A 57,671-nucleotide genomic window follows, 5' to 3' on the forward strand; every position below is an offset into this window, starting at 1 on the left:
TCCGGCGTGCTCAAGCGGATCGCGGTCAAGCTCTCCAAGAGCTGCAACGACCTGCGCCTGCTCTCCTCCGGTCCGCGCGCAGGACTCGGCGAGATCAACCTGCCGCCCGTACAGGCCGGTTCGTCGATCATGCCGGGCAAGGTCAACCCGGTCATCCCCGAAGTCGTCAACCAGGTCGCCTTCGAGGTGATCGGCAACGACGTCACCATCACCATGGCCGCCGAGGCCGGGCAGCTTCAGCTCAACGCCTTCGAACCGATCATTCTGCACTCCCTGTCGGAGAGCATCACCCACCTGCGCAACGCATGCGTGACGCTGGCCGAGCGCTGTGTGTCCGGCATCACCGCCAACACCGAGACGTTGCGCGCGACCGTCGAGAACTCCATCGGCCTGGTCACCGCCCTCAACCCGCACATCGGCTACACGGCGGCCACGGACATCGCCAAGGAAGCCCTCGCCACCGGCCGGGGCGTCGCCGAACTCGTCCTTGAGAGAGGCCTGTTGCCCGCCGAGACGCTCGCCGGCCTGCTGCGGCCCGAGGTAGTGGCCGGCAGTGGACAGGTACTGGCCTGACGGGCCGACGGCACCGGGACCGGCCGGGACTCAGGCCCGCCCTCCGGCATCGCCGTGCTCGCGCAACGATACGAACGGGTGCCGCCTGTCGCCGGGGGAGGTCCGCCCGACGACTGACGAGGAACGCATATGAGACTGCAGGACGTCAACGCCGTGATCACCGGAGCATCGAGCGGGATCGGTCAGGCGGTCGCCTCCCACTTCCGCCGCGAGGGCGCCAACCTCCTGCTCACCGGACGGCGACCTGAGCTGCCCGAGGGCCATCCGGACGATCTCTACCTCGCGGGGGACCTCAACGACGAGACCTTCGTCTCCGAGCTCGCCGCTCGAGCGGCGGATCACCTGGGGGAAGTGGGAGTGGTCGTCCTCTGCCACGGACTCCAGAAGTCCGGCCCGCTGGCGGAGACCACTGCCGACGACGCACGCGACGTGCTCCACAGCAACCTCCTGAGCGCGTTCCTGGTCATGAAGCACCTGATGCCGCTGGCGCCCGAGCCGGGCGCGTCGATGGTGTGCGTCAGCTCGCGCCTCGGCATGGTCGGCATGCCCGACCAGACCCTGTACTCCGCCGCGAAGGGCGGCCTCATCGCCCTCGCGCGCGGCGCTGCCGTCGAGTGGGCGTCCCGCAACATCCGCGTCAACGTGGTCGCGCCCGGTCTGACCGTGACTCCGGTCATCGAGGCCTCGTTCCAGCGGCGTCCCGATCCCGCCGCCTACCGGCGCGTGCGAGAGGACTCCATCCCGCTCCGCCGGCTCGCCACGCCCGAGGAGGTCGCCGACGCGGTCCTCTTCCTCGCCTGCCCCGAGTCGTCGTACATCACGGGTGCCGTCCTTCCCGTCGACGGCGGCTACACGGCGTTCTGAAGGACAACGGTCTCATTGATCGAGATTTCGCGCCGTCCGGGTGAAGTTAAGTAAGCCTTACCTTATATGCTGTCATGGCTCGTTCTTCTCCCGCACGACAGGACTCCCATGCGTACGACCTCCCGTGGCCTCTTCGCGGCGCTCGCTCTCACCCCGCTGCTGGCAGGCTGTTTCGTGCCCGGCGAGGGCGGTCAGCGGATCATGTGGGCCGAGGCGGAGATCCTGCGCACCGACGCCGTCGTACCCCTGGTCCACGAGAAGGTCGTCCAGGGCATCGGCACGAAGGTCGAGGACGTGCTCCTCGACCCGCGCGAACGCTCGCTGATCGACGTCGACACCCACCTGAAGTAGCAGCCGATGAGCGTCACATCGGCCGGTGCCGGTGCCGGTGCCGCTGCTGGTGTCCGCCCGATCCGGTGGCGCACGGGCCTCGGCCGGCTCGCCGCCGGCGCGGCGCTGCTGACGGCCGTGGCCCTGCTGCCCTGGCTGTCCGGGACCGACCCCGCGCTTACGGTGCTGCGGGCCCGCTCCGCCGACCAGGATCCGACCCCCGCGCAACTGGCCGCCGTCCGTGAACAACTGGGCCTCGACGAGGGGCCGTTCACCCACCTCGCGCACTGGCTGGGCGGGCTGCCGCGCGGCGAGGCGGGCACCTCCTGGGTATCGGGCGAAGAGGTCCTGCCCCAGGTGACGGCCGCCTTCGCCGTCTCCTTCACGCTGATGCTCGGCGCGCTCGTGGTCACCATCGCGGTCGCCGCGCTGGTCAGCGCCCGCACCCTGTATCGCGGATCCCGGCGACGGCTGCACCGGGGGAGAGGAACCACCGGGGCCGCGGTCCTCGCCGCGCTGCCCAAGTTCCTGCTCGCCTCACTGCTCGCCACCGTGTGCGGGGTGTGGCTGGGCTGGTTCCCGTCCAGCGGGTGGGAGGGACCGCCGTCGATGGTGCTGCCCGCGCTCGCCCTCGGTGTACCGTCCGGGGCGATGATCGGCGGTCTGCTCGACCAGTCACTGCCCGCCGCCTTCAACGAGCCGTGGGCCCGGACCTGGCAGGCCTACGGGTTCGCGCCCGGCCACATCGCCCGGCACGCGCTGCGCCGTACGCTGGCCGGCGTCCTGCCGCAACTGCTGCCGACCGTCGTGGCCTTGGTCGGCGGTGCCGTCGCAGTGGAGAAGATCTTCAACATTCCAGGGCTCGGCCGCCTCGCCCTGGACGCCGCCATCGCCCAGGACCTCCCGCCCCTGCAGACCACGACACTCGCCCTCATCCTGCTCGGCATCACCGCCGGCCTCTTCATCCAAGCCCTGCGCCGCGCCCTGCTCGGCCCGGCCCTACGGGACGGGGCCCTGCCCGCCCTGCACGCGCCCGCACTCCCGCGAGGGCGCTCCGCCCGCTGGGTCGCCGGAGCCTGCGCCGTGTCCCTGCTCACCCTGGTCATCGCCGGCCTGCTGCGCGATCCCCTGCACGTCGACACTGCGGCCCGGCTGCTCCCGCCCTCCGCCGCCCACCCGTTGGGCACGGATTCGCTCGGCCGTGATCTGCTGGCCCGGTTGGGCCACGGGGCACTGCGCACGGTGGGCGTGGCCCTCGCGGTAACGGCGGTCAGCGTCGTCACCGGGCTGTTGCTCGCCATGGCGGCACAGGTGGGCGCGGGCCTGACGGAAGTGGTGTCCACGCTGCCCGCGGTCCTCGCCGGACTGCTGACGACCGCGGTGACCGGCCCGTCGGCCTGGGGTGCCGCCTGCGCGGTCTGCCTGGTCGGCTGGACCCCCTACGCGGCCCAGGCCGCGGCCCTGCTCGAACAGGAACGGGCCAGCGGCCACATGCTCGCGTCCATCTCCCTCGGCGCCGGCCCGGGGTATCTGTTCCGTCATCATCTGCTGCCCGCAGTACTGCCCGCCGTACTGCGCAACGCCCTCCTGCGCCTGCCCACCGCGGTCCTCGTGCTGGCCTCCCTCGGCTTCCTCGGACTGGGCGAGCAGCCGCCCACCGCGGAGTGGGGCCGCCTGCTGTCGGAGAACCAGCCGTACGTGGAACTGGCGCCCTGGACCGTACTCGGCCCGGCATGCGCACTCGTCCTGCTCTCCGTCCTCGCCGTCTCCGGCACGGCCACGGTGACCACCGCGACGGGGCAGAGGCTGCGCCGACGCTGACCGGCACGTCTGCGCACGCTCGGAGTCCACCCTGTCGGCGGGGGTGGTCCCGCTGGTCGGGGGATTGAATGCCCGAGGGACTGGCGATGGGATGGCGGCGCAGGTCAAGAGGACGGGCAGTGACCGCCGACGCGGTGACCGACAGACCGTAGGAGACTCTCGTGAACACCGCCTCCAACCCGGCGACGACGTCTGATGCGCCCCTGGCCGCGCGGCAGACGTTCAATGCGCTGTACGCGCAGGTCCGGCCGCACCGCTGCACAGTCGCCCTCGGCCCGAACGCGCAGCTGGCTGCCCCACAACTCCTGGCCGGTGCGCGATGATCCACCTGTCGTGCTCCGTCGGTTGCGGATGCCACTTCGCGCTGTTGGTGTGCTGGGGCCTGCTCGCGGGCATCGCCTTGACCGGCACGCTGTGGAAGTAGCACGCCGATGCTCACAGGGCGACGGTCGTGCCGCTCAATCCGGCGTGCCGGAACCGCCTTCCTGGGCGGTGGTCCTCGGCTCGATTCCGGTGGCACCGACGGTTTCCCGCCAGGCCTCGAGGCCTGCCTGGAACGCGACGATGCCCGCCTCCGGGAGGGCGATCTCGATGGCCTCCAGGATCTCCTGCGGAGTGACACCGAGGCCGAGGGCCACCCGGATATGGCTCTGGATGTGTTCCCTGGCGGCCCTCATCACCGTGAGGCTGAGGATGAACAACAGTTCCTTGGTACGGCGGTCCAGCGTGCGGGGTCTCAGATAGGCGGCCTTGACCAGGCCGTTCGTCGCCTGCAGGACATCGAAGTCGTGCTGCGCCATGACCTTGTGATAGTCGAGGACGTACCCGCGGTCGCGGGCCATGGCGTCGATGTACTCCTGTGCGGCCTTCGAGGGGACCGTGTCCGTGGTCATCCTCGGCCTCCTTCCTACGGGGCGGTGCGGACATGGGGTGTGGCGGGGACGAGGAGTCGGTCGGTCCGGCGCACCGGCAGCTCACGCACGCGGCCCCCGAAAGCCGCGACGTCGCTCGATGATCACGACGCCTCCCCCTCCGTGACGGGAAGCGAGTGCCAGGCATCCTTGAACTCCGCCGACCACGACGGCGCGACCAGCCGTTCGAAGGCGTCGCTCACCGAAGCCAGGTCGCGCGGATCGGTCAGGGCCGCGACATACCGATCGGGGCGGATCACGGCGACGGTGCCCTCGTGCTGGGCGAACCAGTCCCGCAGCGTGCCGTCGATGTCCTCCACCGTCACCGAGTCGGTCGTCGACGTGCGCCGCTCGGTACGGGACCGGCCGGAGCGGGATTCGACGACGGTGAGGTAGCGCGTGCCGATGCGGTCCCAGAAGGCACGGGTGCCGGGATCCAGATGCACGAGCGGATCAGTGCCGTAGCCGATGAGGGCGAACCACTCGCCGAGTGTCTCGTCGAGCGGCAGCACCCGCCCGTCGGCGGTCTCGACCCTCGGCTGGATGAACATCCGGCCCACCGGTGAATCCTTCCGCACCGGCCCGCGCCGGTGCAGCATGACGCCCTCCGCGTACCGGGGCACGGGCTTGAACCTCATCTGCACCACCCAGTCGCGCACCGACGGTGCCACCGTGAGCCCGCGCAACAGGACGTCGCGGACGCGGGCCACCGCCGGGCTCGTCGGTGACAGAAACCGGCCGAAGGTGTCCGACAGGTCCACCATGGCCTGGGCGTGTTCGCGCCGCTCGGTGTCGTAGCTGGCAAGGATCCTCGGATGGGCGCGCCCGGTGACGATCGCCGCGAGCTTCCAGGCGACATTGGTCGCGTCCCGTACACCGGTGTTCAGGCCCTGCCCGACCCATGGGGGCATGAGGTGGGCGGCGTCCCCCGCGAGGCAGACCCGGCCGTCCACGAAACGGTCGGCGACCCGCGAGTGGTGCGTGTAGACGCGGGCTCGGATGATGTTGAGCGCCGCCGGATCAGGAACGTGCCCGGTGAGGAGTTCGCGTACCTTCTCCGGCCGGAGCATGACCTCGGCGTCCTCGCCGGGGAACAGCATGAACTCCCAACGGCGGTAGTTGTAGGGCAGGTCGAGGCAGACGTAAGGGCGCTTCCGGTCGCCGTGCAGCCCTGTGTACGGGGCGTCGAGCGGATCGTTGTCGCACTCGATGACCACCCACTTGCGCGGATGGGTGTCGCCGCTGAGTGGGATGCCGAGTTGCTCGCGCACGGTGCTGCGGCCGCCGTCGGCGGCGACCACGTACTCGGTGTGGACGAGTACGCGCTCGCCCCCGGGGCCCTTGACGTGGAGCCGGGCCTCGGTGCCGTCCTGCTCCACGCGGACGAGTTCGTGCCCCAGCAGAGGGCGCACATGGGGATGGCGTCGCAGGCCGGCGCGCAGCGTGCGCTCGGCGAGCTGCTGCATGAAGATGTTGCGCCGGGGCCAGCCGAACTCCCTGGTGTCCGGCCTGATGTCGGCGAGACAGCGGCCGTTCGCGGCGAACATCTTCAGCGGCACGTTCTGGATCATGTCGGCCAGCATCTCGTCGGCGAGCCCGATGCCCTGGAAGCTGCGCAGGCACTCGTCGTCCATGCCGACGGCACGCGGGTAGTCGACGATCTCCTCACTGCGGTCGATCAGCAGCGTGCGCACTCCGTAGAGGCCGAGGTAGTTCGCGACCGTCGCTCCGACGGGTCCGGCACCGACGACGACCACCTGGGTGCGGTGTGCGACCGGTTCGGTCATCGGACAACCTCCGAACTCCTGAGGAATCTTGTGAGGTGGTGACGGAACAGATCCGGGGCGTCGTCGTGCACGTAGTGGCCCGCACCGGGAATCTCCACCGTGCGGACGCGCGGGTTGCGTTGCGCCATCGCGGCCAAGGTGGCGGCGGGGAGGAAGTCCGACTCCCCGCCCCGGACGACCAGGGTCGGGCACCTGAGGGCCTCGACGTACGGCCACAGGTCCACCTGGCGGGCCGGATCCGGGTCGAGGCGGGCCGCCGAGATACCCGCCAGGTCGAACTTCCAATGCCACCGTCCCTCTCCGTCGGGAGCGAGCGTGTGCCGCAGCCTGGATTCGAGGGCCTCTTCGGAGATGTTCGGACGGATGCCGCGCCAGTACGCGCGGGCCGCCTCCCGGTTGGGGAAGTCGCAGGGAGTGTTCGCCACTTCGCGTTTGATGCGCTCGGCTCCCTCGCCGGACAGCGACGAGCCGGGCCCGATGTCCTCGACGACCGCCGCGCCGACCCGCTCGGGGTGACGCGCGGCGTAGACGTACGTGGTGGTGCCGCCCATGGAATGGCCCAGCAGCAGAAACCGGTCAAGCCCGAGGCGGTCGGTGAACTCCTCCAGATCGGCGACATAGGAGTCCGTGTAGTACTCGCCTCGCGGGTCCCAGTCGCTGTCACCCCGCCCACGGGCGTCCGGGGCCAGTACGCGGTAGCGGTGGCCGAGCCGCTCCGCCAGCGGCTCGAACGTCCGGGCGTAGCTGCGCAGGCCGTGCAGCATGACGATGGCGGGCCGGTCCGCCTCGCCCCATTCGACATAGTGCGTGCGCAGGCCGTTGATGGTGAGGAATCGGTCCTGCCCGACAGAGGTGGTGTCGGCGGCCATCTCAGTGCAGCCCGTCCTGGCCGTGGACCTCGTCGGCACTGATGCCGCCCAGCCGGGCGTGCAGCCGGCCGCGTGTGGCGAACGCGAAGACGACCACCACCTCGTCCGCGTTCGGGGTGTCGGAGAAGCTCACCGTGACGGTGTCGTAGTGCGAACGGACGTAGAGGGCGTCCTTGTGCGCCAGCGGAACGTCGAGGACGGTGCCGGGCCCGCCGCGCTTTCCGGTCGAGGGCACCCACGCCTTCCCGCCGCCGACCGCCTCGCGCACCGGGTCCGCGAAGACCGCTGTGAGGAAGGCGTTGCCGTGTTCGTACTCGCCGGCCGTGCCGACCAGACACGCCTTCCCGTAACTCTGGATGGCACGGCCGCCGGCCGCCTCCTTGATCCGTCGGCCGAACTCCTCACCGAGCTGGGGCGAGTCGGCGACGATGTCGCCGAGGTCCTGGCTGAACCGGCCGGCGTAGGGATTGTGGATGGCCGCCGCGATGACGATCTTGCGTACGGGCTCGCCGTCCGCGAGGACGCCCGTCTCGTTGGCGAGGGTGTCCTCGGTCTGGGTGAACCACTTGCGGATGTGGTAGCCGGCGAAGTTGGGCTGGGGCACGGGTGTTTCCTCGGGGTGCGCAGGGCGGTGCGATGCGGGCATGACTGGCTCCGTGAAGAGGCAGGACGGGACAGCGGGCGGGACGCCAACGACGGCGGGACGCGGCACAGGTGGCGGCAGCACTAACCGCGGAGCGGTTCGATCTCCACCGGGTCGCTGGGGGCGCCGTGGAGACCGAGGATGCGCTTGCCCTCCTCGTCGTCGGTGACCGTCTCGTGGAAGAACTCGAAGCGGTTGCCGTCCGGGTCCGTGAAGTAGAGGCCGAAGCCGATCTTGTGGTCCGTCGTCTTGACCACCGGTACGCCCTTGGCCAGCAGCATCCCGTACAGCCGCCGCCACTCGTCGAGGTCGCCCTCCACCTCCAGCCCGTAGTGCTGAAGGCCGACTCCGCCGGTGACGGCTCCGTCCTCGGCGCGGATGAGGGCGATGTCATGGTGCTTCTTCCCGAAGGACAGGAACACCCACTGCGGGCCGCGTGCGGTGACCTCCATGCCGAGGACGTCCTCGTACCACGGGGCCGACGCCTCCGGGTCGCGGACGAACAGCGACAGATGGGTGCGGCGTACCCGCGGCTTCGGAGCGTCCCGCGGGTCGGCGGGGATCGGCGTGGGCTCCTCGTGCGGGTCGAGTATGCGCTCGTCGGGATCCAATGTCAGTGTCCTTCCGTGGCGGGTGCTACTGCCGGAGTCCAGGTCACGTCGGTGATCTCGCTGAACTCACGCCACTCCTTGCGCCAGGTGCGACCGGCGTCGGTGGAGCGGAGGAGATGGCCGTACTTCGTTCCCGCGAAGACCAGTTCCGGGTCGGCGGCGTGCGTTCCGAAGGCCCACACGGTCGAGTTGGCCGGTGTGTCCAGGGCGGTGTCCTGCCAGGTGCGCCCCAGGTCCTCGGAGCGCAGGATCCTGGTGGTGGTACCGGGGGTGCCGTCGCCGATGCCGAGCAGCAGGTCGTTGGTGCCGGGGAGCTGCTTGACCAGCCGGGTGTAGTAGATGCCGAACGTCTTGCGGGAGTCGGTACGGGTCCAGGTCGCACCGTCGTCCTGGCTGACGAAGAGCGCGTTGACGACGGCGACGACGATCGTCTTGGGAGGACCCTCGAGGACGAGCACGCAGTGGATGTCGGAGTTGGTGACGCCCTGCGGCAGGGTGGCGGGTGTGCCGTCGATCCGGTCCCAGGTGTCACCCCGGTCGCCGCTGCGCCACAGACCGCCCTCCTCGATGCCGAACCACATGTTCTTGGGCTCGTAGCGGTCGACGACGCAGGTCAGGATCCTTGGACGGTTGACGCCCGCACAGAACTCGGGGATCTCGGGCGGCAGTTGCTCCCAGGTCGCCCCGCCGTCGGTGGTGCGGAAGACGGCTGCCCGGGAGGGAGCGCCGGTTCCGGCGAGCATCGTGTCCGGATGGGTGGGGTCGATCGCCAGCGACCAGATGGTCCGGCCGTTCATGGGCGAGTCGACGCGGTGCCAGGTGACGCCGGCGTCGCCGCTGCGGACGAGACCCGCGTCGGCGCCGGCCCAGACGACGTCGGGCTGTTCGGGGTGTACGGCCAGGCAGCGTACGACGGCGTCGAATTCCAGGTCCTGCCCGAGTCCGAGACGGGACCAGGTGGCCCCGTCGTCGGAGGAGCGCAGGACGCCCTGGCCTGCGGTGGCGACCAGGATGGTGCCTTCCATGTCGTGGGCTTCCTTTCGGAACTGCGGAACAAGGGGAGTGGGGTGATTGGTTGGCCCGGACTGTCGCACCAGGCCCTAGAGGAAGACGCCGCGCGTGAGACCGCCGTCGACGCCCAGCGACTCTCCCGTGATCGCGGCGGCCCGCGGCGAGGCCAGGAAGCACACGGCCTGGGCGATCTCGACCGCCTCCAGAACCCGGCGGATCGGGGTACGGGCGACGAAGTCCGCCTCGACCTCGGCCGCGGTGATGCCGCGCTTGACGGCCTCCTTCTCGTACAGCTCGTGGATGTGCTCGGTCTCCACCACGCCGGGGTGCAGGGTGTTGACGGTGATGCCGGACGGTCCGAGCTGGTCGGAGAGCGCCTTCGTCAGGTGGACGATCGCGAGGTTTCGCATGCCGGAGAGCGCGTGGCTGGAACGGCCGGTCAGTCCACCGATGTTGACGATCCGGCCGTAGCCACCCGCCTTCATGTGCGGGGTGACGGCCTGCGCGCACCGGAAGTAGCCGACGACCTTGGTGTTGATGTCGGCCAGCAGCAGCTCGGGGTCGGCTTCCTCGACCGAGTTGCGTACCAGCCCGGAAGGGGCGGCCGCGCCGTTGACGAGGACGTCGATCCGCCCCAGTTCGTCGCCCACGCGCCGTACCATCGCGCGTACGGACTCGGTGTCGTTGGTGTCCGAGACCAGAGGGATGACCCGGCCGCCTGTCTCGGCCTCGAGTTCCTTCGCGGTGGCTTCCAGCAGGGGCAGCCGACGTGCGGTGATGACGACGGTCGCGCCTTCGGCCGCGAGTTCGCGGGCAGTGGCTCGGCCGATGCCCAGGCTGCCGCCGGTGACGATGGCGGTCCTGCCGCCCAGTTCCAGGTCCATGCGTGACTCCCACAGGGGTGATCGGCAACAAGGGGCTTCGCCAACACGGGCTTCGCCCACACGGGACTTCGCCAACAACGGGCTTCGCCCACATGGGCTTCGGATGTCAGCCGAGGTTGACCCAGACGCTCTTGACCTCGGTGTAGAGGTCGAGCACGGCCCGGCCCATCTCCCGGCCCCAGCCGGACTGCTTGAACCCGCCGAAGGGCGACGCGGGGTCCGTGAGGTTGTAACAGTTGATCCACACCGTGCCCGCCTGCAGTTCGTCGGCGATGCGGTGGGCGTGGCCCAGGTCGGAGGTCCAGATGCCGGCCGACAGCCCGAACGGCGAGTCATTGGCCCGCTCGACCAGTTCGTCCACGTCGTCCCAGCTCATCGCCGCCAGCACCGGACCGAAGATCTCCTCCCGGACGATGCGCAGGCCGTCGTCGCCCGCCGCGAACACGGTCGGCTGGAGGAAGTAGCCACCGTCGTACGGCGCGTCGAGCTCGGGCCGCCCGCCGCCCGCCACCAGCCTGGCGCCCTGCTCCCGCCCGGCCGCGATGAATCCGGCGACCCTCTCGTGGTGTCTCGCGGACACCAACGGGCCCATCTCGGTTGCCGGGTCGCTGCCGGGCCCGACGACGATCCCCCGGGCGCGCTCCGCCACCGCGTCCAGCACCTCGTCGAAGATCTTCCGGTGTACATACAGCCGGGAGCCGGCCGTGCAGACCTGGCCCTGGTTGAAGAAGACGGCCTGCGCGGCGGCCTCGGCGACGGCCTCGGGATCGGCGTCGGGAAGCACGATGTTCGGAGACTTGCCCCCGAGTTCCAGGGAGACCTTCTTCAGGTTCCCCGCGGCGGCGTGGACGACTGCGCGGCCGGTCTCGGTGGACCCGGTGAAAGCGATCTTGTCGACACCGTCATGGGCGGCGAGGGAGGCTCCCGCGGTGGCACCGCGACCGGTGACGACGTTGACGACGCCGTCCGGCACCCCCGCCTCCTGGAGCAGCTCGGCGAACCGCAGCGTGGACAGCGGGGTCTCCTCGGCCGGCTTGAGGACGACCGTGCAGCCGGCGGCCAGCGCGGGCGCGAGCTTCCAGCACGCCATCGACACAGGGAAGTTCCACGGCACGATCAGACCGGCCACGCCCACCGGTTGCCGCGTCGTGTAGTTCAGCACCCGCAGTCCGCCGCGCGGCGAGACGGGGATCGTGCTGCCTTCCAGCTTGCTCGGCCAGCCCGCGAAGTACCGGAACAGCTTCGCACTGGTGCCCACGTCCACGGCCCGCGCCACCGAGACCGGCTTGCCGTTGTCGCGTGACTCCAGCAGGGCCAGTTCATCGGCGTGCGCCTCGACGACGTCGGCGACACGGTTCAGCAGCGCGCCCCGCTCCAAGGGGCTCATCCGCCGCCAGCCGGGATCGTCGAGGGCGCGGCGTGCCGCGGCGACGGCCGCGTCGATGTCGGCGGCATCGCCGTCGGGAACGGTGGTGAGAACGGTGCCGGTGGCGGGGTCGATGCTCGGGAACGAGCGGCCGGAGAGGGCTCCGACCCAGTGGCCGCCGATGAACATGGTCCGCGGTTCGGCCAGGAAACGACTCACCGAGTCCGCCGCGCGGGCGACCGGGTCTGCTGCGCTGTGCATGGCGGCTCCTCTCACAGGGCCATCTCGATGAGCTGGGGACCGTCGGCGGCGAGCGCGCGGCCGAGTTCGCGCCGGAGTGCCTCGCCGGTCTCCACCCGGGTGCCGGGCACGCCGTAGCCACGGGCCAGCGCCGGCCAGTCGAAGGCCGGTCCGTCCAGGCTGGTGAGTGCCGTCGCCTTGGGGCCCGGTCGACTCTGGCCGTGCCGGCCGAGTTCGGTGCGCAGCACGTTGTAGGCGCGGTTGGAGGCGATGAGGGTCACGACGGGAAGCTGCTCACGGGCCATCGTCCACAGCGACTGGATGGTGTACTGCGCGCTTCCGTCGGACTGCAGGGCGACGACCTTGCGGTCGGGCGCGGCGATCGCGGCGCCGAGTGCGGCGGGCAGGCCCTGGCCGATGGCTCCGCCGGTATTGGTCAGTGCGGTGTGGCGAGCGGCGCTCCATGACGCGGTGAAGAAGGGGTAGCCGCACGTGCCGCCCTCCACCGAGACGATGGCGTGTTCGGGCAGCAGCCCCGAGACGATACGGCCGACCGCCTGCGGTGTCAGCGCACCGTCCGGAAGCCCTTCGTCGCAGGGCTGGGGCCGCGGTGCCGTCGCGGGAGCACCGAGCGTGTCAGCCAGGGCTTCCAGAGCGAGTGCGCCGTCCTCCTCGGGCGTGCTCAGGACCTCCACCGTGCCCGGAGGAGCCGGCAGGCTGGGCACCCCTTCGTATCCGAAGTACGACACGGGCTCCAACGCCCCTGCCAGCACAATCAGTTGAGCATCCGCGAGGGCCTCGACGGTCTTCTCCGGGAAGTAGGGGAGCCGGTCGAGGTCCGGAAGGCCGCCGCCGCGCTCGGCGGCGGCCGGGAAGGTCTCGCTGTACAGGACGGCGCCGGTGGCGGCCGCGATCCGGGCCGCCGCCCGTTGGCCGCGCTCGTCGAGTGCCGTGCCGCCCAGCAGGAAGACGGCGCGCTCCCCGGCGCGCAGCCGCTTGGCGATCGGGTCGATGACCTCCGCCGCCACTCGCCGCCGACGCCGGGTGCCGGGCAACTCGACGTCGACCGGGGCCGTGAGCACCTCCTGCTGGAAGTCGGCGGGGGCGATCAGCGTGGCCCCGCAACCGGGCGCGGTCCTGGCGGCCGTGATGGCTCGGGCGGTCAGCCGGGCCAGGTCCGCGCCGGAGGCGGCGGTGCCGAGCCAGCCGGAAACAGGGCTCGCCAGCGAGGCGATGTCCGACGTCAGGGGCGCGTCATGGGCGAGATGCCAACTGGCGTGATCTCCAATGACGTTGAAGACCGGAGAGTTGGCCCGCCGGGCGTTGTGCAGGTTCGCGATGCCGTTGGCGAAACCGGGGCCGAGATGGAGCAACGTCATCGCCGGCCGGCCGGTGAGACGGGCGTAGCCGTCGGCCGCACCGGTGCACACGCCCTCGAAGAGCCCGAGCACCGCGCGGGTGCCGGGAATCGAGTCGAGCGCGGCGACGAGAGGCATCTCCGTGGTCCCCGGATTGGCGAAGCAGACGTCGACTCCGGCGGCGAGTGAGGTCTCGATCAGGGCCTCGGCTCCGGTCAGTCCGCCGGACCGGTTCGCCTGCCAGACGGTGGTGCCGTGGGTCATGGATGCTTCCTCCGTGCACTATGCGCACCGTCCGTGCGTATAGTGCACAGCATGGGGACGGGATGGCCCGGCGTCAACCCTTGGGCCCCGGCGTCAACTCTCAGGCCCGCGGCGTCAACCTCGGGCCCCGGCGCCAACCTCGGGCCCTGCGAACCCGTGCCATACGCTGAACGCGTGAGCGGATCCCGGAAGGCGGTAGGCAGCGTGCGGACAGAGGCCGCGAACGACAGGGGGAACGACTCCGAGGGCGGGCCCGAGGAAGGGGCGAAGCGTCCCAGTCAGCCCCCGTCGCAAACCCTCGTCCGAGGCCTGGCCGTCCTGCGAGCCGTCGCTCACCAGCCCCGTGGTCTGACGGTGGCGGAGATCGCTGCCCGGACGGGACTGCACCGGACCGTGGTGCATCGGCTCGCCGGCACTCTCGCCTCGGAAGGGTTCCTGGTGAAGACCGCGGACGGCGTCTACGTGCCCGGGGGAGAGTTGCACACGCTCGCGGGCACCTCGCGGCCCACCCTCGCCGAGTTCATCCAGCCCCTGTTGCAACAGCTTGCGGACCGGTACGGCGGTACGGCGATCCTGTTCTTCCCGGAACCGGACAGTGTCGTCGCCGTTGCCACGGCGGTCCCCCAGGACGCCGACTACCACCTCGCCTACCGCAAGGGATCTCGCCAACCGCTGGACCGCGGGGCCGCCCCGTGCGCGATCCGGGCCGGACGGGCGCCGGCTGACGACGACTCTGTCACCGTCCGTGAGGCGCGCCGCCGGGGCTGGGTGACCACTCACGGCGAGGTGGAACCGGGAGCTCATGCGGTCGCGGCCCCGCTCGCTCGCGACGGAGACGTGCTGGACGCCTGTGTCACGTTCGTTTCACACCGGCGGGACCGCGTCGACGATGCCACGCCGGATGTGGTCTCCGCCGCGCAGGCGGCCCGCGCGTTCCTGCTGGGAACCAGGTAGGGCCGGCCGAGCTCGGCTACTTGGCACGCGCCGCGGTCCGTTCCACGGCCGGCGCGTCGAGCAGCCGCCGCCGTCTCCTCGACGGCCGCCGCGCCCGAGGGCCGGTGCCCCGGTGGCAGGCAACGTTCGCCCCAACGTTGCCTGCCACCGGGGCACTGGTTCCTCCGCAAGACGGCCGCATCGATCCGGCGGGCGGCGACGGTCGTCCCTGCGCGCCCGGCTCCACGGCGGACGGCGGCCGTCGTTGAGACTCGCGGGCTCTGAGACTCGAGGGCTTTGAGACTCGCGGGCTCTGAGACTCGCGGATGGTGAGACTCACGGGCGCCCGCTGCGACCGTGATGCCCGGACCCGGCGGGCAGTCGTTCGGTGTCACCCCGAGCGAAGCGGACCCGCCTGCCTCCGGCCGTCGGATACCGCCTGAGGCCTTGACACCCCACACAGGCCCCCACACCATGTGCTTTCAACAAACGTACACCATGTACGAAAATCGCACAGCGGCAAAACTGGAGGCTGATCGGGAATGACAAGCCCTGATCGCACCACCCTGGCCCAAGGCCGCCTGTCACTGATCGGCGTCCTCACCCAATCCATCGGCTTCATGGGACCCGTGTTCTCGGTCGCCGCCCTCCTGCCCCTGGTCGTGGGCCTGTCGGCCACGGGGCGGGGCGCAGGCGTCGCCACCCCGACAGCGATCGTCATCGCAGGCGTCGGCATGTGCGGGGTGGGATGGGTCATCGCCCAGTACGCGAAACGCATCCATCTGTGCGGGTCGCTCTATGAATATGTGAGTGACAGCGCCGGACCGCGCATCGGTGTCATCGCCGGGTGGCTCTACTACGGAGCCATGATGGTCCTGGGAGCGTCGACGTTCCTGGTCCTCGGCGGACTCACGCAGACGTGGCTCAGGAACGCCATGTCCCTGGACATACCGTGGTGGCCGCTGTCACTGGGATACGCGGCAGTCGTCGTCGTCATTCTCGTGGTCGGCGTTCACGTGTCCATCCGGGCGCAGCTCGTTCTCGCCCTGGCCACCATCGTCGTCGTGCTCGTCTTCTCCCTGGTCATCGTCTACCGGGTCGGCGGCAGCGGTGAGGGCCTGTCCAGCGAACCCTTCAATCCCTTCTCCGTGGGGCGCCTGGATCTTCTCTACGGTGTCCTCTACGGCATCAACATGTTCATCGGGTTCGAGTCGGCAGCCAACCTCGCCGAGGAAACCGCGAACCCCAAGCGCCATGTGCCCCGGGCGGTCATGTTCTCGCTCACCATCGTCGGGGTCTACTACGTGATCGTCGCCTACGCGCAGGACATAGGTTTCGGCCTTGACGCGCAGGCATGGAAGGACAGCGTCTTCCCGCTCGAGGCACTCGCCTCCGGCGAGGAGTTCGGGTCTGCCGGGTTCGGGAACTTCATGGCGGTCCTGATCATCCTCGACATCCTCGCGGTGGCGATCGGCGTCGGTGTCGCGTCGACCCGGGGCATGCTCTCGATGGCCCGCAGTGGCGGACTGCCCTCGAAGCTGGCGGAGTTGCACCGCCGGTTCCTCACTCCCGTCTGGGGGGCCGCCCTGCTGGGCGTCGTCTCGTGCGTCACCATCATCGGCGTGCGCCTGGGGGACGGTATCTTCTCCCGCGAGTCCGCTCAGCCCGGTGTCCTGCAACCACAGTGGTCGCCGGCGTTCGGTTGGATGGCCGGTTTCGGCGGAACGGGCCTGGCGTTGATGTATCTCGTCGTCGGCGCCGTGGGTGTGAAGGGCCTCTGGCGGCATGTCAGCCGCACCAAACTGCTCATTGCCGGGAGCGTCGGAGTGCTGGTGTCGGCGGGCGCGGTGTTCGGTGCCGTCTACCAGGCGCCGAGCCCTCTCGACACCGTTCCCTGGGCCTTGCTCGGGTGGGTGGCACTCGGCGTGGTGTGGTCGTTCGCCGCACGTGGGCGATCACCCCGGCAGGAGGGTGTCGCCGACGAGCCCGCGCGAAAGTCCGGAGAGCTGACCACACCCTGACGACACCGGGAGCACCGGCTGCTTCTCACCTTCGATCCACCCCACACACAGTCAGCAGGAGGAAATGGCAGTGACCACCGCCACGCCGCACCCGTACGATCCGTTGAAGGCCGAGGAAATAGCCCAAGCCGTCGGTGTGGTGCGTGCGAATCAGTCTCAACGAAAGGCCATCACGTTCCCGTTGGTGCGCCTGGACCTCCCGGACAAGGAGAAGGTGCGGAAGTACGATCCGTCCCGCCCGATCCCTCGCGTGGCGTTCCTCGTCGTCTACGATCCGGAGGCAAGCGCGACGTTCGAGGCCCGGGTCGATCTCACCGGCAACACCCTGGCCTCCTGGACACACCTCCCCGGGGTGCAGCCGGCGATCATGATCGACGAGTTGATGGCGCTCGACGAGATCGTGAAGAAGGATCCGGCCGCGGTCGAGGCCCTGGTCCGGCACGGTGTCGACGATCTCTCGCAGGTGCAGTTCGACCCTTGGTCGACAGGCACCCTGCCGATCGAGGGGGTGGACGCGCGACGACGAGTGATCCGGGCGAGCGCCTACGTCCGGCACTTCAAGGAGGACAACGGCTACGCGAGGCCCGTCGGAAACCTCGTGTTCGTCATCGACTGCGACGCCCGTTCCGTGGCCGCCATCCTGGAAGGGGATCCCCTGCCGCTTCCGCCGGAGAGCGGAAACTACGACCTGGAGAGCGTGGGGCCGCTGCGCGACGACCTCAGGCCGATCGAGATCACCCAACCCGAAGGACCCTCGTTCACGGTGTCAGGCAACGTGATCGAGTGGCAGCGATGGCGACTGCACGCCCACGTCGACGTGGTGGAAGGCCTCGTCATCAGTGACGTCTCCTATCTGGACGGTGGTCGCCGACGCCCGATCGTGCACCGGGCCGGTATCAGCGAGATGGTGGTGCCCTACGGTGACACCAGCGACGACTTCTACTTCCGGAACGTCTTCGACGCGGGCGAGTACAACCTGGGAAAGACGGTGGGCTCGCTCACTCTCGGATGTGACTGCCTCGGGGAGATCCGATACCTCGACGCGGTGCTCGCCGACGAGTCGGGCAACCCGCACACCATCTCCAACGCCATCTGTCTGCATGAGGAGGACTACGGAATCCTCTGGAAGCACTGGGACTTCCGCTATGTCGAGCATGCGGAGGTCAGGCGTTCCCGGCGTCTCGTGGTGTCGTCCATCCACACGATCGGCAACTACGAGTACGGCTTCTTCTGGTACTTCTACCTCGACGGCACCATCCAGTTCGAGGCCAAGCTGACCGGTATCGTCCAGACGCGCGCGGTGGCTCCCGGAGAGGTACCCGCGTACGGAACGCTCGTGGCGCCGCAGTTGGACGCGCCGAACCACCAGCACCTGTTCAACATGCGCTTGGACATGGAGGTCGACGGGCCGCGCAACACGGTCGTGGAGGTCGACGCGGTGGGTCTTCCGACGGGGCCCGACAATCCGTACGGAAACGCGATCGTCGCCCGCCGCACGGAGATCACCAACGAGCGCGACGGGCGCAGGATGTGCGACCCGCGCACCGCCCGCACCTGGAAGATCACCAATCCCGGCGTGCGAAACCGTTTCGGCGAGCCCGTCGCCTACAAGCTCGTCCCCTTCGTCGGCCCGACGCTGCTCGCCGCTCCCGACAGCGATCTGGCGCGGCGCGCCGAGTTCGCGCGGGCGCACCTGTGGGTGACCCGGTACAGCCCGGACGAACTGCACGCGGCCGGCGACTACCCCAACCAGCACCCTGGAGACGGGATCGGGAAGTGGATCGAGCAGGAACGCGATCTGGCCGACACGGACGTCGTGCTCTGGCACACCTTCGGCACCTCCCATCTGCCACGACCGGAGGACTGGCCCATCATGCCGTGCGAATACGTCGGCTTCGCTCTGAAGCCGGTGGGATTCTTCGACCGCAATCCCTCACTGGACGTGCCGCCTCCGCGGGGCCACGGGGCGACGCACTGTCACTCCGGCTCTCAGCACGGTGACCAGGGCGACGAGTGACAAGTCCCAGGCCCGTACCCGTCCGCCGGACGAGTACGGGCCTGTGGCCCCTGCGGGGTCGACGCACCGGCGAGCGCTATCGCTTGACTGCTTCCGGGCGCGGCGCCCCGACGAGCCGTGTCGCGGCCGTCCTGGCAGCCTCCGTCACCATGTGCGGAACCTGTTCGTCGATGAGCTTGAGGCCGAGTTGCACCACGCCCAGGCTCGCGGTCGACCAGTCCGACACCTGGATGGGGGCGGCGATGCCCATCGCACCCTCCTGGATCGAGCCCACGCTGACGGCGTAGCCGCGACGACGCGCCTCGAGGACGTCGTCGGTGTCCTCCTCGCTCTCCGGCCTGCCGGCGAGAATGGCGATTCCGTCCGCGCCGATGGTCAGGGCGTGCCGGGCACCTTCCCGCATGGCGAGGTGCATGGTCGAGTGCGGCGGCTCCGCCGTCAGCAGGATCAGGGCCTGGTCGCCGTCGGCGACGCTCAGCAGTGCCGTGCTGTTGGTCTGCTCGCTGAGCCGCCGCAGAATGGGCAGCACAGTGGCCTGCAGTCGTGGTTTGAGTTGCCCGGCCAGTTCGGCCACACCGAATCCGAGGATGTACCTCGTGTCGATACGGGCGACGAGACTGTGCGCCTCCAGCGTGCGCAGAAGTCGGTAGACCGCCGCCCGGGCGATGCTCAGACGCTCGGCGAGTTCCGCCGCGGTGAGACCGTCGGCGCTCCTGGCGAGCAGTGACAACACCGTCAGACCACGGTCGAGAGTCAGGGACGTTTCCCCACCGGTTGCCGCCACGATCTCTTCTCGCCTCCTGCTCTTCCGTGCCGCACATCATGTCACGGCCGCCCGAACCGTCCCCTGCCGACGAACCCTTGACCGGGCGTCACCCTCATCCTATGGTTTCGAATATCGTCCACATAGAACGGTAATCGTACTCATGCTAGCACGCACTGAAGCCGAACAGCTGGTCAGCACGGTTCCGACGGAGCCCTACATCGCCGGGCGATGGGACAGCAGCCACAGCGTCGACACCTTCGACGTGATCGATCCGGTCACCGAACGACGGCTCACGACCGTGGCGGCTGCCGGCGCCCACGAAGTCGACGAAGCCGTGTCCCACGCTCGGTCCGCTCTGGACGAGGGCGTGTGGGGAAGGACGGACGGGAGCGGCAGGGCGCGGCTGCTCAACCACCTTGCCGATCTGATCGAGGCGCGGAGCGAGGAGTTCGCGACGCTGGAGTCGCTGGACATCGGCAAGCCCGGCTTCGAGCCGCGCGCGATCGACCTGCCCCAGACGATCCAGGCATTCCGGTACTTCGCCGGCTGGGCGGACAAGGTGGAGGGTCGCTCCATCCCGACGTCCCCGTACATGGGCAGGCCCACACACAGCTACACCGTGCGCGAGCCGGTCGGAGTCGTCGCGGCCATCACGCCCTGGAACTCGCCGACCATGATCGGGGCATGGAAGATCGCACCCGCACTCGCCGCGGGCTGTGCCGTCGTCCTGAAGCCGCCGGAGGACGCGCCCCTCACCTCGCTGCTCCTCGCGTCTCTGGTCGAGGAAGCCGGGTTCCCGGCGGGAGCGTTCAGTGTGCTTCCGGGGCGCGGAGCCGTGACGGGGCACCTGCTCGCCGATCACCCGGGGGTGGACAAGATCTCGTTCACCGGAAGCCCCGAGACGGGCTACAAGGTGGCCGTGGCGGCCGCGAAGGGATTCCGGCGCACGACGTTGGAACTCGGCGGCAAGAGCCCCCAGATCGTCTTCGAGGACGCGGACCTCGACGAGGCCGCGCGGGGAGTCGCGGTCGGAATCTTCGCCAATCAGGGCGAGGTGTGTGCCGCGGGCAGCCGGATCCTTGTCGCTCGTTCCGTGTACGACGAATTCGTCGAACGTCTGGTGGCGTGTGCGCGCGACATCAAGGTCGGCGATCCGTTCGACGAAGGCACCACGATGGGCGCGTTGATCAACGCCCGGCAACTGGAACGGGTTTCTGAGTACATCACGGCGGGAACCGACGACGGCGCCCGCCTGATCACCGGTGGCGGCCGACCGTACAGCAAGGGATTCTTCGTCGAACCGACACTGTTCGCCGAGGTGGACAACTCGATGACGATCGCCCGCCGGGAGATCTTCGGGCCGGTGGGCGCGATCATCTCGTTCGACGCGGAGTCGGACGCGGTGGCGATAGCGAACGACAGCGAGTACGCACTGGCGGCGACCCTGTGGACTTCGGACGTCAGCCGGGCACATGTGGTCGCTCGCAGGGTGAGGGCGGGTGCGGTCGCGATCAACGGCTGGGCGCCGCTCGATCCCCGCTTGCCGTGGGGCGGTTCCAAACTCAGCGGTCAGGGACGGGAACTCGGCTGGGCCGGCATCGAAGCGAATACGGAGGAGAAGACGGTCACTGCCGTCCTGTCCTATTCGCCGGCCAAGTGAACAGGCCGAACAGCGCTATTTCTTGACTGATCTTCATGCCTCGGGAAGGGGTTTTCTGTGTCAGCACACGTGTTGGTCGTCTACTACAGCGCGACCGGGTCCGTACATCGGCTGGCGGAGGCTGTGGCCGAAGGAGCTGAATCCGCGGGAGCCGAGGTACGGCTTCGCAGGGTCGCTGAACTCGCTCCCGCCGAGGCGATAGCCGCGAATCCGGACTGGGTCAGGCATCGCGAGGAGACGGAATCGAGCGTCGAGGTCGCCGAACTCGCTGATCTCGAGTGGGCCGATGGATACGCCTTCGGCACACCGACGCGTTACGGGGCTCCGGCGGCGCAGCTGAAGCAGTTCATCGACTCCGCCGGAGGCCTCTGGCAGGAAGGGAAGCTGGCGGACAAGCCGGTGACGACATTCGTCTCCTCGGCCGAGCGGCACGGCGGTCAGGAGTCGACGATCCTGTCGCTGAACAACGTCTTCTACCACTGGGGGGCGGTCATCGTCCCCCTCGGCTATACGGACGACATCGTCTACGCCGCCGGTGGAAACCCCTATGGAACATCGTGGCCCGCGGGGTTCCCCTCCACGGCCCCGGACGAGGTCACGCTGGACTGCGCTCGTTTCCAGGGGACCCGGTTGGCGCGGTTCGCGACGTTGCTCGCGGCGGACAGGGCGCAGGCGTCCGCCGCTCAGGGCTGAGCCGACAGTCAGGACGGAGTGACCGTCAAGCTCCTTCATACGGCGACGAGTTGGGACCGTCGACGCGAAGCGCTCGGCCGGACTCCCCAGCCGAGCGCATGCGTGGGCTTGGCGCCGCCCGATGAAGCCGAGTCAGTTTTCCGCGGGGCGCTCGAGTGCCACCTTGGGCAGCCATCGGGCGAGCGGGGCGGGCAGCCACCAGGCCCACTTGCCGAACAGCTGCATGAGGGCCGGGACCATCAGACAGCGGATGACCAGCGCGTCCATCAGGATCGCCACCGCGAGGCCCAGGCCGAACTCCTGGAGCATCCGGTCGGCGCTCAGCATGAAGGCGCCGAACACCACGATCATGATGGCCCCGGCCGCCGTGATCACCTTGCCGGTGGCGGCCAGTCCCTCCCGCACCGCGAGGGAGTGATCCTTCGTGCGTTCCCACTCCTCGTGCATGCGCCCGACGAGGAACACCTCGTAGTCCATGGAGAGCCCGAACACGATCGCGAAGATCAGCACGGGGAGGAAGGCTTCGATCGGGCCCGGCTGCACCCCGAAGAGGCCGTGCTGGAACACCAGGGTCATGGCGCCGAGCGCGGCAGTGATCGAGATCAGGTTCAGCAGCGCTGCCTTGATGGGGATCAGGATCGACCGGAAGACCATCATCAGGAGCAGGGACGACAGCCCGACCACGACGGCGATGAAGAGCGGCATCCGCTTCGAGACGGTCTCCGAGAAGTCCTGGGAGGCCGCGGTGGCCCCGCCGACGAGGACCTTGGCACCGGTGTCGCGCTCGAGTTTCGGGGCCACGTCGTCGCGCAGGTGGTGTACGAGGTCGGCGGTGCCCTTGTCCTGCGGTGACGTCGTCGGGTAGACGAACACGGTGGACAGGGCGCCATCCTCGGAGGGCACCGCAGGGCTGGCCGCCGCCACACCGTCGGTCTTGGCCAGTGCGGACGACACGGTCTTGCCGGCTGCCGCGTCTCCTTGCGTGAGGACGACCAGCGGACCGTTGAAGCCCGGGCCGAAGCCCTCGGCGAGCAGGTCGTACGCCTGCCGGGACGTCGTGGTCTTCGGATCGTTGCCCGCGTCGGCGAAGCCGAGTCGCATGCCGAGCGCCGGTGCGGACAGCGCCAGCAGGGCGATGGTGGCGGCCACCAGAGCCGGCAACGGCCGACGCTGTACCGCTGAGGCCAGGGCCCGCCAGCGGCGTCCTTCGGCCTTGCCCTTGACGGCGGTCTTGGCGGCGTGCTTGAGCACATGGCGCTGGATGCGCTTGCCGAAGAGCGCCAGGAGTGCGGGCAACAGGATGAGCGAGGCGGCCATGGTGGTCAGCACGGTCAGGGCCAGCGCGAGGGCCACCCCCTGCAGCGAGCCGAGGCCGAGCGCGACCAGCCCGAGCAGGGCGATGATCACGGTGCAGCCGGCGAAGAAGACCGTACGGCCGGCGGCGTCCAGGGCCTTGCGGCCGGCATCGGCCGGCTCGGCACCGTCGGTGAGTTCCTGCCGGTAGCGGTAGAAGATCAGCAAGGCATAGTCGACGCCGACACCGAGTCCGACGAGCATCGTGATGGGCGGCGTGAAATCGGCGACAGTGAAGACGTGTGAAGCGAGCACGATCAGGCCGAGGGCTGAGCCGACCGCGAAGAGAGCGGTGATGAGCGGCACAGCAGCCGCTACCAGGGAGCCGAAGAGCAACCCGAGAATGACCAGGGCGGCCGCGATGCCCGCCAACTCCGCTGTCGGACTGCCCTTCTCCTCGGCGCCGCGTACGGCCTCGCCACCGACCTCGACCTGGAGATCGACTGACGCCGCGCCCTTGGCGGTGTCGATGATCTTGGCGACGTCCTCCTTGGGCACGGTCTCGGCCTTGCCGTCGAGCGTGACGGTGGCGTAGCCGATCGTGCCGTCCTTGGACACGGCAGAGGCGTCGACGTACGGGCTGCGCACATCGGCGACGCTCGGCAGTCGCTTCACCTCGGCCAGCATCTTCTCGACCGCGGCCTTGGGCGCGTCGATGCCCTGACTGTCCTTGAGGACGATTTCGACGCTGTCCCCGGCCTGGTCGGAACCGTGCTTCGTGAACAGGTCGGTGGCGGTCTGCGAGTCGGTGCCCGGCAGCGCGAAGTTGTTCTTGTAGGCGGCGCCTGCCGCTTGCGAACCCAGCGTGACGGCGGCCAGGACGGCCACCCAGAGCAGCAGGGCGGTCCAGCGGTGCCGTTGCGCCCAACTGGCGAGGGCTCCGAACCGTCCGCCGGGCGGCCGCTCAGGCGGATCGGGTCGGCCCGCTGCGGGTGGGGCAATGGACGCGGCTGCGCCGCGGGTGGGAGACATCCGTGAATACCTCGGATTCAGCGTGAGTGGCCGGGCGGGAGAAACGCGCCCACTACGGCGCCGCACAACGTGGGCACGCCGATCGCCAGGACGGCGAACAGCCCGCCGATCTCCAGGAACAGGGCCCCGGCGGCCGTGACCAGCAGAATTCCGGCGGCAGCCCCGACGAGCGCGCCGACGAATGCCGCCGATGCCCGTGCGGGGGAAGTGGGTTCGTTCATGCCGTTGATCGTGCATGCGCGACGGGGCCGGGGTCGTCAGCCTCCGGCCGACACCAGGCGTACCCCAGTGGATGCAGCCTGCCGCCGCGTCGTACCCCAGGAGTTGCGGGGCGTGCCGCAGACGGTCCGCCGGGCGGACCGTCTGCCTGCCTGGACGGTCGCCGGCCCTGCGGGGCGGATCGTCTGCCTGCCGGACGGTTGCCGGCCCTGCTGGGCGGTCGCCTACTCCGCCGGGCGGGTCGCCGGCCCCGGCTGCCGGACCCACGCCGACTCCGCCCGCCGGACCGTCGTCCCCGCCGGACGGCTGTCGTCACCGACTGCCGGACCCACGCCGGCCTCGCCCGCCGAACCGTCGTCTCCGCCGGACGACCGTCGTCCCCGCCGAACCGTCGTCCCCGTCCGCCGGACGCACGCCGACTCCGCCCGCCGGACGGCCGTCCTCCCCGCCGGACCCACGCCGACCCGCCCGCCGAACCGTCGCCGCCGCCCGTCGGCCTATTCCGCCAGCCAGCCCGGGCTGACCATTCCGGACTCGTAAGCCAGCACCACGACCTGCGATCTGTCCCGCGCCCCCAGCTTCGACATGATCCGGCTGACATGCGTCTTCGCCGTCGACGGTGCCAGCACCAGCCGCGCCGCGATCTCGTCGTTCGTGAGCCCCGCGGCCACCAGCCGCATGACCTCACGCTCGCGGTCGGTGAGGACATCGAGCCGGGGATCCGGTTCCGGGCCCCTCACCCGGCCCGCGAACTCGGCGATGAGCCGCCGGGTGACCGACGGACTGATCAGAGCATCACCCCGGGCGGCGACCCGCACCGCCTGCAGCAGTTCCTCCGGCTCCGTGTCCTTCACCAGAAAGCCCGTCGCCCCCGCGCGCAACGCCCCGTACACATAGTCGTCCACATCGAAGGTCGTCAGGATGACCACCTTCACCGACACCAGCCGCTCATCACCGGCGATCACCCGGGAGGCCTCCAGACCGTCCATCCCCGGCATCCGGATGTCCATCAGGACCACGTCCGGCCCTAACTCGCGGCAGGCCGAGACCGCGGCCTGCCCGTCCGCGGCCTCCGCCACCACCTCGATGTCGTCCTCGTCCTCCAGGATCGACCGGAACCCGGCCCGGACGAGCCGCTGGTCATCCGCCAGCAGGACCCTGATCATCAGCTACCCCAACTCCATCGGCTCTCCTGCGATCCCGTACGGCAGCCGTGCCCGCACCGCGAATCCGCCCTCCGACCGCGGGCCCGCGGTCAGTTCGCCACCCAGTGCCCGCGCCCGCTCCGACATGCCGGCGATCCCGCTGCCGCCACCCGCCCCGGCCGGGCGGGCCGCCGAGCCCCGGCCGTCGTCCTCGACAGTCAGGGTCAACTCCCCGTTACCGTAAGCGAGTCGGATGGTGACCTGTCCGGCGCCGCTGTGCTTGGCGGCGTTGGTCAGCGACTCCTGCACGATCCGGTACGCGGCCAGGTCGACCGGGGCGGGCAGCGAGCGCTCAGCCCCGGTCCGCTCGATCCGCACCTCGAGCCCCGCCAGCTTCGCCGAGGCCACCAACTCGTCCGCGCGGGCCAGCCCCGGCGCGGGTGCCGTGGGCGCCTCCTCGTCGACCCGGCGGAGCACGCCGAGGGTGGCCCGTAGCTCCCGCAGGGTCTCCCGGCTGCTCGCCTTGATCGCGCCGAGCGCCTCCTCGGCCTGGGCGGGGTCCCTCTTCAGCCGGTGCAGTGCAGCACCCGCCTGCACGTTGATCATCGAGATGTTGTGCCCGATCACATCGTGCAGCTCGCGGGCGATGCGCAGCCGCTCCTCCGTGGCCCGGAGCCGCGCCTCCTCCTCGGCGTAGGCCACCCGGCTGTGCCGCACGGTGCCGAGGGCCACGACGGCCACCAGCCAGCCGGCGAGCATGAACACGGCCGTGCCGTTGACATCGCCCTTGCCTGCGAGGGTGCCCGCGGACACACCGATCACCATGGTCGCCGCCATGGCGATGGCCGCCTGCATCCGGCCCTGCGCCGCGATGGCGTACAACGCCACGATCGGGACGATGATCAGCGGCCCGTCGATGTCGCTCAGCAGGTAATAGGCGCCCGTGGTCACCGCCGTGCACCAACCCACCGTCACCGGGTACCGGCGCCGGAACAGCAGCGCTCCGCACACCGCCGTGATCAGTAGCCAGGACGTGATCAGCAGGGGTATCGAGTCCCCGCCGCTGTTCAGCCGCTGCCCCTCAGCGCCAAGCGCCACCACCACGAACACGCCGCCGGCCAGCGCGGCGTCAGCGCGGGCGCCTCGAGGCAGCCGAAAACGGGACGGGTCCAAAGGCAGCACGCGTCCATTCTGCCCGCAGTGCCGATCACAGGGGGCAACCCGGGGGACAGCCTTCGACAGGGGGCTTCATCATGTCCTCTTGGCAGGCGTGCCACAGGAGTTCGGAGAATGCGCGGTCCTCCGGTCGCGACCTCAGGATTGGTCTAATCTGAAGCCGCTGAACGACCTTTCGGGGCAACCAAGTGTGAAAGGCGACCTGTTATGTCGCTGCGTGCCGGGGAGGAGGATGCCGTCGGGTCCAACGCCCGGACTCGCCGGCCTCGTCGGCCGAACCCCTCCACCGGCCGCGCTCTCCCCGCGCTGCTCACCGGCCTCCGGGCGTCCCCTTCCCGGTGACCGGATCGCACGGCCACCCACACCCATCGCGCGAGGAGCCCGACATGACCGCCTCCTTCCATCTGCTGACCACCGGTTACGCCGACACAAGGGTGGCCAGTACCGTCACCCTGCTCGTCGACGACGAGACCGTGGCGATCGTCGACCCCGGCATGGTCGCGGATCGCCGACTCATCCTTGATCCGCTCAAGGACCGCGGACTCGCCCCTGAGGACGTCACGGACGTGATCTTCAGCCACCATCACCCGGACCACACGCTGAACGCGGCCCTGTTTCCCGAAGCCCGCTTCCACGACCACATGGCCATCTACCACGACGACATCTGGGAGGACCGGAACGCCGACGGGTACCGGCTCTCCCCGTCGATCGCGCTCATGACGACCCCCGGGCACACCGCGGAGGACGTCAGCACCCTGGTCACAGCCACCGAGGGCCTGGTGGTCCTGACCCATCTGTGGTGGACCGCCCAGGGACCGGCCGACGACCCCTTCGCGCCCGACCGCGAACAACTGCGGGCAGCCAGAGAGAAGGTCCTGGGCCTCGGCCCGGCCCTGATCGTGCCGGGACACGGGGAACCCTTCGTGCCGTCGTCGTCGACTCCCCTCTAGCCGTCTTTCCGGCCGTGTTTCCAGCCGTGTCGACTCCGGCCGGAACCGCCTTCCCCGGGCGTCCGACGCCCTACGGTCTCCACGCCGTCCGGGGGAAGCGGGGGAGAGCGGCGACGACCCGGCAGTCCGGCCGTAGGTGTCCATGGGTGGGGACCTTGGTGCCGCCGGTTGAGCGGGGAATGTTGCCGCGGGATGCTGGAGGAAGCGCCCGCGAAGGGTGACAAGCGCCGTGCCGGGGCGCGGCGGGGAACGAAGTCGGGACACTCCCATGGACGACCAACCCGACACCACACCAGAGGGCGCGGCAGCGCCCGAGGACTTCGCGGTCGTCATCGACGACCGCGAAGCCGTCATGGTGTGGAGCGACGGAGCCCGCAGACTGCTCGGGTACGAGCCCGAGGAAGTGGTGGGACGGCCGGCCGCCGACCTGCTGGCCGCGAAGCTGCCCACCGCGCTGCGGCGCCACCTGGCCGCCACGGAACCGTGGACGAGCGATGTGGCGCTGCGCAACCGGGACGGCGACCATGTCACCGTGCAGCTCCGGGGCACCCCGCTGGCGGACGCGCGCGGCAGGACCCACTGGGTCGTCACCCCGGCAGCGGTGACGTACGCCTCCGGACCGTCCGACGCGGGGACGGCACAGCTGTGGGACCTCGCACTCGCGCAGCTCCCGCTGCCTGTGGCCGTCTACGACGGTGAGGCACGGTTCGTCACCTGCAACCAGGTGATGAGCCGTGCCATGGGGCTGACGCCGGAGGAGATGAGGGGCCTGACACTGTGGGAGATCTATCCCACCCCGCCCTTGGACGAGATCGACCGCCTTCAGCGGCAGGTCGTGCGCACCGGCGAGATGATCTTCCGCGAGGAGCAGCCCTTCAGGGCCTCCGGTGAGGTCCGCGATCACGCATGGTCGCTCTTCCTCTCCCCGCTGAAGGACCGGGCGGGCGGGGTGCTGGGAATGTCGGCCCTGGTGATCGACATCACCGAACAGTACTGGGCCCGGCGTCGCCTGGCGGTGCTGAACGACGCCGGCGTGCGCATCGGCAGCACTCTGGACGTGACCCGGACAGCCGAGGAACTGGCCGAGGTGGCGGTGGCGGGGTTCGCCGACTTCGTCACCGTCGACCTGCTGGAGTCGGTCGTCCAGGGACACGAGCCGCATCCGATAGCGCCCGACACGCCGGTCGTCCTGCGCAGCACCGCACAACGGTCGGTGCTCCCGGGGTGCCCGGAATCCGTGGTCCCGGCGGGCGACACCGACGTCTGCCCGCCCGGCTCCCCGCCGGCCCAGGCACTCATCACCGGCCGGGGCGCCTCCTATCGTGTCGGCGACCCGCTGCTGCGCGAGTGGTCGACGGCCTCCCCGGCCCGCGCCGAGAGAATGAGACGGTTCAAGACCCATTCGGTGATGATGGTGCCGCTGCGCGCCCGGGGCGTCACTCTGGGGGTGATGCAGCTCGTGCGGCACCGTACCGCGGATCCCTTCGTCGAGGACGATGTGCTGCTCGCCGAGGAGATCGCCGCCAGGGCGGCGGTGAGCATCGACAACGCCCGCCGCTACACCCGCGAGCACCGGACCGCGCTCACCCTCCAGCGCAGCCTGCTGCCCGAGCGGCTGCCGGGTGCGGAGGCGGTCGGCCTCGCCTACCGGTACCTCCCCGCAGGTTCCGGCGAGGAGATCGGCGGGGACTGGTTCGACGTCATCGCACTGTCCGGGGGACGGGTCGCGCTGGTAGTGGGCGACGTCGTGGGCCACGGCGTGCACGCCTCGGCCACGATGGGCCGCCTGCGCACCGCGGTACGGACCCTCGCCGACGCCGATTTCCCGCCCGACGAGCTGCTCACCCGGCTGGACGACCTGGTCATCCGCCTCGACCGGGAGGAAGGCCCGGAGACGCGGGGGCAGGCGGAGGGGGCCTCCGGAGAGGTCGGGGCCACCTGCCTCTACGCCGTTTACGACCCCGTCGCCGGCCGCTGCGACCTGGCGCGGGCAGGGCACCCGCCGCCCGTCCTGGTGACCGCCGACGGCACCGCACAAGTCCTGGACCTGCCCGCCGGACCGCCGCTCGGCCTGGGCGGACTGCCCTTCGAGGCCGCCCGGATCGACGTGGACGAGGGCAGCCTGCTCGCCCTCTACACCGACGGCCTGATCGAGGTCCCCGACCGCGACATCGACGTCGGACTCGACCTGCTGAGTGAAGCGCTGCGCCGCCCGGCCGCCGACCTGGAGGAAACCTGCGACGAAGTGCTGCGCAGGGTACCGCCCGCACCCCCTGCCGACGACATCGTCCTGCTCCTGGCCCGCACCTCCACGCTCGGCGCGGACCAAGTCCACACCTGGCAGCTGCCCGTGGATCCCGCGGCCGTCGCCGGGGCCCGCAAGATGGTGGCCGAGCAGCTGGACACCTGGGGGCTGGCCGACCTCGAGTTCGCCACCGAGCTGATCGTCAGCGAGCTGGTCACCAACGCCATCCGTTACGGCAGTGCCCCCATCCAACTGCGGCTCATCCGCGCCGACGCGCTCATCTGCGAAGTCTCCGACGGCAGCAGCACCGCCCCGCATCTGCGGCGGGCCCGTGTCTACGACGAGGGCGGACGCGGACTGCTGCTCGTCGCCCAGGTCGCCGAGCGCTGGGGCAGCCGCCAGACCTCCGCCGGCAAGACGATCTGGGCCGAACAGCCGCTGCCCGAGGAGGGTCCCGGCGAGCTCGGCAGCCTGCACAAGGCGGGGCTGAGAACCTGAGGCACTCCTGGAACACTGCGGTGGCGCCGTTCTCCGGGTACGCGCACAGACCGTGTTGCCGCAGAGAGACGATCGGCATCGCGGGGGAGGTCCGCGATGCCGATCTCGTAGGAGGTTCTCGGCGTGAATCCAGCCGGTCAGCCGGCCGGCTGCTCGATCGGTTGCGGAGCGGCCATCGTCCGGCGGCGGGCGGAGAGGGCGAGTCCGGCGGCGCCGAGCGTACCGGCGATCGCGAGTACGCCCACCGCGTTCGTCAGGCTGCCGACGGCGGCGGTGAGGGCGAGCACGACGAGCGGGCAGATGAACTGGCCGATGAAGAAGGAACCGGTCCACAGGCCGGTGCCGCGGCCCCGGTCGGCGTACTCGAGCTTGGACATCGCCAGCGTGAGCAGGCTCGGCAGCATGATGCCGCCGCCGAGGCAGTTGATCACGGCACCGATGGTCAGCACCACGGGGTTGGGAGCGAGCCACATCACCGCGAAGCCGAGGGCGCACAGGCCGAATACGGGGGGCAGCCAGTTCGACGGGGTGCGGACCGACTTGGCGAAGACGCCGGCGCCGATCACGACGGCGAAGCTGGAGACGGCGGTGGCCAGACCGATCATGCCGGGGTCGGTCACGCCCATGTCGTCGAGGAGGAAGGCCATCTCGACCGGGACTGTGTAGAAGACGACGGCGCCGAAGACGGTCAGCGCGCACGTCCCGGCGAGCGGCCGCCAGGGGAAGCCCCGCTTGACCGGCTCGGAGATGGTGGCGGCGGGGGAGGGGGCGGCGGTCCGGTCGGCCGGACGGGGCTTGGGCAGGAAGGCGGCCATGGCGGGGGCGAGCAGCAGGCTCACCGCGTAGGCCCAGAACGGTGTGCGCCAGCCGGCCGATCCGGCCGCGCCGCCCAGCACGAAGAAGGCCGTCGCGGAGATCGAGGCGCACATCGTCTGCAGGGCGAGGTAGCGGTCGCGCTGCTTACCGGAGTAGTAGTCGCCGATCAGAGTGGTGCAGCAGGTCATGATGGCGGCCTCGGCGACGCCGACGAGGGCGCGGCTGGCGACGATCGCGCCGAGGGAGTCCAGCCACAGCGGGGCGGTGCCGAGGATCGCGTACAGCACGGTGGAGACGACGAGCAGGCGTTTGCGGCCGAGCCGGTCGACGATGACGCCGGCGAAGGGGGCCAGCAGGGCCAGGGAGAGCGCGGGGACCGTCAGGGCCATCGGGACGAGCGCGTCCACGCCCGGCACGGCGGCGAAGTGGTCGCGCATCTGCGGCAGGACAGGGGCGATGAGCACGGCGCCCAGGATGGGCAGGCAGCTGCCGGCCATCAGCAGTGTGATGCGCAGCAGGTGGCCGAGACCGGACACGGTCTCCTCGGACGGGCCGTCCTCGACAGCTGCGAGCGTCGGGGACGGGAGCGGGGGCACGGGTGCAGGCATGCGGGAACTCCACCTGGCGTAGCGGGAAGGGGAAGGGGAGGTGCGGCACGTGTGTGGGGTCGCCCCGGGCGTGAGGCAGGGGCGGAGCGGGGCGCACCGATGACTGCCGTGGCGTCGCGACGGGCCGGGTTGCCGGGCGCCTGCGCCGACCCGGCAGCGGTGCGTTGTGCGGCTCAGGCGCCGGGTCGACACGACTATGGGGTACCGCGTTGGTCCTGCCTAGCCCCCGTCCGATCGAGATCGAAGATGCGGATCATTCGTGTCCTGGATGCTGCCGGGCCCTCGCCACCCCAGCCGCAGCCGCGGCGGCGCACGGTTCTGCTCGGTCAGCCGGACGCCTGCTCGGTCAGCGGGACGCCTGCTCGGTCAGCCGGACGCCTGCTCGGTCAGGGTGACGCCTGCTCGGTCAGCCGGACGCCTGCTCGGTCAGGGTGACGCCTGCTCGGTCAGCCGGACGCCTGCTCGGTCAGGGTGACGCCTGCTCGGTCAGCGGGACACCTGCTCCGTCAGCCGGACGTGAGCTCGGTCAGCCGGGCGACTGCTCCGTTTTCGTCGCTGGGGCGATACGGCCGGGCGCGGACGGGGCCAGCTCCGCCCCCACTCGGGCGGCGGTCTCGCGCAGCCAGATGTGGGCGGCGTCCTGGGTGTGGACCGGATGCCACCACATGGCTTCCTGGAGAGGCACCGCCTCGTAGGGCGGTTCCATGATGCGTACGGGGGCCACCCCCCTCAGCAGCTCGGCCAGGCGCTGCTGCACCAGGGCGATCCGGCGGGTACCGGCGACCAGGAAGGGCAGGACCTGGAAGCTGTCGGCGGAGACCTCGACGTGGGGATCGACGCCGAGCATGCTCAGCTGCCGGGCGGCCGGAGCGTCGTAGGTGCGCTGGTAGGTGACCCAGGGCAGCCGTGCCAGGTCCTCCATGGTGAGCCTGTCGCCGACCTCGTCATTGGTCTCGGCGACGAGGAAGGCCCACCGGTCGGTGAACAGTTCGACGGCGGGGAATCCGCTGATGACGCCGTGCGGCATCAACAGGCCGTCCGCTGTGCTGAGCAGCGTCGCGGTCTCCTCCGTGACCGAGGTCGGCATGTGCTGGAAGCGCAGCCTGACGCCTGGTGCCTGGGCGTGCACGGTTCGGGCGAGCTCGGCACCGAAGACGGCGATGGCGTAGTCGGAGGTGAGCAGGGTGAACTCGTGCTCCTCGCTGCCCGGCACGAATTCGGCCCTGCTGCTGAAGACACGTTCCAGCAGGTCGCAGGCGGTGGCCGTGCGGTCCAGCAGAGCCCGGCCGAGAGCCGTCAGTTCGTACTGTCCGCCGACGCGGGAGAGCAGCTCGTCGTCGAAGTGACGGCGCAGGCGAGCCAGGGCCGCGCTCATCGCGGGCTGACTGAGCCCGACGCGCTGCCCGGCGCGGGTGACGTTGCGTTCCTCCAGCAGGGCGCGCAGGGACAGGACGAGATTGAGATCGAGGCTGGACAGGGACACGACGCCTCCAGACCGAAGCCGCCAGAGGCAGCTCTGTTGCGCTCTATTCGCACGGCAGATGATCAATATAAGAAGAATCGATTTCCCAGATTATGCGGGGCGACGCCAGATTGGGCACACCGCAATCTGGAGGACACGCCCGTGAAACCCGCAGCCCCTTCCGCGCCCTTCGCCGGCCCTTTTGCCCTCGGCACCCTATCCGCCCCTGACCAGGCACCTTTCCCCGGTCTTGTGGTCCCCGAGGGGCGCGTACTGGACCTTCGTACGGCCCTCGGCGAGCCCGTCCTGACCACCCGGGGGATCTTCGAGCGCTGGGACGAGGAGCTGCCTCGCCTGCGGTCCCTGGCGGCGGACGCGACCGGTGACGCCTGGCGGCCGCTCGACGGTCTGCGGGTACATGCCCCCGTCGAGCCGCGCCAGGTCTTCCAGTCCGGAGCCAACTACCGGCAGCACGTGATCGACCTGGAAGTGGCTCACCGTGCCGCGGACGACCCGCGCACGGACGAGGAGGCCCGCGCCGAGATCGCCGCGGTCATGGACCGGCGGGCCGCCGAGGACCTGCCCTACGTGTTCATCGGCCTGCCGACCGCGATCACCGGCCCGTACGACGACGTCGTGCTGCCCGCGTGGGCCGAACAGCCGGACTGGGAGCTGGAGTTGGCGGCAGTGATCGCCAAGCCGGCCTATCGGGTCTCCGTTGAAGAGGCGCTGCGGCACGTCGCCGGGTACACGATCGCCAACGACCTGACCGACCGGGCCACCGTCTTCCGCCGGGACATGAAGGCCATCGGTACCGACTGGCTGCGCAGCAAGAACGCGCCCGGCTTCACCCCGCTCGGCCCGTGGATCGTGCTCGCCGAGTCCATCGCCGATCCCGGGGATCTGCGGGTCACTCTGAAGCTGAACGGCGAGACCATGCAGGACGAGTCGACCAAGGACATGATCTTCGGCATCGCGCGGCTGGTGTCGTACGCCTCGCAGACCGCTCAACTCCTCCCCGGTGACCTGGTGTTGACCGGGTCCCCGGCGGGCAACGGCATGCACTGGGGGCGGTTGCTGCGCGACGGCGACGTCATGGACGCCTCGATCGCCGGGCTCGGCGGCCAGCGCACCCGTTGTGTCGCGGAGGGGACCGCGTCATGACCGCCCCCCTCGACCGTACCGACCCCGAGGGCGCGATCGCCGAGGCCGCCAAGTCCTTCTCCAACTGGGCGCGTTGGGGCGAGGACGATGTCCTGGGCACGCTCAACCTGCTCGACGAGGCCAAGCGGCGCGAGGGTGCCGCGCTCGTCCGGCGGGGCGTGAGCTTCTCCCTCTCGCAGTCCTTCGACATGAACGGCCCCCAGAAGGGCTGGCGGCGGCGCACCAACCCGGTGCACACCATGCTGGACACCGGCACCGACGCGGCACTCGGCAACCAGGGCTTCCCGCACGGCATCGGCGGCGCGGACGACATGATCAGCATGCCGTTGCAGTGCTCCACCCAGTGGGACGGCCTCGGACACATCTTCGACCACGGCAACGCCTGGAACGGGCGGCCGGCCGAGAAGGTCGTCACCTCCGACGGCGACCTGGTCACCGGCATCGAGCACATGGCACCGTACGTCGCCGGACGCGGCGTACTCCTTGACGTAGGCCAAGTCATCGGCCAGGAGGGCGAGTTGCCCGACGGCTTCGCCATCACCGAAGAACACCTGACGCGGACCGCGGAGGCCCATGGCGTGACCGTCGGCCGCGGCGACATCGTCGTCGTACGGACCGGGCGGCTGGCCCGGGCCCGCCGGGAGGGCTGGGGCGACTACGCGGGCGGCGACTCGCCCGGCCTGTCGTTCACCACAGCGGGCTGGCTGCACCGCACCGAGATCGCGGCCATCGCCACCGACACCTGGGGCTTCGAGGTACGGCCGAACGAGTTCGAGAACGCCTTCCAGCCGCTCCACCAGGTCGTCATCCCCCACATCGGCCTGCTCATCGGCGAGATGTGGGACCCCGAAGCGCTCGCCGAGGACTGCGCGCACGACGGCGTGTACGAGTTCTGGCTCACAGCCGCACCCCTGCCCATCACCGGAGCCGTGGGCTCACCGGTCAACCCGATAGCCGTCAAGTGACCCGCCCAACGAGGGAGTTGGCCATGGAAAGACAGAGAAGCGTCCTGGTCGTCGGAGGGGGCACCTCTGGCAACGCCATGACCGTACTGCTGCGGCGGGCGGGCATCGCGGTGGATCTCGTGGAGATCAAGCCGGACTGGAACGTGCGCGGCTCCGGCATCACCCTGCAGGGCAACGCCCTGCGCGTACTGCGCGAGATCGGCGTGTGGGACGAGGTCCGCGAGCACGGCTTCGGCTTCGACTCCCTGGGCCTGACCGCGCCCGACGGCACCGTGCTCCACGTCAGCGAGGGCATCCGCATCGGCGGGGACGACCTGCCGGCCACCCTGGGCATGCAACGCCCGGTGCTCCAGCGCATCCTCACCGAGGCCGTCCAGGCATCCGGCGCGAGCATCCGGCTCGGCACCACCGCGGAGATCCTCACCCAGGACGACAACGGCGTCGACGTCCGTTTCAGCGACGGCACCGCGGGCCGCTACGACCTGGTCGTGGCCGCCGACGGCCTGAACTCGCCGACCCGCGCCGCCATCGGCATCGACGACAAGCCCGAGCCGACCGGTATGGCCATCTGGCGTACCCCGGCGCCCCGCCCGGCGGGCGTGGAGCGCAGCGACCTCGCCCACGGCGGACCCTGCTTCATCGCCGGCTACACACCCACCAGCAAGGACACCATCTACGCCTACCTGGTGGAGCCCAACCGCGACCGCACCACGATTCCGCCCGAGTCCTACGCGGAGGAGATGCGCCGTCTCGCCGAGGGCTACGGCGGTGCCTGGGACGAGATCCGCGCATCGATCACCGACCCCGCGCAGGTGAACTACACCTGGTTCGACCGGCTGCTGGTCGAGGGGTCCTGGCACCGGGGCCGGGTCGTCCTCGTCGGGGACGCCGCCCACTGCTGCCCGCCCACGATGGCGCAGGGCGCGGCGATGTCCCTGGAGGACGCCTGGGTGCTGGCCCAGCTGCTGACCAGCGGGTCGGCGTGGGACGAGGAACTGCTCACCCGGTACTACGAGCGGCGGATCGACCGGGTCCGGACGGTCGTCGACGCTTCCCTCCAGATCGGTCAGTGGCAGCTCGACGGCGTGCGCGGTGACGTGCCAGGGCTGATAGGCGCCACCAGCGCCGTCCTGAAGGAACTGCCGTGACGGCGCCCACCATCGACGTGCACGCGCACCTCCTGCTGCCCGAGGTCGAGGCACTGGTGGCCGGGCTTCCCGGTCTCGCCGAGGCCAGGGCGCTGGACGCCCGCCGGAACGGCCCCGCCGCTCTGGCGGTCAACGGCCCCATGGTGCGTGAGCGCATCCCGAAGCTGACCGACGTCACCGTACGGCTGGCCGCGATGGACGCGCAGGGAGTGGACGTCCAGCTGGTCAGCCCGTCGCCCTCGCACTACCACTACTGGGCGGACGAGGAGACGGCCGAGAAGGTGTACCGGCTCGCCAACGAGGCGACGGCCGCGCACTGCGCCCAGGCGCCCGACCGGCTGCACGGGCTCGGGCTCGTCCCCCTGCAGCACCCGGACCTGGCCGTGCACGCCCTCGAACACGCCCTGGAACAAGGGTTGTCGGGCGTGGAGATCTCCTCGCACGCGCCCGGCCGGGAACTGTCCGACCCGGCGCTGGAGCCCTTCTGGTCGAGGGCCGAGGAGACGGGCGCGATCCTCTTCCTGCACCCCTTCGGCTGCACGCTCGACGAACGGCTGGACCAGTGGTACCTGTCCAACACCGTCGGCCAGCCCACCGAGAACGCCGTCGCACTGTCCCATCTGATCTTCTCCGGGACGCTGGACCGGCACCCGGAGCTGAAGCTGATCGCCGCGCACGGGGGTGGCTATCTGCCCACCCACATCGGCCGCTCCGATCACGCCTGGACCGCCCGCTCCGACGCGGGCGCGGGCTGCGCCCACCTGCCCAGCAGCTACCTCAAGCGCCTGTACTTCGACTCGCTCGTCCACGACCCCCACGTACTGCGGGAGTTGATCCGCGCCGTCGGTGCGGACCGGGTTCTGCTCGGCTCCGACTTCCCCTTCGACATGGGCACCGAGGACCCGGTCGGCGCGCTGCGCGCGGCCCGGCTGCCCGACGCCGACTTCCACGCCGTACGGGGCGGCAACGCCGCCGCCCTCCTCCGGAAGGACTGACACCATGAGCGCCCGCCTGCTCACCCACCTGCGGCACGTCGACCTCGCCGTGCCCGACTACGACAAGCAGCTCGACTTCTACTCCGGCGTCTGGGGCCTGACCAAGGTCGCCGAGGACTCCGGCATCTCCTTCCTGGCCGCCGAGGGCTCCCCCGAGAGTTACGTCGTACGGCTGCGGAAGGCCGACGAGAAGCGGCTCGACATGGTCTCCTACGGTGCCGCTTCGGCGGCCGACGTGGACGCCCTCGCCGAGCGACTCCTCGCCGGGGGCGTGCAGTTGATCTCGCAGCCGGGGAAGGTGGACACCCCCGGTGGCGGCTACGGCTTCCGCTTCTTCGACGTCGACGGACGCACCATCGAGGTCTCGGCCGACGTCGGGGTGCGGCAGCACCGCAGGATCGAGGAGAAGGAGTCGATCCCGGTCAAGCTGTCGCACGTCGTCCTCAACTCCCCGGACCTCAACCGCACGCGGGAGTGGTACGAGACCCACCTCGGCTTCCGCCTCTCCGACACCCTCATGCATCCGAGGATGGGTGAGGCGATGCACTTCATGCGGATCAGCAACCAGCACCACTCCATGGCCATCGCCAAGGGCCCGCACACCGCCCTGCACCACATCTCCTTCGAGATGCGCGGCATCGACGAGTACATGCGCGGCTCCGGCCGCGTGATGCGGGCCGGCTTCCGCAAGATCTGGGGTCCGGGACGGCATCTCGCGGGCGACAACACGTTCACGTACTTCCTCGACCCGCATGGCAACACGGTCGAGTACACGACGGAGTTGGAGGTGCTGGACGAGGACACCTGGCACCCGCACGTCTACGACTTCTCCCAGCCCGAGGTCTCCGACCAGTGGGGCACGGCCAACCCGATGAACGAACTGGTCGCCAAGGAGTCGTTCAACGACGTCGACCGCGGCGTGTTCGTCGCCCCTCCGGTGTAAGGGGCGCCGACCATTGCGTATCGCCACTTACCTGCACCAGGGTCGGCGCCGCTGCGGAGTCGTGGAGGACACCGTCGTACGCGCACTGCCCGAGGGGGCCTCGCCGCTCGACGCGGCGGCCGGGGTCCGGCCGGTCGGCCCCGGTGTGCCGCTGACCGACGTACGCCTGCTGCCGCCGCTTCAGCCGCCCACCGTCCGCGACTTCGTCACCTTCGAGGAGCATGTCGAGGGCATACGGCGGTCCGTGGACGGTGTCGGCGGCGTGCCCGAGGCCTGGTACGACGCCCCGACCTTCTACTTCACCAACCCGTACGCGGTCATCGGCCCTCACGACGACGTGCCCGTCCCCCCGGGGTCGCGGGTCCTCGACTTCGAACTGGAAGTCGCCGCCGTCATCGGCCGCGAGGGCCGCGACCTCACCCCCGAGCAGGCCCGCGACCACATCATCGGCTACACCATCTTCAACGACTGGTCCGCGCGCGACCTCCAGTCCCGCGAGATGCGGGTCGGCCTCGGCCCCTGCAAGGGCAAGGACACGGCCACCACCCTCGGCCCGTACCTCGTCACCGCCGACGAACTGGAGCCCTACCGCGACCCGGACGGCTTCCTGCGCCTGGCGCTCACCGCCGAGGTCAACGGCGAGGTCGTCGGCAAGGACCTGCTGTCCAACATGAGCTGGACCTTCGAGGAGATGGTCGCCTACGCCTCGCGCGGCACCGCCGTCCGCCCCGGCGACGTGCTCGGCTCGGGCACCTGCGGCAACGGCGGCTGCCTGGCGGAACTGTGGGGCGTACGCGGTGAGCAGTCCCCGCCCCCGCTGAAGCCCGGTGACACCGTCACGCTCACCGTCGAGGGCATCGGCACCGTCTCCAACACCGTCGTCGCGGGCGGAGAACCGGTGCCGCTGCCGACCGCACGGCGACGCCCCCGGGAGCGGCCGTGACCGACCCGCACCCCAAGAAACTCCAAGGCAAGGTCGTGGTCGTCACCGGCGCGGCCCGCGGCCAGGGCGCCGCCGAGGCCGAGGCCCTGGTCCGGGAGGGCGCCCGGGTCATCGCCACCGACGCCCGGCCGGAGGGTGACTGCCGTCGCCTCGACGTCACCAGTGAGCTGGAGTGGGCCGAACTGGCCGCGGAACTGAGGCAGTCGTACGGCCAGGTCCACGGCCTCGTCAACAACGCGGGCATCACCTGGCGCGCCCGCGTCGGCGACGTACGCCCCGAGGACTTCGCCCGCGTCCACGCCGTCAACGTCACCGGCCCGCTGCTGGGCATCCAGCACCTCGCCCCGCTGATGCCGCCCGGCGCGTCCATCGTCAACGTCGGATCGTCCGCCGCGCTCACCGGCCACTACCCGGTCGCCTACACCGCCAGCAAATGGGCGCTGCGCGGCCTTTCCAAGTCCGCGGCCACGGAGCTCGGCCCTCGCGGGATCCGCGTGAACACGATCCACCCCGGCTACATCGAGACCGACATGACCGCCTCCGCCGCGCCCGCCTTCCGCGAGGCGAACCTCCGCGAGACACCGCTCGGCCGTACCGGCACGGTCGACGAGGTCGCCCCGCTCGTGGTCTTCCTCCTCTCCGACGAGGCCTCCTTCATCACCGGCGCGGAGATCCCCGTGGACGGCGGACTGACCGCGCACGGCGGCGCCAAGTCCATCTCCGACGCGCTGCGCGAGGAGACACCCTGAGGAGGGCCGACGGCGATGGTTGGTCGTCCGTGCTCCCCTGGTGCCGTCGTCCGAAAAACACTTCCCCCACGAACAAGGTCAGTCCAGCGTCGGCGAGGCGGTCGCCGGCATCCCCGACGGTGCGTCGCTCGCCGTCGGCGGGTTCGGCCTCAGCGGCGTCCCCGAGGTCATTGTCCGGGCCCTGTACGAGCAGGGCGCCACGGGCCTGGAGGTCGTGTCGGACAACTGCGGCGTGGACGGCCGCGGCCTCGGCGTGCTGCTCAGGCCGGTCGCATCGCGCGTGTGTCAGCGGGTGATCGGCGCGGTGAGCACATCCAGCACGGGCCCGCCGGCGATCCCCAGTCCGAGGGAGGCGAAGGTGGCGGCGTACGCGACGACGCGCGCCGCACGATCGCCCTCGGACGGTCCCGAGGAACCGCCCCGGGAGACCGCGGGCACGATCCAGCGCAGATAGTAGAAGAGGGACGCCACGGTGTTGGCGGCGGCGACAACGACGAGCCAGGCGTACCCGCCGTCGAACGCCGCGCTGAACGCCTCGAGTTTGCCCAGGAAGACGGAGGTCGGCGGCGTACCGACGAGCCCCAGCAGGCAGACGACGAGGCTCGCGGCCAGCAGTGGACGTTCCCTGGCGAGCCCCCGGTAGTCGTCCAGCGTGTGGGCGCGGGGGAGAGCGCACACCACGGCGAAGGCACCGAGGTTGGTCACCGCGTAGGCCGCCAGGTAGAACAGCAGCGCCTGCTGGGCCAGGTCCGCACGTCCGGCGACGGCGATCGGCATGAGGAGATACCCGACCTGACTGATCGTCGAGTAGGCGAGCAGCCGTTTGACGTCCTGCTGGAAGAACGCACCGAGGTTGCCGAGGGTCATCGAGGCGGCGGCGAGTACGGCGATGAGCGCGGGCCATGGCAGGGTGCTGTCCGCGAGGACGACGTCACCGAGGCGGAAGAGCGCGGCGAGCGCGCCGATCTTCGGGATCGTGGTGAGGAGCGCCGCCACCGGTGGACTGCTGCCCTGCACGGCGTCGGGAACCCAGAAATGCGCCGGCACACCTCCGGCCTTGAACAGCACGCCCGCCAGAAGCCCCGTCGTCCCGGCGGCGACCAGTGCCTCGGGCGCGTCGCGGAACACCTCCCCGAGCATCGGATACGCGGTGCCGCGTCCGGTCGCGTACAGGATCGTGATGCCGGTCAGCATCAGTACGCCCAACAGGGCACCGATCACATAGAACTTGAGGGCCGCCTCGGTACCCGGCCCGTCCTTGCGGAACCCGGCGAGGGTGTAGGCGGGGATGCTCGCCAGCAGATACCCGGCGGCGAGCAGCAGCAGATCCTGCGCGCCCGCCATCATCAGCGCGCCGAGCGCCGCCAACTGCACGAGGACGTAGAACTCCGTCTCCCTCGGGTCCCCCTTCAGGGGACGGAAGGAGACGCCGAGGATGATGAGCGTGCCGCCGAGGACCACGATCCGGGACGTACTCGTCACCGCATCGACGGAAAAGGCCTCGCCGAAGGCGGTCAGGGCGGGCTCCGCTGCGGCCACCGACGCGGCGACGATCCCGGCCAGGCACGCCACGGCCGCCAACCACCCCACGATCCACTGCCGGGCACGCGGCAACCAGGATCCGAGCAGCAGCCCGAGGACGGCCGAGGCGGCCAGCAGCACCTCGGGCAGGAGGTCGAGCGGGTTCTCGTTCATCTCGGTCATCGGGCGAGCAGCTCCAGGACGGACCGTGAGGCCGGCTCGATGACGTCGAGCAGGAAGCGGGGTGCCACCCCGAGGACGACGGCCAGGGCGAGGAGCGGGACGATGGCGAGGCTCTCGTGCGCTCGGATGTCGGGGAACGCCCGCGGCGTGCCCGGTGCGTCGGGCAGGCGCAGCGGCCCGGTGAACACCTGCCTCAGCGCGCGCAGGAACAGCCCGGCGGTGAGGAGGATGCCGAGTACCGACAGTGCCGTCGCCAGCGGGCGCGGCCCGAGGCTGCCGGTGAAGATCTGGAACTCGGCGATGAAGCCGGAGAACCCCGGAAGGCCGAGCGAGGCGAAGGCCGCCACGCCGGTCATGGCCGCGAAGGCCGGGGCCACCGCGGCGACTCCGGAGTAGGCGGTCATGTCGTACGTCCTCCCGCGTTCGTAGAGCACCCCGGCGAGGAGGAACAGCGCGCCGGTGAGCAGTCCGTGACTGACCATCTGCGTCACCGCACCGGTGACGGCCAGGGAGCGTGCCTGCTCGGAGCTGTCCGCTGTCGCCGCTGCGGCGCCGACCGCGAGCACGATGTAGCCCATGTGGTTGACGGAGGTGTACGCGACCATTCGTTTGAAGTCGGTCTGGGCGAGGGCGACCAGGGCGCCGTGGAGGACCGAGATGACGCCGACGACGACCAGGACGAGGGCGTAGCGCCGCCAGACCTCCGGGAGCATGGGCATGGCCAAGCGGACGAACCCGTAGGTGCCCATCTTCAGCAGCACGCCGGCGAGGATGGCCGAACCGGCGGCGGGCGCCTCGACGTGCGCCGGCGGCAGCCAGGTGTGGAACGGCACCGTGGGTGTCTTCACCGCCAGTCCGACGACCACCGCGAGCAGTACCAGGGCGCCGTAGACGGAGCGCCCGGCGAGGGGGTTCTGCTCGGTCAGCTCGACCATGTCGAAGGTGTGCGGGGACGCGGCGAGGTACAGGCCGATGAAGCCGAGCAGCAGGGCGAGGGAGCCGATGAAGGTGTAGAGGAAGAACTTCAGCGCGGCACGGCCCGCCTGCCGGTGGCCCCAGCCGGCGATGACGAAGTACATCGCCACGATGGACAGGTCGAAGAAGACGAAGAACAGGATCAGGTCGAGGGCCGCGAACAGCCCCAGACACGTGGTCTGCAGGAAGAGGAACAGCGCGGCGAAATCGCGGATGCGGCGGTCCTCGCGCAGTGAGTACAGCGCGCAGGCGAGGAACAGCAGGGAGGTGAGGGCGAGCAGCGGCAGCGACAGCCCGTCCACCCCGACGTGGTAGCCGACGCCCGCGCTGGGGATCCAGCGGGCACGCTCCTCGTACTGCATGCCGCCGTCCGCCTCGTACCCGGCCCACAGGGCGATGACCAGGGCCAGTTCGAGCGCGGACGTGAGAACCCACACGGTGCGGAAGACCTGCGGTGCCGTACGGCGAGGCAAGGCGAACAGCAGCAGTGCGACGGCCGTGGGCGCGAAGACTAGGGCGGTCAGCAAGCGGGTCACCTCATGAGGACGAGCACGACGGCGAGGACGGTGAAGGCGGCGACGGCCTGGGCGAGGTACTGGTGCAGCTGCCCGGTCTGCGGGCGGCGCGCCCAGCGGCCCAGAGCGCGGGTTCCGGACGCGACGGCGGTCACCGTGCCGTCCATGGCGCGCTCCACCGCGCCGTCCGTCCAGCGGGCGAACCGCACGGCGACCGAGGCGGAACCGTCGACGGCACGGTCCAGGACCCGGTCGTCGAACGCCGCGGCGGCGTGCGCGAGCCGCATTACGGGAGCCACCAGCAGGAAATGAGCGGCACGCTCGAGGAGCAGCCAGTCCGCGAAGCCCGACTTCGCACGTTCGGGAAGGGGCAGCGGGCGCCTGCCCCAGGCCCAGGTGACCGCGGCCGCCAACACGGCGAGCGCCCCGGAGAGCGCGAACTCCCAAGCCGCTGGGTCAGGTTGACCGTCGGGCGCGAGTACCCGCCCGACGCTGTCACGCAGCGGGGGGAAAGCCACCGGTGTCAGCGCGAGGCAGGCCAGGGCCAGCAGGACCAGGGGCACCACGGCACCGACCGGGATGCGACGAGCATCGGGGCTCGGCATCGCGGGCTGCCAAACGAACCACAGGATCTTTGCGCTGTAGACCGCCGACAACAGGGCGGCGGCCAGCCCGACGGCGTACAGCCAGGGGCTGGTCTCCAGGGCTCCCGCGAGCAGGACGTCCTTGGCGGCCCACAGCGACAGCGGAGGAACACCGGCCAGGGAGAGCGCGCCCACGGTGACGGCCACACCGACCGTCCGGTGCCGGCGCGCTGCGCCGAGCAGCGCGGGGAGTTGCTGGGTGCCCAGTGCGGTCAGCCAGGCACCGGCGGTCAGGAAGAGCAGGCTCTTCGCCGCCGCGTGGGCGATGAGTTGCAGGGTGCCGCCGGAGGTCGCGTGGGTCCCGGCGGCCAGCACCATGAAGCCGATCTGGGCACAGGTCGATGCGGCGAGCAACTGTTTGAGGTCGGTCTGCGCCACCGCGACCAGCCCGAGACACAGCGCGGTGGCGGCGCCCGTCCACGCGACCACGTCGTCGCCCCAGCCGGAGGCGTCCAGCAGCGGTCCGGTCCGCAGCAGCAGATACGCCCCCGCGACGACCATGGTGGCCGAGTGCAGCAGCGCGGAGACCGGGCTCGGACCTTGCATGGCTTTCGACAGCCAGAAGCTGAAGGGGAGTTGGGCGGACTTGCCGAGGGCGGAGGCGATGATTCCCGCCGTGATCAGCGAAAGCCACGGGTCGTCGGCGCGGGCCAGTCCGTCCAGCGACAGCGTCGTATCGCGGCCGCTCGCGAGGGCCGCGCCCGCCGCCAGATACAGACCGAGGTCCGCGGTACGGGTGGTGAGGAACGCGGTGTCGGCCGCGCGCGTGCGCTCGGGATCGGGCCACCAGTAGCCGATCAGCGCCCACGAGGTGGCGCCCATGACCTCCCAGCCCATCAGCAGGACCGGGAGAGTGGCGGCCGTGACCGTGACGAGCATGCTGCCGGCGAACAGCAGCATCAGTCCGAAGAAGCGCGCCCTCGCCTCGCCGGCGCCGAACTCGGCGGCGCTGAAGACGAGCACGGCGAGGGTGACCGCCGTGACCGTCACGGCCAGCAGACCGGACAGCCCGTCCACGGCGAGCCGTACCGGCAGTCCGTCGAGGAGCGGGGCCTCGGCGGCCGGATGCCGGAAGGCCACGGCGACGGCGAGTCCCGTGGCGGCGGCCGCCACGGCGAGCGCCAGGCCGGCTGCCATCCGGTCGGCCCTGCGCCCCACCGCCAAGAGCAGCGCACCTGAACCGAGCGGCGCGGCGACGAGCGCCCACAGCAGGGCGCTCACTCCTTCAACTCCGCGGCCATGTCGGTCATGTCGACTTCCCGTGCCCGGAACAGGGCGGTGACGACGGCGAATCCGATCGCCATCTCCAGGGCCATCGCCGTGACCGCCAGGACGATCAGTACCTGTCCGTCGGCGGTGGCCGGTGCGATGTAGTGCCAGGCGGCCGCCGCGGCCAGGATCACCCCGCCGAGCATCAGCTCCAGGCCCATCATCAGCATCACGATCGACTGCTGGGTGAGCGCCCCGAACAGCCCGACGCAGAAGAGCGCGGCTGCCGACAGCAGGAACAGCTCCAGCGTCATCGGCCGACACCGCCTCGTACGGGATCGTCCGCGCGCCGTGCCCGCAGGTCGTCGCCGAGCCGGTCGTAGCGTCCCCGGCGGGTGGCCAGCACCACCGTGGCCACGATCGTCGCGAACAGCGCCATGCCCAGCGTCATCATGGTCAGCATCTGCGGACCCATGAGCGACATACCGAGTTCCATGGTGGGATCGGCGGAGGACTTCCCGCGTCGGGCGGGCCAGGGGGCGAACAGGATCCCGGCGGCGAGGAGCAGGAAGACGAGGCCGCAGACGACGGCCGCGCCCCGCTTGTTGTGCATCATCGTCATCGGCATGAGCCCGGCCGGGTTCATCATGTACATCACCATGAAGACCGCCATGATGGCCATCTCGATGGTCATCATCAGCACGATGACGATCCCCAGGTAGTCCAGTCCCAGCAGCACGACCAGCCCGCCGACGCACAGCAGCGAGGTCAGCAGGGAGAACGTCGCACGGGCCATGGAGTCGAACCGGAACACCATCGCGCCGCTGACGACCGCCAGGACGGCAAGGACCCAGAAGACCGCGACATCCATTTACGTACGACACCTCGCTCTAGTCATGGGCATCCTGAACCTCGGTCGAGGGACGTCACCGGTTGAGCACCACCACGGCCACCACCAGCGCCTGCACGATGGCCAGCGGCGTCAACACCACCCAGCCCAACTCCACATAGCGCTCCATCCGCACGGTCGGCACCCTGCGCCGAACCCACACCAGGAACGCCAGTACGGCCCCGGTCTTGAGCACGGTCCACAGCCAGCCGGGCAACCACGGCCCGTACCCGCCCCCCAGGAAGAGCGGCACGCTGAACGCCGCGGCCACGACCAGCAGCAGCCACCGGCCACCGAGGAAGAGCACCCGGTCCGCGCCCGACAGCTCAGCGGCCGCTCCACCGGCCACGTCCCGCCCGGCGGGCTGGTCGAACGGCCCCCAGAACGCCATCGCCATTGCGCTCAGCAGATAGATCCCGAACGCGGCCGGCATCCACAGCGCGAACCACAACCCGTCCTGCGCGTCGACGACTTGACCAACCCTCAGGGACTCGGCCCCGAGCGCTGCCGTGGTGATCGCGAGCATGTGCGGCAGCTCGTACGCCAGCCCCTGCGCGAGGAAGCGATAACCGCCGATGAGCGAGAGCGTCGAGTTGGGCCCCCAGCCCGCCAGCCACACCGCCGCCCAGGCCAACGCCTCCATCGCGTTGAACCAGACGATCCCCTCCGGCAGATCGCTCACCGACCGGAAACCGAGCGGCAGCACGACGGCAGCGAGCATCGCGGCGACGGGCAGGAGAGCTGCCCCGATGCGGGCCAACGCCACATCGGAGGCGCGGGTCCGGCGCGGCTGCTGCACGAGCTGCCGCAGCACCTCCCGCGCGGGATCCGCCGCCCGGACGGCCGCCTCGCGCACGGACCCCGCTCGCCCGCCCCTCGCACCGGCCGTGAGCACGGCATCGAATCCGGCGGTCACCAGCGCGACCACGAGCAGGAGGACGGGCAGGACGAAGACCGCCCACAACGGTGCGCTGTCAGCCATGGGCCATCCCCACCGCCGGCACGTGCGCGAGTTCGTCGAGGTCCGGGTCGAGGCTCGCGACGATGATCCGCGCACCGGCGAACTCGGCGCCCTCCAGCAGCCCGGGCAGTGCATCCAGCAGCGCCAGTGACGCGGGCACCGGCCCGTCGACCCGCCCCCGCGGCCCGATGACCTGGGCCGTGTCCAACGCCTCGGTGTCGTCGCACTCGTCCGCGCCACGCCAGGCGGCACCGAGCCATACGCGCATCCGGGCGTGGACATCTCCGTCGGCGACCAGGGCCGGGCCGGTGACCCCCAGGTGCCGCGCGTGCTCGGCGGTGAGGGGCCCGAGCCCGGCGGTCAGCCACCGCAGGGTCCGCGATCGCTCCGCCCGACGGATCAGGGGACGTAAGAGGCCGCGGAGTTCAGCGGCGTCGGCTCCGGCCAGGGCACGATCCCGGACGTGCCGGAAGCGGGCGGCCATGTCGGTCCACCCCGTCACGGCGAAGAACCTGCCCAGACTGTCCAGGTGCGCGGCGCACAGCCGCCTCGCGGCCTCCCCATGGGATACCCGCTCGCCGCTGAGGGCCCGGAGCCATGGCTCGTCCCAGAAAGGCGGGTACGGCGATGCGGACCCCTCCGCCTCCGCGCTGACCTGCTGGACGATGTCGCCCTGCAGAGCCACGCGCAGAATCAGCCCGGCGGGCCAGTCGGCGAGGGCCGGGCCGAGCGGCACATGAAGCCGGTCGAGCCTCAGCCCGTCGCGGTCGTCGGCGCGATCGGCCATGGGCAGACCGGCGACGACGCCCATGTCGTGGCCGGCATGGCCGCCGTGGGCACCGTGCATGTCGTGGCCGGCATGACCGTCGTGGCCACCGTGCGTGTCGCCATTGCCAGGCATGTGATGGCCGCTGTGCGTGTCGTCGCCGTTGTGCATGTGATGACCGCTGTGCCCGTCGTCACCGCTGTGCACGTCATGCCCGCTGTTCGCGTCGTCACCGCTGTGTCCGCCGTTGTGCCCCTCGTGACCGCGATCTTCACCGTCGTGATCCACATGACCGTTGTGGCCTTCGTGCGGTCCGGGCTCATGGCCTTCATGCGTGGCCGAGTTGTCGTTGTGACCATGGTCGCCGTGGTCGCCGTGGTCGCCGTGCTGTTCGTGCTGGCCGTGGTCGCCGTGCTGGTGGTCGCCGTGCTCCCCGTGCTCGCCGCGGTGAGAGTGCGCGTCGTCCTCCTGGTGAGGCTCTTGGGGCGGTTCTCCGCGCCGAAGCTCGGCCAGCCCGCGATCGAGAGCCTCGGCGACCTGTCCGGCGTCCCTGACCGGCACGCGGGCCTTGGGCGCCGGGATGGCGTGCCACAGATTCGCCGCCCAGTCGCTCCCCGCGTCGCCGTCGCTCTCCTCGGCGTGGTGACCGCCCAGGACCACGAGCAGATCCGCCTCCGCCGGGGCACTCACACACGGCCACCCTCGGCGTACGAGTTCCGCCTCGACGGCGAGCCGCTCGCGAGTGGTTCCGGGGGACACCGCCAGCAGAACTCCCGGCCGGGAAACGGCCGTCCGCAGGAGCCTGCGCCTCAACTCCACCGGAAGGCCCCCTCCCGCCAGGCGTAACCGACACCGGCGAGCAGGATGCCCAGGAAGAGGAACATCTCGACGACCGCTGCCGTACCGATGGCCGAAACGACCTTCGTCCACGGATACATGAACAGCATCTCCATGTCGAAGGCCAGGAAGACCATCGTGACCGGATACCAGCGCACGTGGAACCGGGAGAGGGGATGCTCCCGTGGTTCCAGCCCTCCGGTGAACGGCCCGGTGTGCAGCGGCGCGCGGATCGCCCGCAGCGCGACGGACACGGCATGGAGCAGCACGACGGCCGCGACGACGAGCACGAGGAGCAGCAGGACCGGTTGCCAGTCGGATGTCTGCACGCGGACCCCTTAGCGACGATTGCCCCGGTCGGTTACCCCGTCGGCAGCATGTCAGCCGAACGTGACATGTGGAACCTGCGACACCAGGCTGACGAGGTGTTCCCTCCCGGGCGTCAACTGTCTCCAGCGGTGGTGCCCGTCAACGACTTGGCGTACGCCTGCCAGTCCTTACGAACCGGCCGGTGTCAACGGGCCTGCAATCGCCAGGTGGTGACGGTGATACGAAACAGCAAATTACCATACCCCCGTACGGTACAACCAGGATCAGTTCGCAGTGTTTCGCTTCGAGTCGATCGAGTCGCTCCGCCGTGATGTGTGCAGGCCCCCGCGCGTTGTGAACCACATCATCAGGCCCATGACTGTCGGGCAGGCCAGGAGGAGTAGTGGATACAGGAACTGAGGCATGAGGGCCTCCCGGGTGAGCGTGGGTCGCTCGCCGAACCCACTACACGATCTACTAAGAAGTTTAGATAGTCGGGGGAGGTCGGCGCCAGTCCGGCCATGGTGTCCTGGTACAGCGAGGGCGCGATGCCGACGGCCGACCTCCGCCCGCCCGGGCGGGCGGAGGGGGGCGGGGCCCCGGCCGTGGCTCTGACGCCGTGGGGCCCCGCCGCGCTCGGATCGACTCAGGGACCCGTGTACTCGAAGATGTACAGCCCGAAGTCGCGGTCGGAGGCCGCGACGTACTCCTTGCCGAAGTAGGTGAAGGTCTGGACGCCCCAGAAGTTGTTGCCGCCCTCGTCGATGAAGCGGCCGACCTCCACGAGCTTGTCGTTCTTGATCTTCGTGACCCGGAAGCCGCCCGTGTAGTAGGCGAAATACGCCAGGTCGGGCCGGACGCCGGAGGTAGCCACTTCATGGACCGACAGGTCACCGAAGCCGGAGGCGTACGCGGGGTCCTGGCCCTCCGGAATGGCGTACGTGTCCAGCTCGGTCATCTTCCCGCCCTTGTTGCGGTAGAGGTGCGTGTAGCCCCAGCCATCGAAGTACGAGGAGAAGGTGAGCCGGTCGCCCTTGGTGCCGATGTCCACCGGCAGTGTCGCGGGACCGGTGCCGGCGAGGCAGTCCTCGTTGTCGTAGGGCTGGTCGAAGGCGGCGAAGCCCTGGCTCCGCGGTGCGACGCCGAAGGTCGGCAGGGTGCCCTCGACGGTCATGCCGCTCTGTGTGTCGCAGGCGTCCGAGCCGGTGCGGTTGAACACGAGTACCGCGTCGTAACCGCCCGCCGCCTCCACGTTGGCGGTCTTCTCGGTGAACGCACAGACGCCACGCTCCACGACGGCGATGTCCACGGCTGCCGGGTCGCCCGCGGGGACGGCGGGGCCGGCGTCGCAGCCCAGGCCGACGTACACCGTGTCGCCGGTGATGGTCTTGCCCGCCTCCAGGGGGACGCCCTGGCCGGCGGTGACGGCGGTGTCGTCGTCGAGGTTGCGGGCCGATAGCGCGTACGGGCCGAAGTCCTCGTCGGCGCCGATCACATACTTGTTGCCGAGGGTGAACTCGGCCTGGTGACCGTTGCCTTCGGGTGCCACATCACGCCCGCCTGCGGTGCCCTCGGGGTCGGGATCGGTGAAGTCCGTGTCGCCGATGTACTCGAGGTTCTTCGGATCGGTCGCGTCGAGGGCGACGTAGCCCGCGTCCCAGTAGGAGGCGAGCAGGACCTGGCGGCCGCGGATGTTCTTGACGACCATGTCGTGCAGGAACATCTCGGTCAGGTTGTCCGGGGCCGCCTGGACGATCTGCGGGAACGTCTCGTCGAGGTCGTACTCGGCGACGAGCTGCGGCTTCGTCGGATCCGTGATGTCCATGATGTCGACGTCCGTGCCCTCTTCGTTGTCGACGATCACGGCGTACGCCTTGCGGCCCGCGTCCCACGCGAACACGCTGTGGGTCTGGCGGGCGACCTCCGTCGCCTCGCCGTCCAGCGTGAAGTCGCCGACACCCTCGGCCAGTGCCTTCGGCTTGGCAGGGTTGGTGACGTCGTAGATGTTCACGCCGCCGGAGCCGGTGTCGCCGCAGATCTCGTTGTTGCTGACGAGCACGTCACCGTTGAAGGACCGTGTGGAGAGGTGCACCGTCTGGATGCCCTCGCCGGGGGCGCTGCCAGCCGGGGCCGGGATGAAGCCGACTTCCTTGGGCTTGCCGGGCTTGCGGATGTCGACGACGTGCACACCGGTGTTGTCGCAGCCGACGCCGCCCCAGGAGGCGAGGTAGGCGTAGCCCTTGTGGACACCTACGTCAGCGATCTTGCCTTCCGCCACGTTGCTGAGCTTGAGTTTGCTGACCAGTCGGACGTTCTTCCGAGTGGCCGGCAAATGTCCCTCGCTGCCGCCGTGCTGGTCGTGGCCGTGTGTGGCCGCCGCGTTGTCGATGGCGCCGTCCGATGCCGAGACACCGTCATGTGCTTGTGCGGAACCGGCGAGAGCGGTCGTGGTGAAGAGCACCGCCGCGAGTACGCCCACGCCGGTCTGTCTGTGGGCCTTGCGCATGCTTGACCTCCACTCGTGCGGCCGGGTGACCGGCCCCGAAACGAGGTGATGCCGGTCACCAACTGACCAGCACCGCGAAGGTACTTAGCAGGCTGATACATGGTAAAGGCCTGTAACCTAATCGTGTTTCCAGGGGAGTTGGGCTGAGCGCGGCACGCATCGGAGTTGCCGGCTGTTTGACGCACGGTCTTGAACCCGACGCCGACCCGCGGCGGTGTCCACCGGTCGTGGAGACTCGCCCGGGTTTCACGCGACCATCATCAGCAGCATCGCGGACATCGTCCCGCCCATGCCGATATGCGCTGCCAGCGCCGCGTCCGGCGCGGCTCCCAGCTTGCGGCGCCGTCCGTGGCCCGAGCGCCGGCCCGTCCTGGTGCTGCCCCATACCGAGAGCGTCAGCGACGCCAGGTAGACGAGCACGGTGTCCGGCATGGCGAGCAGCCAGCGCATCCAGCCTCCCCGGGAGCCGGCAGCCCGGCCGCCCCGCCTGGTGCCCCGGACCCTCGCCCACACGGACGCGCCGATCGACAGCAGGAAGTAGACGGCGAGAGCCGCGATCACCAACCGCCACATCGAACCGGATCCGTCGGAGGAACCGGCGTTGGCCGCGGCGTTCGTCATGCCGGACATGTCCATTCCGTGCGAGGATCCCATCCCCGGCATGGAGCCCATGCCCTCCATGCCCTCCATGCCTTTCATGCCGCCCATATCGTGCGCGCCCGCCGTGCCCGTCGAGTTCGCCGTGTTCTCCATGCCCGGCATGTGCGCCATGGAGTGCCCGCCGCCCAGCGCGAGCACCGGACCGGACGACGTGCTGGTCATGGCCAGCGTCATGATCACCATGCCGAAGCTGCCGACGATGAGGTGCACCCAGTGACGGCCGTGCTTCCACCCGGACGAGCGCGTGTGCTTGACCGCCATCGCCACAGCCCCGAGCCCGAGGAGTCCGAACGCCACTGACCACCACATGCCGTAGCCCGCGTACCACCCAACCGTCGCGGGGAGGGCCATCGCCGCCATGCACAGCCCCATCAGCAGATCGCCGCCCGCCGCGAACCGGGTCTCGCCGCTGCTGGTCACCACCCGGACCGCGCTGACGGCGGCCACCAGTGCGGAGACCAATCCGATGGCCCAACTGAGCGCGAGCATTCCCATCTTCACCTTCCGGTTCGTCCGAGCCGGCGGACCTGCGCCGCCGACGCCGCCTCGTCGTACGGAGCACCGCGAGGCGCCACGTGGGGCGTTGACTGCTATCGCCCTTAGTACGTTGCGGAGCCGGAGGATGTTCAGGCGGCGGGTGGTATTGCGTAGAGACAGACCGCGCAGCCGAGGATTCTTAACACTCTCCTGCAACCAGCTTTGGCTGCCGCTGCCGGTCGTCTCCCTAGGGTCGTTGACGCGAACGCGCCGTCGCCGCGTACGAATTGCTCGCCTCTTCCCCCTCGGAGTGCCAGAGATGGTCGATGACGTCACTGCCCAGGCAGATCCGCCCGGCTCCGCGCCGAAGCCCCGCGTACGCTCGAACAAGTGGTGGATGCTCGCCGCCGTCTCGGTGGCGACGTTCATGCTGCTGCTCGACGTCACGGTGGTGAATGTGGCGCTGCCGGACATCCAGCAGTCGCTGGACTCCAGCTTCTTCGACCTTCAATGGGTCATCGATGCCTACGCGCTCACCCTCGCCGTCTTCCTGCTCGCCGCCGGCACCCTCGCCGATCGGCTCGGCCGCAGGCGGGTCTTCATCGTCGGGCTCGCCGTATTCACGGTCGCCTCGCTGCTGTGCGGCCTGGCCACGAGCCCGCTGATGCTGAATCTCGCGCGCGGTGCCGAGGGGATCGGCGGTGCGGTGATGTACGCCGTCGCACCCGCTCTGATCGCCAGCCACTTCCACGGCAGGCAGCGCGCCGTCGCCTTCGGCATCTCCGGCGGCGTCACCGGCCTGGCCGTCGCCGTCGGGCCGCTGCTGGGAGGAGCGCTCACCGCGGTCAGCTGGCGATGGATCTTCCTGCTGAACGTGCCGATCGGTGTCCTCGTCGCCGCCGTCATGCTCACCCGCGTCGCCGAGTCCCGGGACCCGGTGCGCCGACGTATCGACTGGCCCGGTCTCGCCGTCTTCTCGGTCGTGCTCACCATGCTCGTCTTCGCGCTCATCCGGGGCGAGGCACAGGGGTGGACCGATCCGCTCATCCTCGGGCTGTTCGCCGGTGCCGCGGTACTGCTGCCCGTGTTCGTGCTGATCGAACGGAAGCGGCGCGACCCGATGCTCGACCTCCGTCTGTTCCGCGTCCGGTCCTTCAACGGCCTCGCGATCGCGACCGTCGCGGCCAACGCGGCCCTGATGACGGCGATCCTGTTCCAGGTGCTGTACATGCAGTACATCCTGGGCTTCTCCGCGTACGGCACGGGGCTGCGCTATCTCCCGCTGACCCTCGCGGTGTTCTTCGCCGCCGCCGTTTCGGGCACCTTCGCCGACCGCATCCCCGCCAGACTGCTCGTCGGCCTCGGGTGTGTCGCGCTCGGTCTGGGCATGCTGGCCGCCGACAGCGTCACGGCCACCTCTCCTTGGACCGACCTGCTTCCGGGCATGCTGCTCGCGGGGTTCGGGATGGGCGTGTTCAACCCCGTACGGGCGGCTGCGGCCGTCGCCCTGGTGCCGGTGTCGAAGGCGGGGATGTCCTCCGGCATGAGCGAGACGTTCCAGCAGGGTGGCGTCGCCCTGGGCGTCGCCGCGCTCGGTTCGGTGGCGCACAGCAGGATGACCGAGGACTTCTCGACCGCCGTGGCCGCCTCCGGCCAGTTCTCCGGGGCGGCCGCCGACCGGCTGGCGGAGATGGTGTCCGCCGGCCGGCTTACCGAGGTGGCGGGGGCCGTACCTCCCGGACAGCGCGCGCTGGTGGCGACGGCAGCCAACGACGCGTTCGTCGCGGGCCTCGACCTCGTCATGCGCGTAGGCGGGATCGTCGCGATCGTGGGCGGCCTCCTCGGCTTCGCCCTGATGCGCCAGCGCGACTTCCCCAAGGAACCCCCGGCGCCGGACCAGGACCAGCCTGCCGTACAGGTACCCGCCCACTGAACCGAACAGCCCCCGGACGAACCGGCAGAGCAGAGTACGCCCGGCCGATCCGGGAGTGCGCAGGACAAGCCCACCGACCACCAGCTGAGAGGCCCCCGCCATGAGCCGTTTCCTCTTCTACACCGCACCAGGCAGCGGTCACCTGTACCCGCTGATCCCCACCCTCCACGAACTGCGGCGTCGCGGCCACGAGGCCGTCGTCTGCGCCGAGGAACCGCTGTTGGACACCCTGCGGCAGCAGGGCTTCACGGCGCTGCCCATCGCCCCGGAGATCGAGCGGCGCGAGGACGACACCTGGAAGGCCCGCACTCCCATCGGCGCGCTGCGGCGATCGGTGGCGATGTACGTCGACCGGGCACAGCACGAGGTCACGGACGTGCAGGCCGCCATCGCGGAGGTGGGGCCGGACGCCGTCGCCCTCGACAACAACTGCTGGGGCGCGGCGGCCGCCGCCGCGGCGTCCGGGTTGCCGTGGGCACAACTCGCCACCTTCCTGTTGCCGTTGACCACCCGGGACGCGCCGCCCTTCGGACTCGGGCTGAAGCCCGCGGCCGGATGGCCGGGCCGGATGCGCGACGAGGTGCTGCGGCAGGGCGCCGTACCGCTGTTCGACATCGCGCTGCCGCCGGTGAACCGGCTGCGGCGCCGTCTGGGGCTGCCGAGGGTCAAGCACGTACCGGATCTCTACATGACGGCCCCGTTGGTCCTGTCGTACACCGCCGAGCCGCTCGAGTACCCGCGCACCCAACTGCCGGCATCCGTACGCTTCGTCGGCCCGAGCAGCTGGGACCCCGCCCAGGACGAGGACGAGCCGGAGTGGCTGGCCCGGATCGAGCGGCCGGTCGTCCTGGTGACCGTCTCGACGGTGTTCCAGGACGACGCCAAGCTCATCCAGTCCGCCCTCGACGCATTGGCGGACGAGCCCTACGACGTCGTCGTCACCACGGCGTCGATCGATCCCGCGAGCTTCCGTGCCCCGGCCAACGCCCACCTGCACCGGTTCGTGCCGCACAGCCTGGTGCTGCGGAAGGCCGCCGCCGTGGTGTGCCACGGCGGGATGGGGATCACCCAGAAGTCACTGCTGGCCGGGGTGCCCGTGTGCATCGTCCCGTTCGGGCGGGACCAGTTGGAGGTCGCACGCCGCGTCGAACTCGCCGGGGCCGGAACGCGGCTGCTCGCCGGCCGGCTCAATGCCGGGCGGCTGCGCCAGGCCGTGCGCGAGGCGGTGGCGAAGAAGCCGGAGGCCGAACGCGTCGCGGCCCGTCTGCGTGGCGCGGGCGGTGCCGAAGCGGCGGCCACCGAGTTGGAGAACCTGTTGAGGGCCGACGACGCCGTCAACCCCGGTGCGGCCGCACGGCGGCCGTGACGTCAGGGCCGCTCGAGGAAGGGCCGCCGGAGTCGGATCCGGCCTCGGTGCTCCGCGACAGCGCCGAGGCCGGAACGAGCCGGGGCAGTACCGCGCGCACGATCAGGCCGTGCGGCCGGGCGTCCTCCATCTCCAGCCGCGCACCGCTGGTGCTCAGCAAGGCCGTGGCGATGGCCAGCCCCAGACCGGAACCTCTCCGGCCGGCGGGCTGGCGCCCCTGCCAGAACCGGTTGGTGGACTGGGCCTTGTCCGCATCCGCCATGCCCGGGCCCTCGTCCTCGACCTCCACGTACACCCACGTGTTGTCGGAGCGGGTTCGTACGGTGACCCGCCCGCCGGGCGGCGAGAAGCTGATGGCGTTGTCCAGGAGCACGTCGAGGACTTGTTCCAGGGCGCCGGGCAGGCATGCCGCGGCGGCCGGGCGGCCCTGGACCGCGATGGTGACGTCGGCGCCCGCCGCCTGGTCGCTCCACGCCTGAGCACGGGACTCCACCACGGAGCGAACCTCGATCGTGGCCGTGCCCGCGTCGCCCGCCGAGGCATGAGCCAGTGTCAGGAGTTCGTCGAGGATGCGGCTGAGGCGGTCCGCCTCCGCGATGGCCACCCGGAGACTGCCCTGACCCGGCGGCGGCACGACGCCCTCCAGGGACTCCACGCGTACGCGCAGCGCGGTCAGCGGATTGCGCATCTGATGGGAGGCGTCGGCGACGAAGCTGCGCTGTGCCTCCAGGACGGAGACCAGACGGTCCGTCATGGCGTTCACCGCTTCCGCGAGTTCGCGCAGCTCGATCGGACCGCGGTCGGCCGGGGCGCGTACGGAGTACTCGCCCCGTGAGATCTTCCGCACGGCTTCCTGGAGCCTGTGGGCCGGGCCGAGTGACCACCGTACGAGTGGTATGCCGATGAGGGCGGATGCCAGCAGGCCGGCCAGCCCGACCGCCAGGAGCAGCAGGGCGTCCGTGGCGACCTGCGCTCGCAGGGACCGTGTGGGAGTGATGGTGGCCACCGCTCCCACTGTCTCTCCGTGCTGGAGGACCGGCTCCGCCACGAACAGCGGCTGCGCGCTGATGTTGAACGGGTAGTCCATGGGCACGCTGCTCTGGCCCGCCAGGGCCTTGTCCAGCACCTTCTTCCACTCCGCCTCGTCCTCCACCCGGGGACCGGAGCGCGTGCGGTACACCTGCCGTCCTCGGACATCCAACAGCAGTACCGTCGCGTTGCGTTCCGAGCCGTAGGCGTCGGCTCTGGCCTGCCATGCCGCACTCGCGCGGACCCCGCCTTCCGGGGTGTCGGTCTCCGCGGCGGAGGCCAGGCCGGATGTCCCCGAGACCTGACGGATCACCAGGTGGTGATAGTCGTTCATGGCCAGGTTGAAGCCCAGCGGGATCTCCGTGCCCAGCAACAGCACCGCGGTGAAGACGAGGTACGTGATCAGCAGACGGCGGCGCACTACGGGCGTCTCCCGGCAGGCGCGGTCATGACTCGTCCGGCGGGGTGCCGAGTCGGAAGCCCACGCCGCGCGAGGTCTCGATCCACTCGTACGACCCGAGTTTCTGGCGGAGCGCGCCGATGTGAACGTCCAGCGTGCGTGTCGAGCCGTACCAGTTCTCGTCCCACACCCGGGAGATGATGTCCTCGCGGGTGTGCACCTTCTCGGGCTCCTCCATCAGCATCGCGAGCAGGTCGAACTCCTTGCGCGTCAGCTGGAGGGGGCGGCCCTTCAGTGTGACGTCCCGGCTGCGCACATCGAGGGAGAGAGGACCGGCGGTCACCAGCTCCCGCGGTTCGTGGCAGGACGGCGGATGGCCGGGGGAGTCGATCCCGCACCGGCAGACCCGTCGGGTCACGGCTTCCATCCGCGCCCTCAACTCGTGTAGGGAATAAGGCTTTTGAACGTAGTCGTCGGCTCCGGCGTGGAACCCCAGAACCTTGTCTATCTCGTCTGTT

Annotated in this window: 49 protein-coding genes and 2 pseudogenes (2 of these 51 running past the window's edge); 23 read left to right on the plus strand and 28 right to left on the minus strand. The window is 70.3% G+C overall.

Annotated features, from left to right (window positions below; genetic code table 11):
* The 5 genes and pseudogenes from aspA to EF387_RS46685 all read left to right on the plus strand — a co-directional run.
* Window positions 1–573, plus strand: the 3' end of a protein-coding gene (aspA, locus tag EF387_RS16110; protein WP_128377225.1) for an aspartate ammonia-lyase. It extends 843 nt beyond the left edge of the window; only the last 573 of its 1,416 coding nucleotides appear in the window; its start codon lies off the left edge, out of view; the stop codon is at window positions 571–573.
* Window positions 574–702: 129 nt separating this feature from the next.
* The gene (locus tag EF387_RS16115; RefSeq protein ID WP_128377226.1) at window positions 703–1,437 is read left to right on the plus strand and encodes an SDR family NAD(P)-dependent oxidoreductase; all 735 of its coding nucleotides are present in this window, start codon (window positions 703–705) and stop codon (window positions 1,435–1,437) included.
* 198 nt (window positions 1,438–1,635) lie between these two features.
* Window positions 1,636–1,788 (plus strand): annotated as a pseudogene (locus tag EF387_RS16120) (ABC transporter substrate-binding protein); the annotation flags it as partial.
* A 6-nt stretch (window positions 1,789–1,794) separates the two neighbouring features.
* Complete coding sequence (locus EF387_RS16125) at window positions 1,795–3,588, plus strand: ABC transporter permease subunit (RefSeq protein WP_128377227.1); 1,794 nt, start codon at window positions 1,795–1,797, stop codon at window positions 3,586–3,588.
* A gap of 161 nt (window positions 3,589–3,749) precedes the next feature.
* A complete protein-coding gene (locus tag EF387_RS46685; RefSeq protein ID WP_155589763.1) occupies window positions 3,750–3,911 on the plus strand; it encodes a hypothetical protein in 162 nt (53 codons plus the stop codon).
* 135 nt (window positions 3,912–4,046) lie between these two features.
* Here the strand turns inward: EF387_RS46685 and EF387_RS16130 are convergent, their stop codons facing one another.
* The 9 genes from EF387_RS16130 to EF387_RS16170 form a co-directional block, all read right to left on the minus strand.
* Window positions 4,047–4,481, minus strand: a complete 435-nt coding sequence (locus EF387_RS16130) for a carboxymuconolactone decarboxylase family protein (RefSeq protein WP_128377228.1) — start codon at window positions 4,479–4,481, stop codon at window positions 4,047–4,049.
* A 122-nt stretch (window positions 4,482–4,603) separates the two neighbouring features.
* Window positions 4,604–6,286, minus strand: coding sequence for a bifunctional 3-(3-hydroxy-phenyl)propionate/3-hydroxycinnamic acid hydroxylase (locus EF387_RS16135; RefSeq protein ID WP_128377229.1), 1,683 nt, complete (start codon window positions 6,284–6,286; stop codon window positions 4,604–4,606).
* Window positions 6,283–7,155: an alpha/beta fold hydrolase gene (locus EF387_RS16140; RefSeq protein ID WP_128377230.1), complete on the minus strand. Its 873-nt coding sequence runs from the start codon at window positions 7,153–7,155 to the stop codon at window positions 6,283–6,285. Before EF387_RS16140 ends, EF387_RS16135 begins: the two co-directional genes overlap by 4 nt.
* A 1-nt stretch (window position 7,156) precedes the next feature.
* The gene (locus tag EF387_RS16145) at window positions 7,157–7,759 is read right to left on the minus strand and encodes an amino acid synthesis family protein (protein ID WP_238431543.1); all 603 of its coding nucleotides are present in this window, start codon (window positions 7,757–7,759) and stop codon (window positions 7,157–7,159) included.
* A gap of 122 nt (window positions 7,760–7,881) precedes the next feature.
* Complete coding sequence (locus EF387_RS16150) at window positions 7,882–8,409, minus strand: VOC family protein (protein WP_238431544.1); 528 nt, start codon at window positions 8,407–8,409, stop codon at window positions 7,882–7,884.
* 2 nt (window positions 8,410–8,411) lie between these two features.
* Entirely contained in the window at window positions 8,412–9,434 is a 1,023-nt protein-coding gene (locus EF387_RS16155; protein ID WP_128377232.1) for a WD40/YVTN/BNR-like repeat-containing protein, read from the minus strand.
* Between the two features lie 75 nt (window positions 9,435–9,509).
* Window positions 9,510–10,304 carry an SDR family NAD(P)-dependent oxidoreductase gene (locus tag EF387_RS16160; protein ID WP_128377233.1) on the minus strand — a complete coding sequence of 265 codons (795 nt, stop codon included), beginning with the start codon at window positions 10,302–10,304 and terminating at the stop codon, window positions 9,510–9,512.
* Window positions 10,305–10,410: 106 nt separating this feature from the next.
* On the minus strand, window positions 10,411–11,931 hold the full coding sequence (locus EF387_RS16165) for an aldehyde dehydrogenase family protein (RefSeq protein WP_128377234.1): 1,521 nt from the start codon (window positions 11,929–11,931) through the stop codon (window positions 10,411–10,413).
* 11 nt (window positions 11,932–11,942) lie between these two features.
* Window positions 11,943–13,532 carry an acetolactate synthase large subunit gene (locus EF387_RS16170; RefSeq protein ID WP_128377235.1) on the minus strand — a complete coding sequence of 530 codons (1,590 nt, stop codon included), beginning with the start codon at window positions 13,530–13,532 and terminating at the stop codon, window positions 11,943–11,945.
* A gap of 174 nt (window positions 13,533–13,706) precedes the next feature.
* Between EF387_RS16170 and EF387_RS16175 the strand changes: the two genes are divergently transcribed.
* The 3 genes from EF387_RS16175 (at window position 13,707) to EF387_RS16185 (ending at window position 18,503) form a co-directional block, all read left to right on the plus strand.
* Window positions 13,707–14,486 carry an IclR family transcriptional regulator gene (locus EF387_RS16175; protein ID WP_162467147.1) on the plus strand — a complete coding sequence of 260 codons (780 nt, stop codon included), beginning with the start codon at window positions 13,707–13,709 and terminating at the stop codon, window positions 14,484–14,486.
* Between the two features lie 521 nt (window positions 14,487–15,007).
* Window positions 15,008–16,486: an APC family permease gene (locus EF387_RS16180; protein ID WP_128377237.1), complete on the plus strand. Its 1,479-nt coding sequence runs from the start codon at window positions 15,008–15,010 to the stop codon at window positions 16,484–16,486.
* Between the two features lie 70 nt (window positions 16,487–16,556).
* Window positions 16,557–18,503: a primary-amine oxidase gene (locus EF387_RS16185; protein WP_202918277.1), complete on the plus strand. Its 1,947-nt coding sequence runs from the start codon at window positions 16,557–16,559 to the stop codon at window positions 18,501–18,503.
* Between the two features lie 76 nt (window positions 18,504–18,579).
* Here the strand turns inward: EF387_RS16185 and EF387_RS16190 are convergent, their stop codons facing one another.
* Window positions 18,580–19,287 carry an IclR family transcriptional regulator gene (locus tag EF387_RS16190; protein ID WP_162467148.1) on the minus strand — a complete coding sequence of 236 codons (708 nt, stop codon included), beginning with the start codon at window positions 19,285–19,287 and terminating at the stop codon, window positions 18,580–18,582.
* Window positions 19,288–19,429: 142 nt separating this feature from the next.
* On the opposite strand from EF387_RS16190, the gene EF387_RS16195 reads away from it, so the two are divergent.
* Together EF387_RS16195 and wrbA are read left to right on the plus strand one after the other, a co-directional pair.
* Complete coding sequence (locus EF387_RS16195; protein WP_128377240.1) at window positions 19,430–20,929, plus strand: aldehyde dehydrogenase family protein; 1,500 nt, start codon at window positions 19,430–19,432, stop codon at window positions 20,927–20,929.
* Window positions 20,930–20,986: 57 nt separating this feature from the next.
* Window positions 20,987–21,622 carry an NAD(P)H:quinone oxidoreductase gene (wrbA, locus tag EF387_RS16200; RefSeq protein ID WP_128377241.1) on the plus strand — a complete coding sequence of 212 codons (636 nt, stop codon included), beginning with the start codon at window positions 20,987–20,989 and terminating at the stop codon, window positions 21,620–21,622.
* 132 nt (window positions 21,623–21,754) lie between these two features.
* On the opposite strand, the gene EF387_RS16205 is transcribed toward wrbA, so the two are convergent.
* From EF387_RS16205 to EF387_RS16220, 4 genes are all read right to left on the minus strand, one after another.
* On the minus strand, window positions 21,755–23,947 hold the full coding sequence (locus EF387_RS16205; protein WP_128377242.1) for an MMPL family transporter: 2,193 nt from the start codon (window positions 23,945–23,947) through the stop codon (window positions 21,755–21,757).
* A gap of 17 nt (window positions 23,948–23,964) precedes the next feature.
* A complete protein-coding gene (locus EF387_RS16210; RefSeq protein ID WP_128377243.1) occupies window positions 23,965–24,168 on the minus strand; it encodes a hypothetical protein in 204 nt (67 codons plus the stop codon).
* A gap of 495 nt (window positions 24,169–24,663) precedes the next feature.
* Entirely contained in the window at window positions 24,664–25,332 is a 669-nt protein-coding gene (locus EF387_RS16215; protein ID WP_128377244.1) for a response regulator, read from the minus strand.
* A 3-nt stretch (window positions 25,333–25,335) separates the two neighbouring features.
* Complete coding sequence (locus tag EF387_RS16220) at window positions 25,336–26,490, minus strand: sensor histidine kinase (protein ID WP_128377328.1); 1,155 nt, start codon at window positions 26,488–26,490, stop codon at window positions 25,336–25,338.
* A gap of 383 nt (window positions 26,491–26,873) precedes the next feature.
* Here EF387_RS16220 and EF387_RS16225 point away from each other — a divergent pair, with 383 nt between their 5' ends.
* A complete protein-coding gene (locus EF387_RS16225; RefSeq protein ID WP_128377245.1) occupies window positions 26,874–27,437 on the plus strand; it encodes an MBL fold metallo-hydrolase in 564 nt (187 codons plus the stop codon).
* A 268-nt stretch (window positions 27,438–27,705) separates the two neighbouring features.
* Window positions 27,706–30,180 (plus strand): SpoIIE family protein phosphatase, encoded by a 2,475-nt coding sequence (locus EF387_RS16230; RefSeq protein ID WP_128377246.1) that lies wholly within the window; start codon window positions 27,706–27,708, stop codon window positions 30,178–30,180.
* A gap of 137 nt (window positions 30,181–30,317) precedes the next feature.
* On the opposite strand, the gene EF387_RS16235 is transcribed toward EF387_RS16230, so the two are convergent.
* Window positions 30,318–31,604, minus strand: coding sequence for an MFS transporter (locus EF387_RS16235; protein ID WP_128377247.1), 1,287 nt, complete (start codon window positions 31,602–31,604; stop codon window positions 30,318–30,320).
* 526 nt (window positions 31,605–32,130) lie between these two features.
* A complete protein-coding gene (locus tag EF387_RS16240) occupies window positions 32,131–33,087 on the minus strand; it encodes a LysR family transcriptional regulator (protein WP_128377248.1) in 957 nt (318 codons plus the stop codon).
* 141 nt (window positions 33,088–33,228) lie between these two features.
* On the opposite strand from EF387_RS16240, the gene EF387_RS16245 reads away from it, so the two are divergent.
* The 8 genes and pseudogenes from EF387_RS16245 to EF387_RS16280 all read left to right on the plus strand — a co-directional run.
* Window positions 33,229–34,230, plus strand: a complete 1,002-nt coding sequence (locus EF387_RS16245) for a fumarylacetoacetate hydrolase family protein (protein ID WP_128377249.1) — start codon at window positions 33,229–33,231, stop codon at window positions 34,228–34,230.
* Window positions 34,227–35,195: a cyclase family protein gene (locus tag EF387_RS16250; RefSeq protein WP_128377250.1), complete on the plus strand. Its 969-nt coding sequence runs from the start codon at window positions 34,227–34,229 to the stop codon at window positions 35,193–35,195. Before EF387_RS16245 ends, EF387_RS16250 begins: the two co-directional genes overlap by 4 nt.
* Before the next feature lie 23 nt (window positions 35,196–35,218).
* Window positions 35,219–36,343 carry an FAD-dependent oxidoreductase gene (locus EF387_RS16255; RefSeq protein ID WP_128377251.1) on the plus strand — a complete coding sequence of 375 codons (1,125 nt, stop codon included), beginning with the start codon at window positions 35,219–35,221 and terminating at the stop codon, window positions 36,341–36,343.
* Entirely contained in the window at window positions 36,340–37,338 is a 999-nt protein-coding gene (locus EF387_RS16260) for an amidohydrolase family protein (RefSeq protein WP_128377252.1), read from the plus strand. Before EF387_RS16255 ends, EF387_RS16260 begins: the two co-directional genes overlap by 4 nt.
* 4 nt (window positions 37,339–37,342) lie before the next feature.
* Window positions 37,343–38,281 (plus strand): VOC family protein, encoded by a 939-nt coding sequence (locus EF387_RS16265; protein ID WP_128377253.1) that lies wholly within the window; start codon window positions 37,343–37,345, stop codon window positions 38,279–38,281.
* Between the two features lie 13 nt (window positions 38,282–38,294).
* On the plus strand, window positions 38,295–39,224 hold the full coding sequence (locus tag EF387_RS16270) for a fumarylacetoacetate hydrolase family protein (protein WP_128377254.1): 930 nt from the start codon (window positions 38,295–38,297) through the stop codon (window positions 39,222–39,224).
* Window positions 39,221–39,973, plus strand: coding sequence for an SDR family NAD(P)-dependent oxidoreductase (locus tag EF387_RS16275; protein ID WP_128377255.1), 753 nt, complete (start codon window positions 39,221–39,223; stop codon window positions 39,971–39,973). Before EF387_RS16270 ends, EF387_RS16275 begins: the two co-directional genes overlap by 4 nt.
* 40 nt (window positions 39,974–40,013) lie before the next feature.
* Window positions 40,014–40,285 (plus strand): annotated as a pseudogene (locus EF387_RS16280) (CoA-transferase); the annotation flags it as partial.
* On the opposite strand, the gene EF387_RS16285 reads toward EF387_RS16280, so the two are convergent.
* The 7 genes from EF387_RS16285 to EF387_RS16315 are packed head-to-tail and all read right to left on the minus strand — an operon-like array spanning window position 40,259 to window position 47,717.
* Window positions 40,259–41,677: an NADH-quinone oxidoreductase subunit N gene (locus EF387_RS16285; protein WP_128377256.1), complete on the minus strand. Its 1,419-nt coding sequence runs from the start codon at window positions 41,675–41,677 to the stop codon at window positions 40,259–40,261. The pseudogene EF387_RS16280 and the gene EF387_RS16285 overlap by 27 nt on opposite strands.
* The gene (locus tag EF387_RS16290; RefSeq protein ID WP_202918278.1) at window positions 41,674–43,179 is read right to left on the minus strand and encodes a complex I subunit 4 family protein; all 1,506 of its coding nucleotides are present in this window, start codon (window positions 43,177–43,179) and stop codon (window positions 41,674–41,676) included. The genes EF387_RS16285 and EF387_RS16290 overlap by 4 nt, the downstream gene beginning before the upstream one ends.
* 5 nt (window positions 43,180–43,184) lie before the next feature.
* Entirely contained in the window at window positions 43,185–45,032 is a 1,848-nt protein-coding gene (locus EF387_RS16295; protein WP_128377258.1) for an NADH-quinone oxidoreductase subunit 5 family protein, read from the minus strand.
* Complete coding sequence (locus tag EF387_RS16300) at window positions 45,029–45,334, minus strand: NADH-quinone oxidoreductase subunit NuoK (RefSeq protein ID WP_128377259.1); 306 nt, start codon at window positions 45,332–45,334, stop codon at window positions 45,029–45,031. The genes EF387_RS16295 and EF387_RS16300 overlap by 4 nt, the downstream gene beginning before the upstream one ends.
* Window positions 45,331–45,891: an NADH-quinone oxidoreductase subunit J gene (locus EF387_RS16305; protein WP_128377260.1), complete on the minus strand. Its 561-nt coding sequence runs from the start codon at window positions 45,889–45,891 to the stop codon at window positions 45,331–45,333. Before EF387_RS16305 ends, EF387_RS16300 begins: the two co-directional genes overlap by 4 nt.
* 55 nt (window positions 45,892–45,946) lie before the next feature.
* Entirely contained in the window at window positions 45,947–46,891 is a 945-nt protein-coding gene (locus tag EF387_RS16310; RefSeq protein WP_128377261.1) for a complex I subunit 1 family protein, read from the minus strand.
* Entirely contained in the window at window positions 46,884–47,717 is an 834-nt protein-coding gene (locus EF387_RS16315) for a hypothetical protein (RefSeq protein WP_128377262.1), read from the minus strand. The genes EF387_RS16310 and EF387_RS16315 overlap by 8 nt, the downstream gene beginning before the upstream one ends.
* On the opposite strand from EF387_RS16315, the gene EF387_RS16320 reads away from it, so the two are divergent.
* Window positions 47,694–48,482, plus strand: a complete 789-nt coding sequence (locus EF387_RS16320; protein ID WP_128377263.1) for a hypothetical protein — start codon at window positions 47,694–47,696, stop codon at window positions 48,480–48,482. The genes EF387_RS16315 and EF387_RS16320 overlap by 24 nt on opposite strands.
* Here EF387_RS16320 and EF387_RS16325 read toward each other — a convergent pair.
* The 3 genes from EF387_RS16325 to EF387_RS16335 all read right to left on the minus strand — a co-directional run bounded on the left by EF387_RS16325 (window position 48,446) and on the right by EF387_RS16335 (window position 52,437).
* The gene (locus EF387_RS16325) at window positions 48,446–48,802 is read right to left on the minus strand and encodes an NADH-quinone oxidoreductase subunit A (protein WP_128377264.1); all 357 of its coding nucleotides are present in this window, start codon (window positions 48,800–48,802) and stop codon (window positions 48,446–48,448) included. The two genes, EF387_RS16320 and EF387_RS16325, sit on opposite strands and share 37 nt — an antisense overlap.
* 626 nt (window positions 48,803–49,428) lie before the next feature.
* The gene (locus EF387_RS16330; protein WP_128377265.1) at window positions 49,429–51,288 is read right to left on the minus strand and encodes a PA domain-containing protein; all 1,860 of its coding nucleotides are present in this window, start codon (window positions 51,286–51,288) and stop codon (window positions 49,429–49,431) included.
* Window positions 51,289–51,534: 246 nt separating this feature from the next.
* Window positions 51,535–52,437 (minus strand): DUF5134 domain-containing protein, encoded by a 903-nt coding sequence (locus tag EF387_RS16335; protein ID WP_238431545.1) that lies wholly within the window; start codon window positions 52,435–52,437, stop codon window positions 51,535–51,537.
* Between the two features lie 307 nt (window positions 52,438–52,744).
* Here EF387_RS16335 and EF387_RS16340 point away from each other — a divergent pair, with 307 nt between their 5' ends.
* Window positions 52,745–54,358, plus strand: coding sequence for an MFS transporter (locus EF387_RS16340; RefSeq protein WP_162467149.1), 1,614 nt, complete (start codon window positions 52,745–52,747; stop codon window positions 54,356–54,358).
* A gap of 100 nt (window positions 54,359–54,458) precedes the next feature.
* Complete coding sequence (locus EF387_RS16345; RefSeq protein WP_128377267.1) at window positions 54,459–55,724, plus strand: glycosyltransferase; 1,266 nt, start codon at window positions 54,459–54,461, stop codon at window positions 55,722–55,724.
* Here EF387_RS16345 and EF387_RS16350 read toward each other — a convergent pair.
* Together EF387_RS16350 and EF387_RS16355 are read right to left on the minus strand one after the other, a co-directional pair.
* Window positions 55,693–57,174 carry a sensor histidine kinase gene (locus tag EF387_RS16350; protein WP_128377268.1) on the minus strand — a complete coding sequence of 494 codons (1,482 nt, stop codon included), beginning with the start codon at window positions 57,172–57,174 and terminating at the stop codon, window positions 55,693–55,695. The two genes, EF387_RS16345 and EF387_RS16350, sit on opposite strands and share 32 nt — an antisense overlap.
* Before the next feature lie 25 nt (window positions 57,175–57,199).
* Window positions 57,200–57,671, minus strand: partial view of a response regulator transcription factor gene (locus EF387_RS16355; protein WP_128377269.1) — the 3' portion only. Its footprint extends 233 nt past the window's final position; 472 of the gene's 705 nt are visible here — the last part of the coding sequence; its start codon lies off the right edge, out of view; the stop codon is at window positions 57,200–57,202.

Origin of the sequence: Streptomyces cavernae (genome assembly GCF_004023625.1) — a bacterium.
In the GTDB taxonomy this organism is placed as follows: Bacteria; Actinomycetota; Actinomycetes; order Streptomycetales; family Streptomycetaceae; genus Streptomyces; species Streptomyces cavernae.

Excerpts from the sequence above, each read along its gene's own strand:
- EF387_RS16140 (WP_128377230.1), bottom strand. The coding sequence starts at position 7,155 with ATGGCCGCCGACACCACCTCTGTCGGGCAGGACCGATTCCTCACCATC.
- EF387_RS16225 (WP_128377245.1), top strand. The coding sequence starts at position 26,874 with ATGACCGCCTCCTTCCATCTGCTGACCACCGGTTACGCCGACACAAGG.
- EF387_RS16265 (WP_128377253.1), top strand. The coding sequence starts at position 37,343 with ATGAGCGCCCGCCTGCTCACCCACCTGCGGCACGTCGACCTCGCCGTG.
- EF387_RS16340 (WP_162467149.1), top strand. The coding sequence starts at position 52,745 with ATGGTCGATGACGTCACTGCCCAGGCAGATCCGCCCGGCTCCGCGCCG.
- EF387_RS16155 (WP_128377232.1), bottom strand. The coding sequence starts at position 9,434 with ATGGAAGGCACCATCCTGGTCGCCACCGCAGGCCAGGGCGTCCTGCGC.
- EF387_RS16160 (WP_128377233.1), bottom strand. The coding sequence starts at position 10,304 with ATGGACCTGGAACTGGGCGGCAGGACCGCCATCGTCACCGGCGGCAGC.
- EF387_RS16135 (WP_128377229.1), bottom strand. The coding sequence starts at position 6,286 with ATGACCGAACCGGTCGCACACCGCACCCAGGTGGTCGTCGTCGGTGCC.
- EF387_RS16205 (WP_128377242.1), bottom strand. The coding sequence starts at position 23,947 with ATGTCTCCCACCCGCGGCGCAGCCGCGTCCATTGCCCCACCCGCAGCG.
- EF387_RS16165 (WP_128377234.1), bottom strand. The coding sequence starts at position 11,931 with ATGCACAGCGCAGCAGACCCGGTCGCCCGCGCGGCGGACTCGGTGAGT.
- EF387_RS16335 (WP_238431545.1), bottom strand. The coding sequence starts at position 52,437 with ATGCTCGCGCTCAGTTGGGCCATCGGATTGGTCTCCGCACTGGTGGCC.
- EF387_RS16180 (WP_128377237.1), top strand. The coding sequence starts at position 15,008 with ATGACAAGCCCTGATCGCACCACCCTGGCCCAAGGCCGCCTGTCACTG.
- EF387_RS16125 (WP_128377227.1), top strand. The coding sequence starts at position 1,795 with ATGAGCGTCACATCGGCCGGTGCCGGTGCCGGTGCCGCTGCTGGTGTC.
- EF387_RS16320 (WP_128377263.1), top strand. The coding sequence starts at position 47,694 with ATGGCCGCCGTGGGCACCGTGCATGTCGTGGCCGGCATGACCGTCGTG.
- EF387_RS16345 (WP_128377267.1), top strand. The coding sequence starts at position 54,459 with ATGAGCCGTTTCCTCTTCTACACCGCACCAGGCAGCGGTCACCTGTAC.
- EF387_RS16170 (WP_128377235.1), bottom strand. The coding sequence starts at position 13,532 with ATGACCCACGGCACCACCGTCTGGCAGGCGAACCGGTCCGGCGGACTG.
- EF387_RS16215 (WP_128377244.1), bottom strand. The coding sequence starts at position 25,332 with ATGATCAGGGTCCTGCTGGCGGATGACCAGCGGCTCGTCCGGGCCGGG.
- EF387_RS16115 (WP_128377226.1), top strand. The coding sequence starts at position 703 with ATGAGACTGCAGGACGTCAACGCCGTGATCACCGGAGCATCGAGCGGG.
- EF387_RS16310 (WP_128377261.1), bottom strand. The coding sequence starts at position 46,891 with ATGGCTGACAGCGCACCGTTGTGGGCGGTCTTCGTCCTGCCCGTCCTC.
- EF387_RS16305 (WP_128377260.1), bottom strand. The coding sequence starts at position 45,891 with ATGGATGTCGCGGTCTTCTGGGTCCTTGCCGTCCTGGCGGTCGTCAGC.
- EF387_RS16255 (WP_128377251.1), top strand. The coding sequence starts at position 35,219 with ATGGAAAGACAGAGAAGCGTCCTGGTCGTCGGAGGGGGCACCTCTGGC.
- EF387_RS16210 (WP_128377243.1), bottom strand. The coding sequence starts at position 24,168 with ATGAACGAACCCACTTCCCCCGCACGGGCATCGGCGGCATTCGTCGGC.
- EF387_RS16195 (WP_128377240.1), top strand. The coding sequence starts at position 19,430 with ATGCTAGCACGCACTGAAGCCGAACAGCTGGTCAGCACGGTTCCGACG.
- EF387_RS16230 (WP_128377246.1), top strand. The coding sequence starts at position 27,706 with ATGGACGACCAACCCGACACCACACCAGAGGGCGCGGCAGCGCCCGAG.
- EF387_RS16315 (WP_128377262.1), bottom strand. The coding sequence starts at position 47,717 with ATGCACGGTGCCCACGGCGGCCATGCCGGCCACGACATGGGCGTCGTC.
- EF387_RS16250 (WP_128377250.1), top strand. The coding sequence starts at position 34,227 with ATGACCGCCCCCCTCGACCGTACCGACCCCGAGGGCGCGATCGCCGAG.
- EF387_RS16130 (WP_128377228.1), bottom strand. The coding sequence starts at position 4,481 with ATGACCACGGACACGGTCCCCTCGAAGGCCGCACAGGAGTACATCGAC.
- EF387_RS16235 (WP_128377247.1), bottom strand. The coding sequence starts at position 31,604 with ATGCCTGCACCCGTGCCCCCGCTCCCGTCCCCGACGCTCGCAGCTGTC.
- EF387_RS16300 (WP_128377259.1), bottom strand. The coding sequence starts at position 45,334 with ATGACGCTGGAGCTGTTCCTGCTGTCGGCAGCCGCGCTCTTCTGCGTC.
- EF387_RS16330 (WP_128377265.1), bottom strand. The coding sequence starts at position 51,288 with ATGCGCAAGGCCCACAGACAGACCGGCGTGGGCGTACTCGCGGCGGTG.
- EF387_RS16285 (WP_128377256.1), bottom strand. The coding sequence starts at position 41,677 with ATGACCGAGATGAACGAGAACCCGCTCGACCTCCTGCCCGAGGTGCTG.